At 53.4% G+C, this 57,671-nt stretch carries 48 protein-coding genes (2 of these 48 running past the window's edge); 15 read left to right on the top strand and 33 right to left on the bottom strand.

All coding sequences use genetic code 11. The features are described 5' to 3' along the window. Positions 1–453: the 3' portion of an adenosylmethionine decarboxylase gene (gene speD, locus AC07NP_RS07735; protein WP_494660063.1), read on the top strand. The gene continues 342 nt to the left of window position 1, outside the view; 453 of the gene's 795 nt are visible here — the last part of the coding sequence; the start codon falls outside the window, past its left edge; its stop codon occupies positions 451–453. 25 nt (positions 454–478) lie between these two features. Here the strand turns inward: speD and AC07NP_RS07730 are convergent, their stop codons facing one another. Beyond that, a complete protein-coding gene (locus AC07NP_RS07730) occupies positions 479–1,477 on the bottom strand; it encodes a LacI family DNA-binding transcriptional regulator (protein ID WP_494660062.1) in 999 nt (332 codons plus the stop codon). A gap of 242 nt (positions 1,478–1,719) precedes the next feature. On the opposite strand from AC07NP_RS07730, the gene AC07NP_RS07725 reads away from it, so the two are divergent. Together AC07NP_RS07725 and AC07NP_RS07720 are read left to right on the top strand one after the other, a co-directional pair. Then, positions 1,720–3,123, top strand: coding sequence for a sugar porter family MFS transporter (locus tag AC07NP_RS07725; RefSeq protein WP_494660061.1), 1,404 nt, complete (start codon positions 1,720–1,722; stop codon positions 3,121–3,123). Positions 3,124–3,263: 140 nt separating this feature from the next. Further along, entirely contained in the window at positions 3,264–5,192 is a 1,929-nt protein-coding gene (locus tag AC07NP_RS07720; protein ID WP_494660060.1) for a glycoside hydrolase family 36 protein, read from the top strand. 104 nt (positions 5,193–5,296) lie between these two features. Here AC07NP_RS07720 and yacL read toward each other — a convergent pair whose 3' ends face one another. Then, on the bottom strand, positions 5,297–5,659 hold the full coding sequence (yacL, locus tag AC07NP_RS07715; protein WP_276292816.1) for a protein YacL: 363 nt from the start codon (positions 5,657–5,659) through the stop codon (positions 5,297–5,299). Positions 5,660–5,879: 220 nt separating this feature from the next. Beyond that, positions 5,880–8,477, bottom strand: coding sequence for a bifunctional aconitate hydratase 2/2-methylisocitrate dehydratase (gene acnB, locus AC07NP_RS07710; protein ID WP_276292817.1), 2,598 nt, complete (start codon positions 8,475–8,477; stop codon positions 5,880–5,882). A 400-nt stretch (positions 8,478–8,877) separates the two neighbouring features. On the opposite strand from acnB, the gene AC07NP_RS07705 reads away from it, so the two are divergent. After that, complete coding sequence (locus tag AC07NP_RS07705; protein ID WP_494660059.1) at positions 8,878–10,575, top strand: DUF3300 domain-containing protein; 1,698 nt, start codon at positions 8,878–8,880, stop codon at positions 10,573–10,575. A gap of 12 nt (positions 10,576–10,587) precedes the next feature. Then, on the top strand, positions 10,588–11,379 hold the full coding sequence (locus AC07NP_RS07700) for a DUF2950 family protein (protein WP_494660095.1): 792 nt from the start codon (positions 10,588–10,590) through the stop codon (positions 11,377–11,379). A 129-nt stretch (positions 11,380–11,508) separates the two neighbouring features. On the opposite strand, the gene traT is transcribed toward AC07NP_RS07700, so the two are convergent. The 5 genes from traT to pdhR all read right to left on the bottom strand — a co-directional run bounded on the left by traT (position 11,509) and on the right by pdhR (position 19,547). Continuing rightward, the gene (gene traT, locus AC07NP_RS07695; RefSeq protein WP_203358910.1) at positions 11,509–12,240 is read right to left on the bottom strand and encodes a conjugal transfer complement resistance protein TraT; all 732 of its coding nucleotides are present in this window, start codon (positions 12,238–12,240) and stop codon (positions 11,509–11,511) included. A 195-nt stretch (positions 12,241–12,435) separates the two neighbouring features. Beyond that, positions 12,436–13,860 (bottom strand): dihydrolipoyl dehydrogenase, encoded by a 1,425-nt coding sequence (gene lpdA / locus AC07NP_RS07690; RefSeq protein WP_203361317.1) that lies wholly within the window; start codon positions 13,858–13,860, stop codon positions 12,436–12,438. 199 nt (positions 13,861–14,059) lie between these two features. Further along, positions 14,060–15,943, bottom strand: coding sequence for a pyruvate dehydrogenase complex dihydrolipoyllysine-residue acetyltransferase (aceF, locus tag AC07NP_RS07685; RefSeq protein ID WP_494660058.1), 1,884 nt, complete (start codon positions 15,941–15,943; stop codon positions 14,060–14,062). Between the two features lie 14 nt (positions 15,944–15,957). Further along, positions 15,958–18,621, bottom strand: a complete 2,664-nt coding sequence (gene aceE / locus AC07NP_RS07680) for a pyruvate dehydrogenase (acetyl-transferring), homodimeric type (protein ID WP_301701433.1) — start codon at positions 18,619–18,621, stop codon at positions 15,958–15,960. Positions 18,622–18,782: 161 nt separating this feature from the next. Next, positions 18,783–19,547 (bottom strand): pyruvate dehydrogenase complex transcriptional repressor PdhR, encoded by a 765-nt coding sequence (pdhR, locus tag AC07NP_RS07675; RefSeq protein WP_192611100.1) that lies wholly within the window; start codon positions 19,545–19,547, stop codon positions 18,783–18,785. Between the two features lie 593 nt (positions 19,548–20,140). On the opposite strand from pdhR, the gene aroP reads away from it, so the two are divergent. The 3 genes from aroP to AC07NP_RS07660 all read left to right on the top strand — a co-directional run bounded on the left by aroP (position 20,141) and on the right by AC07NP_RS07660 (position 24,027). Then, positions 20,141–21,514 carry an aromatic amino acid transporter AroP gene (gene aroP, locus AC07NP_RS07670; protein ID WP_494660057.1) on the top strand — a complete coding sequence of 458 codons (1,374 nt, stop codon included), beginning with the start codon at positions 20,141–20,143 and terminating at the stop codon, positions 21,512–21,514. Positions 21,515–21,670: 156 nt separating this feature from the next. After that, the gene (locus AC07NP_RS07665; protein WP_203358914.1) at positions 21,671–23,077 is read left to right on the top strand and encodes a glycoside-pentoside-hexuronide (GPH):cation symporter; all 1,407 of its coding nucleotides are present in this window, start codon (positions 21,671–21,673) and stop codon (positions 23,075–23,077) included. Continuing rightward, on the top strand, positions 23,077–24,027 hold the full coding sequence (locus AC07NP_RS07660; protein ID WP_494660056.1) for a glycoside hydrolase family 43 protein: 951 nt from the start codon (positions 23,077–23,079) through the stop codon (positions 24,025–24,027). The genes AC07NP_RS07665 and AC07NP_RS07660 overlap by 1 nt, the downstream gene beginning before the upstream one ends. 78 nt (positions 24,028–24,105) lie before the next feature. On the opposite strand, the gene ampE is transcribed toward AC07NP_RS07660, so the two are convergent. Together ampE and ampD are read right to left on the bottom strand one after the other, a co-directional pair. Further along, complete coding sequence (gene ampE, locus AC07NP_RS07655; protein WP_494660055.1) at positions 24,106–24,960, bottom strand: beta-lactamase regulator AmpE; 855 nt, start codon at positions 24,958–24,960, stop codon at positions 24,106–24,108. Then, positions 24,957–25,520, bottom strand: coding sequence for a 1,6-anhydro-N-acetylmuramyl-L-alanine amidase AmpD (ampD, locus tag AC07NP_RS07650; protein WP_192611097.1), 564 nt, complete (start codon positions 25,518–25,520; stop codon positions 24,957–24,959). Before ampD ends, ampE begins: the two co-directional genes overlap by 4 nt. An 86-nt stretch (positions 25,521–25,606) precedes the next feature. On the opposite strand from ampD, the gene nadC reads away from it, so the two are divergent. From nadC to hofC, 4 genes are all read left to right on the top strand, one after another. Continuing rightward, positions 25,607–26,500, top strand: coding sequence for a carboxylating nicotinate-nucleotide diphosphorylase (gene nadC / locus AC07NP_RS07645; protein ID WP_494660054.1), 894 nt, complete (start codon positions 25,607–25,609; stop codon positions 26,498–26,500). Positions 26,501–26,744: 244 nt separating this feature from the next. Continuing rightward, positions 26,745–27,182, top strand: a complete 438-nt coding sequence (ppdD, locus tag AC07NP_RS07640; RefSeq protein WP_494660053.1) for a prepilin peptidase-dependent pilin — start codon at positions 26,745–26,747, stop codon at positions 27,180–27,182. Positions 27,183–27,191: 9 nt separating this feature from the next. Then, positions 27,192–28,577 (top strand): type II secretion system protein GspE, encoded by a 1,386-nt coding sequence (gene gspE / locus AC07NP_RS07635; protein ID WP_494660094.1) that lies wholly within the window; start codon positions 27,192–27,194, stop codon positions 28,575–28,577. Further along, a complete protein-coding gene (gene hofC, locus AC07NP_RS07630; RefSeq protein WP_494660052.1) occupies positions 28,567–29,766 on the top strand; it encodes a protein transport protein HofC in 1,200 nt (399 codons plus the stop codon). The genes gspE and hofC overlap by 11 nt, the downstream gene beginning before the upstream one ends. A 38-nt stretch (positions 29,767–29,804) precedes the next feature. Here the strand turns inward: hofC and AC07NP_RS07625 are convergent, their stop codons facing one another. Continuing rightward, positions 29,805–30,848, bottom strand: coding sequence for a GMP reductase (locus tag AC07NP_RS07625; protein WP_494660051.1), 1,044 nt, complete (start codon positions 30,846–30,848; stop codon positions 29,805–29,807). Positions 30,849–31,074: 226 nt separating this feature from the next. Here AC07NP_RS07625 and coaE point away from each other — a divergent pair, with 226 nt between their 5' ends. From coaE to yacG, 3 genes are read left to right on the top strand one after another with little or no spacing between them, the layout of a single operon-like run. After that, positions 31,075–31,695, top strand: a complete 621-nt coding sequence (gene coaE / locus AC07NP_RS07620; RefSeq protein WP_494660050.1) for a dephospho-CoA kinase — start codon at positions 31,075–31,077, stop codon at positions 31,693–31,695. Beyond that, positions 31,695–32,438: a cell division protein ZapD gene (zapD, locus tag AC07NP_RS07615; RefSeq protein ID WP_494660049.1), complete on the top strand. Its 744-nt coding sequence runs from the start codon at positions 31,695–31,697 to the stop codon at positions 32,436–32,438. Before coaE ends, zapD begins: the two co-directional genes overlap by 1 nt. A 22-nt stretch (positions 32,439–32,460) precedes the next feature. Then, positions 32,461–32,655: a DNA gyrase inhibitor YacG gene (gene yacG, locus AC07NP_RS07610; RefSeq protein ID WP_276292834.1), complete on the top strand. Its 195-nt coding sequence runs from the start codon at positions 32,461–32,463 to the stop codon at positions 32,653–32,655. Positions 32,656–32,729: 74 nt separating this feature from the next. On the opposite strand, the gene mutT is transcribed toward yacG, so the two are convergent. The 22 genes from mutT to ilvI form a co-directional block, all read right to left on the bottom strand. Further along, the gene (gene mutT / locus AC07NP_RS07605; RefSeq protein ID WP_276292835.1) at positions 32,730–33,122 is read right to left on the bottom strand and encodes an 8-oxo-dGTP diphosphatase MutT; all 393 of its coding nucleotides are present in this window, start codon (positions 33,120–33,122) and stop codon (positions 32,730–32,732) included. A gap of 59 nt (positions 33,123–33,181) precedes the next feature. Further along, complete coding sequence (gene secA, locus AC07NP_RS07600; protein ID WP_494660048.1) at positions 33,182–35,887, bottom strand: preprotein translocase subunit SecA; 2,706 nt, start codon at positions 35,885–35,887, stop codon at positions 33,182–33,184. Positions 35,888–35,952: 65 nt separating this feature from the next. Further along, entirely contained in the window at positions 35,953–36,459 is a 507-nt protein-coding gene (gene secM / locus AC07NP_RS07595) for a secA translation cis-regulator SecM (protein WP_192611086.1), read from the bottom strand. Positions 36,460–36,740: 281 nt separating this feature from the next. After that, complete coding sequence (gene lpxC, locus AC07NP_RS07590; RefSeq protein ID WP_162381022.1) at positions 36,741–37,658, bottom strand: UDP-3-O-acyl-N-acetylglucosamine deacetylase; 918 nt, start codon at positions 37,656–37,658, stop codon at positions 36,741–36,743. Between the two features lie 100 nt (positions 37,659–37,758). Further along, the gene (gene ftsZ / locus AC07NP_RS07585) at positions 37,759–38,910 is read right to left on the bottom strand and encodes a cell division protein FtsZ (RefSeq protein ID WP_003018753.1); all 1,152 of its coding nucleotides are present in this window, start codon (positions 38,908–38,910) and stop codon (positions 37,759–37,761) included. A 61-nt stretch (positions 38,911–38,971) separates the two neighbouring features. Further along, the gene (gene ftsA / locus AC07NP_RS07580) at positions 38,972–40,234 is read right to left on the bottom strand and encodes a cell division protein FtsA (RefSeq protein ID WP_192611085.1); all 1,263 of its coding nucleotides are present in this window, start codon (positions 40,232–40,234) and stop codon (positions 38,972–38,974) included. Then, positions 40,231–41,061, bottom strand: coding sequence for a cell division protein FtsQ (gene ftsQ, locus AC07NP_RS07575; protein ID WP_162381018.1), 831 nt, complete (start codon positions 41,059–41,061; stop codon positions 40,231–40,233). Before ftsQ ends, ftsA begins: the two co-directional genes overlap by 4 nt. Position 41,062: 1 nt before the next feature. Further along, positions 41,063–41,983: a D-alanine--D-alanine ligase gene (locus tag AC07NP_RS07570; RefSeq protein ID WP_494660047.1), complete on the bottom strand. Its 921-nt coding sequence runs from the start codon at positions 41,981–41,983 to the stop codon at positions 41,063–41,065. Next, positions 41,976–43,451: a UDP-N-acetylmuramate--L-alanine ligase gene (murC, locus tag AC07NP_RS07565; RefSeq protein ID WP_192611082.1), complete on the bottom strand. Its 1,476-nt coding sequence runs from the start codon at positions 43,449–43,451 to the stop codon at positions 41,976–41,978. The genes AC07NP_RS07570 and murC overlap by 8 nt, the downstream gene beginning before the upstream one ends. Positions 43,452–43,504: 53 nt before the next feature. Further along, complete coding sequence (gene murG, locus AC07NP_RS07560; protein WP_490468617.1) at positions 43,505–44,572, bottom strand: undecaprenyldiphospho-muramoylpentapeptide beta-N-acetylglucosaminyltransferase; 1,068 nt, start codon at positions 44,570–44,572, stop codon at positions 43,505–43,507. After that, positions 44,569–45,813 carry a cell division protein FtsW gene (gene ftsW / locus AC07NP_RS07555; protein WP_494660046.1) on the bottom strand — a complete coding sequence of 415 codons (1,245 nt, stop codon included), beginning with the start codon at positions 45,811–45,813 and terminating at the stop codon, positions 44,569–44,571. The genes murG and ftsW overlap by 4 nt, the downstream gene beginning before the upstream one ends. Beyond that, positions 45,813–47,129: a UDP-N-acetylmuramoyl-L-alanine--D-glutamate ligase gene (gene murD, locus AC07NP_RS07550; RefSeq protein ID WP_494660045.1), complete on the bottom strand. Its 1,317-nt coding sequence runs from the start codon at positions 47,127–47,129 to the stop codon at positions 45,813–45,815. The genes ftsW and murD overlap by 1 nt, the downstream gene beginning before the upstream one ends. A gap of 2 nt (positions 47,130–47,131) precedes the next feature. Next, positions 47,132–48,214, bottom strand: a complete 1,083-nt coding sequence (gene mraY / locus AC07NP_RS07545) for a phospho-N-acetylmuramoyl-pentapeptide-transferase (RefSeq protein WP_203358930.1) — start codon at positions 48,212–48,214, stop codon at positions 47,132–47,134. After that, positions 48,208–49,566, bottom strand: a complete 1,359-nt coding sequence (gene murF, locus AC07NP_RS07540; protein ID WP_494660044.1) for a UDP-N-acetylmuramoyl-tripeptide--D-alanyl-D-alanine ligase — start codon at positions 49,564–49,566, stop codon at positions 48,208–48,210. The genes mraY and murF overlap by 7 nt, the downstream gene beginning before the upstream one ends. Beyond that, positions 49,563–51,050, bottom strand: a complete 1,488-nt coding sequence (murE, locus tag AC07NP_RS07535; protein ID WP_494660043.1) for a UDP-N-acetylmuramoyl-L-alanyl-D-glutamate--2,6-diaminopimelate ligase — start codon at positions 51,048–51,050, stop codon at positions 49,563–49,565. The genes murF and murE overlap by 4 nt, the downstream gene beginning before the upstream one ends. Continuing rightward, entirely contained in the window at positions 51,037–52,803 is a 1,767-nt protein-coding gene (locus AC07NP_RS07530; RefSeq protein ID WP_203358933.1) for a peptidoglycan glycosyltransferase FtsI, read from the bottom strand. The genes murE and AC07NP_RS07530 overlap by 14 nt, the downstream gene beginning before the upstream one ends. Positions 52,804–52,818: 15 nt before the next feature. Continuing rightward, complete coding sequence (gene ftsL, locus AC07NP_RS07525; protein WP_203358934.1) at positions 52,819–53,184, bottom strand: cell division protein FtsL; 366 nt, start codon at positions 53,182–53,184, stop codon at positions 52,819–52,821. Continuing rightward, complete coding sequence (rsmH, locus tag AC07NP_RS07520) at positions 53,181–54,122, bottom strand: 16S rRNA (cytosine(1402)-N(4))-methyltransferase RsmH (protein ID WP_192614295.1); 942 nt, start codon at positions 54,120–54,122, stop codon at positions 53,181–53,183. The genes ftsL and rsmH overlap by 4 nt, the downstream gene beginning before the upstream one ends. Positions 54,123–54,124: 2 nt before the next feature. Further along, positions 54,125–54,583 carry a division/cell wall cluster transcriptional repressor MraZ gene (mraZ, locus tag AC07NP_RS07515; protein WP_203361319.1) on the bottom strand — a complete coding sequence of 153 codons (459 nt, stop codon included), beginning with the start codon at positions 54,581–54,583 and terminating at the stop codon, positions 54,125–54,127. A 604-nt stretch (positions 54,584–55,187) separates the two neighbouring features. After that, positions 55,188–56,192 (bottom strand): catabolite repressor/activator, encoded by a 1,005-nt coding sequence (gene cra, locus AC07NP_RS07510; RefSeq protein ID WP_203358935.1) that lies wholly within the window; start codon positions 56,190–56,192, stop codon positions 55,188–55,190. Between the two features lie 181 nt (positions 56,193–56,373). Further along, positions 56,374–56,865, bottom strand: coding sequence for an acetolactate synthase small subunit (gene ilvN / locus AC07NP_RS07505; RefSeq protein WP_162380992.1), 492 nt, complete (start codon positions 56,863–56,865; stop codon positions 56,374–56,376). 2 nt (positions 56,866–56,867) lie between these two features. After that, positions 56,868–57,671 carry the final stretch of an acetolactate synthase 3 large subunit gene (gene ilvI, locus AC07NP_RS07500; protein ID WP_203358936.1) on the bottom strand. Its footprint extends 921 nt past the window's final position, so the window shows 804 of its 1,725 coding nt (coding positions 922–1,725); its start codon lies off the right edge, out of view; the stop codon is at positions 56,868–56,870.

The raw sequence follows: 57,671 nt of genomic DNA, 5'->3' as shown, positions 1-57,671 counted from the left end.
TGCGTACACACCTATCCGGAGAGTCACCCTGAGGGCGGATTGTGTACCTTTCGCGCCGACATTGAAGTTTCCACCTGCGGCGTGATTTCACCGCTGAATGCGCTGAATTACCTGATCCACCAGCTCGAGTCAGATATTGTGACGATTGATTATCGCGTGCGGGGTTTTACTCGTGATATCAACGGCATGAAGCACTTTATCGATCATGAGATTAATTCAATCCAGAACTTTATGTCCGAGGATATGAAGTCGCTGTATGACATGGTGGATGTGAACGTCTATCAGGAAAATATCTTCCATACCAAAATGTTGCTTAAAGAGTTCGACCTTAAGCACTACATGTTCCACACCAAACCGGAAGACCTGACAGAAACCGAGCGCAAAGAGATTACCGCTGCGCTGTGGAAGGAAATGCGCGAGATTTACTACGCGCGCAATATCCCTACAGTGTGACTGAATAGGGCAAGGACGCCCCTTTCTAACATGGGTTCGCCGGGAAGCTCAGCAGTACGGATGCAACTGACTCTTCTTCTGCAATAACCCGCAGCGCCGCGTCCCCCAATCGGCGACCGATAACCTCATGATCAACCGTAAAAAGACAAGGCGATGAGATGACCCTTGAGGAAAAGTCGCTGCTGGCGGCGGCGCACAGCATCGATTGTTCATTTAGCTCGCAGTCCGTTAACGTCGACAGGTAATGACTGGCGCCCATTAACAAAAAATCGTTTATAAAAATAATAAAATCAGGACGCTTCTTCTGCTGCATAAACTGGCGAGCGGCCATTTCGCCCGAAAACTCCGTCACTGAGCCATAGAAAATCAACGCCTCATCGACGTCGAGATTATTTCTGCGCATTTCCTCAAGGCAACCGTCCAGGAACTGCTGGCCGTGCATGCTATCTGCACCTAATGTGGCAACCGCCAGGCGCTGCGCCCCTTTACCCAACGCATAGCGAACGCAGCGCCGTCCCATCTCCTCGTGGTGAAAATCGACCCAGTTAAAATGGCCATTCAATGCAAGGCTCTGGCCCATAGTGACAAAGGGAAACTGCAATTCATTCAGTAACTCAATGCGTTCATCATTAATGCGGGTATCGGTCAGAATGATGGCATCAGCACGATTTTGCTCGATTATCTTGCGCAGTAACTGCCGCTCACCCTCACGGTCCGTCGTAATATGGATAACCGGATCGAGCCCGCTCTCTTTCAGGCTCGCCTGTAATCCTCTGGCAATGCGCATAAAAAAGGAGGCGGTATGGATATTGCCGCCGTCGGATGCGGGTAGCAGCAGGGCAACGACCCCGACCTTACCGCTGCGTAGATGCCGCGCGGAAGCGTTCGGTCGATAGCCAAACTTTTCAGCTGCAGCGAGGACCTTTTTCCGGGTATGACTGCTGATATCGCTTTTATTATTTAACGCCTTCGACACCGTTGCCGTTGAAAGACCGAGGGACGCTGCCAGTTCTTTAATATTCATCGTTCATTATGGACTAAATAGCTTCCAACAAGGATATTCCTGCCAATCTAAACCATTAATATTTTTATGACAATAAAAAAACCTCAACAGGTCAATTAATTGTGCAACGACGATCACAATTATGCTGAAAAGGCCATTGATAACAATATTTTTCAGATCTAGCATGAAACAATACGAAATCGATTAAGTATTTTTTTAAAAAGCGCCACTTATAACTTAACCGCTGACAAAGGTCGTCTCCAATGCAATTAGATAACACCCTTTCAGTCTCAGCACCACGTAATAAAACCCGACCGCAAGTTATCTGGATATGTCTGCTTGCCGCGCTGGCTGGCCTGCTGTTTGGTCTGGATATCGGCGTCATTTCCGGTGCCCTGCCGCTTATCGCCAAAGAGTACCATTTACTCGATCGGCAGCAGGAGTGGATTGTCAGCTCAATGATGGTCGGCGCGGCGGCGGCTACGCTATGTAGCGGATTTTTAGCTTATCGCTTCGGCCGCAAATATGCGCTGCTGATTGCCGCCGCTTCCTTCTGCATCGGCGCTATTATCTGCACCTGCGCAGTCAGTGCCAATATGCTGATTATCGGCCGCCTGGTACTGGGGGTTGGCCTCGGTGTCGCCTCCTACGCTACGCCGCTTTATCTTTCTGAAATAACACCGAAAAACATTCGCGGCGCCATGATTTCCGCCTACCAGTTGATGATCGCCCTCGGTATCCTCATCGTCTTTCTTACGAATACCGCCTTCAGCTACAGCGGGAACTGGCGCGGAATGCTGCTTGTAGTGGCGGTTCCTTCGTTAATCTTTCTGTTTGGCGCACTGTTTCTTCCTCGCAGCCCCCGCTGGCTTATGATCCACAATCGGGAGGAAGATGCCCGCAACGTACTGCTGCGCCTGCGCAATAGTCGTGAAGAGGTGGAAACGGAGTTGCAGGATATTAAAGAGCAGCTCAAGGTCAAACAGCAGGGTTGGCATTTATTCAAAGAGAACCGCAACTTCCGCCGGAGCGTTGGTCTGGGTATCGTCCTGCAAGTTATGCAGCAGTTTTCCGGCGTTAACGTCATGATGTACTACGCGCCGCGTATCTTCCATGAAATCGGCTTTGCTTCAACGGCAGATCAGATGTGGGGAACCGTGATCGTCGGTTTTGTCATGACCATCGCTACCTTTATCGCCGTGGGTTTCGTTGACCGCTGGGGGCGTAAACCCATGCTGTATACCGGCTTCATCACGATGGGGATCGCCATGGCCGTCGTTGGAACGCTGTTAGGAGGCGAGTCGCTCTCGGGCGTGGAAAAAGGGATCACCGTGACCATGTTGCTGCTGTTTATTGTCGGATTCTCAATGTCAGCCGGTCCGCTTATCTGGCTACTGTGTTCAGAAATTCAGCCGCTGAAGGGTCGGGAGTTCGGCATCACCTGTTCCACGTTTACCTGTCACATTGCCGGTATGATCGTAAGCGCCACGTTCTTATCGTTATTAAATTCATTAGGAAGTGCGCATACCTTTTATTTGTATTCCCTGTTAAACATCGTCGCACTGGCTATTATCTTCCGTTTTGTCCCCGAGACGAAAAATATTTCTCTGGAGCAGATTGAACAAAACCTGATGGCGGGTAAGCCGCTTCGTGATATTGGCCGATGAAAGATGGAGTCCCGGACATGAGTTTTCTGGAATTTAACCAAGATGATTTTTATATTTCTTTCGAACTTAACCATAACAGAAATATATATATCAACAGATTTTCAACACATCAGCATGCTGAAACGCACGGCGAATTCCCTTTGCTGCAGGTACACGCCAGCGGTTACAACCAGAATGATCACCATGCGCGTAAACATACTGGTAGCGAACCCGGCTCCTCGCTTCGCTATCAGACTCATCGCGAAACCGAAAACGCGATGGGAAGAAAGCTGGAGATCGACCTACAGGGTGATGAGCTCCATGCCCGCTGGCATCTGCAACATTTTCGCGGGCTGGCGGCCGCCCGCATCTGGTGTGAAATAATCAACCATAGCGATGAGCCTATCGGACTTGAGTACGTCAGTTCCCTGTCGCTCTATGCTATCGGTAGCCTGCCGTGGGAAAAAAGCGGTCGCCTGCATCTGGCGCACAATAACTGGTATGGCGAAGCACAATGGAAAAACAGCTCGCTTCCCGAGCTAGGTCTGGAAAAGGTTAACCACTTCTCACTCGACCGTATCTCCATCGAAAATACCGGCACCTGGTCAAGTATTGGTTATCTGCCCTGCGCCGCCTTTGAAGATACCATCGCGGGGACCACGCTACTCTGGCAAATCGAGCATAACGGCTCCTGGCAGTGGGAGATTGGCGATTATCGTGACCAACTCTATTTGCAGGTTAGCGGTCCGACCGAAAATGAGAGTCACTGGTGGAAGCAGCTGGCGCCAGGAGAAAGCTTTACCTCCGTCCCCGTCGCCATCACGCTGGTCACCGGAGGGCTTGATGCGGCTCTGCGCGAGATAACCCGCTACCGAAGACGGATCCTGCGTCCCTCGGCCGACAATATCGAGCTGCCGGTTATCTTCAACGACTATATGAACTGCCTTTCCGGCGATCCGACCACCGAAAAACTCATCCCGTTAATCGACGCGGCAGCAGAGGCTGGCTGTGAATATTTCTGTATCGACTGCGGCTGGTACTCGGATGGTGAATGGTGGGACGGCGTCGGCGAATGGCAACCTTCAGCAGCCCGTTTTCCCGGCGGGATCCGCGAGCCGCTGGAGTATATCGCCGCCAAAGGGATGAAATCGGGTTTGTGGCTGGAGCTTGAAGTTATGGGCACCGCCTGTCAGTTAGCGAACACCCTACCCGATGCTTGCTTTTTTATCCGCCACGGCAAAAGAGTCATTGACCATCAACGCTATCAGCTTGATTTTCGCCACCCTCTGGTGCAGGCGCACGCCGACCAGGTCATCACGCGACTGGTGGAAGACTATGGCATTAGTTATATCAAAATGGATTACAACATTAACGCAGGGAGCGGTACTGAACTTGCCGCAGATAGTCCCGGCGACGGACTATTGCAACATAACCGCGCGTGGCTGGCGTGGCTAAAAAAAACGCTGGATCGCTATCCGCATCTTGTCATTGAGAACTGCGGTAGCGGAGGGCTGCGGATGGATTATGCCTTGTTGCAGCAGCACAGCATTCAATCGGTATCGGATCAAACTGACTATCGGCTGATGGCCTGCATCGCCGCAGCCTCCGCTTCCGCAGTTACCCCAGAACAGGCGGCAATCTGGTCCTATCCGCTGCGCGAGGGCGATCGGGAAGAGGTCGTCATGAATATGATCAATAGTCTGCTACTGCGGGTTCATCAGAGCGGTCACCTGGCAGAACTCAGCAAGGAACGTTTTGCGTTGGTTCGCGAAGGGATAACCTTATATAAAACCTATCGCCAAAAAATCCCTCATCTGGAACCTTTCTGGCCTCTGGAGATGCCTTCCTTCGCTTCTCCCTGGCTGGCATTTGGGCTGCGTAACGAACAGGAAGCATGGTTGGCGGTGTGGCGTATGGAGAGCGAACAGGAGGCCATCACGCTGCCCATTCCCTTCGTTGAGACGATGACCTGCATTTATCCACAAACCGAGCAACGGCGCTGCCAGCCTGTTCTTCAGCCACAAGACATCAGCGTTTCTCTGCCAGATAAGATGACAGCAAGGTTATTCCACCTTACGTTCGCTGACTAATACTGCCCCCCGGAGTAGCCCGGATGAAGTGCGTTAGCACCGACTCCGGGAAAGTATACCCGGCGTCACTCCGTTCGTCCGGGCGACTTTATCAGCAGTCTGAATTAGCGCTGCTGCATAAACTCCCGGTAGGCGTTCACCACCTGAAGAAAATCCTCCACGCCGCAGAGCGACAGGCTCTCTTCGTCGTAGTAGTTCATCCCTTCTTCCATTTCGTCGCCAGAAAACTCAAGCTGATTAGCGCGAACCATCACCTCTTCGCCATCCATCCAGAGCGTGTATTCATGCCCTACCCGTTGCCAGGAACGTTCGCTGCCTTTCACCGCCTGCGCTGCCTGTTCCACTTCATCAAGCAAGGCCAGGTTTTCTTTCACTTCTTCATTAAACCAGTGCCCCACCACTTCGTGGCCCATGGACATCCGCACCTTTACGACTCCGGTAATATCACGCAGAAATTCGTAATCCATAATGTGTTCCTCTGCTCCCGGCAATGCGTAATTCCCGCACTGCGCCATGCTGTAATTATCGCAGCCTGGTCGCAGAAAAAAAGCGCCACGGGTGGAAGGAATGAAAATAAAAAACCCCGCTTCGAAGGAAGTGGGGTTTTATAGGCCGGTAAGCGGAGCGCTTCCAGCCATATTGCCGGGTGGTAACGAATTCACCCGGCCTTTAACAGCATGTAACGCCTTATACCGCGGTCTGGAAAATCACGCCGTCCGCTTTCTCGGTGTACTGAGAGAGCTTATCGAAGTTCAGATAACGGTATGTGTCGACAGCGGTTTTATCTACCTGCGCCACATAGGTCTGATACTCTTCCGGGGTCGGCAGTTTGCCGAGAAGCGAAGCAACGGCAGCCAGCTCTGCAGAGGCCAGGAAGACGTTCGCGCCGGTACCCAGACGGTTCGGGAAGTTACGGGTGGAGGTAGAAACCACCGTCGCACCGTCCGCCACACGTGCCTGGTTACCCATGCACAGTGAACAGCCAGGGATCTCGATACGTGCACCGCTCTTACCGAAGACGCTGTAGTAGCCTTCTTCGGTCAGCTGCGCGGCGTCCATACGGGTTGGCGGAGCCACCCACAGGCGTGTCGGCAGTTGGCCTTTGTGTGCATCCAACAGTTTGCCTGCGGCACGGAAGTGACCGATGTTGGTCATGCAGGAACCGATAAACACTTCATCGATCTTCTCGCCCTGTACGTCAGAGAGCAGACGCGCATCGTCCGGATCGTTCGGCGCGCACAGAATCGGCTCTTTGATATCAGCCAGATCGATGTCGATCACCGCTGCGTACTCTGCATCTGCGTCGCCTTCCAGCAGCTCAGGGTTCGCCAGCCATTTTTCCATGCCCTGAACGCGACGTTCCAGGGTGCGGCGATCGCCGTAACCTTCTGCGATCATCCACTTCAGCAGAACGATGTTAGAGCTGAGGTATTCAACGATCGGCTCTTTGTTCAGCTTGATGGTACAGCCCGCAGCGGAACGCTCAGCGGAGGCATCGGTCAGCTCGAACGCCTGTTCAACTTTCAGATCCGGCAGGCCTTCAATTTCCAGGATACGACCAGAGAAGATGTTTTTCTTCCCTTTCTTCTCAACGGTCAGCAGACCCTGTTTGATGGCGTACAGCGGGATGGCGTGCACCAAATCGCGCAGGGTGATGCCCGGCTGCATTTTGCCTTTGAAGCGCACCAGCACGGATTCCGGCATATCCAGCGGCATCACGCCGGTCGCAGCAGCAAACGCCACCAGACCAGAGCCAGCCGGGAAGGAGATACCAATCGGGAAACGGGTATGGGAGTCACCACCGGTACCGACGGTATCCGGCAGCAGCATACGGTTCAGCCAGGAGTGGATAACGCCGTCGCCCGGACGCAGGGAAACACCACCACGGTTCATAATGAAGTCTGGCAGCGTATGGTGCGTGGTGACGTCAACCGGCTTCGGATAGGCCGCAGTGTGACAGAAAGACTGCATCACCAGGTCAGCAGAGAAGCCCAGGCATGCCAGGTCTTTCAGCTCATCACGGGTCATTGGGCCAGTGGTGTCCTGAGAACCCACAGACGTCATTTTCGGTTCGCAGTACGCACCCGGACGAATGCCTTTCACGCCACAGGCGCGGCCAACCATTTTCTGCGCCAGCGAGAAGCCACGGTTGCTTTCCGCCACGTCTTTCGCCTGACGGAACACATCGCTGTGCGGCAGACCGAGAGACTCACGCGCTTTGGTGGTCAGGCCGCGACCGATAATCAGCGGGATACGACCACCGGCACGCACTTCGTCAATCAGCACGTCGGTTTTCAGTTCAAAGCTTGCCAGCAGCTCGCCGGTTTCGTGGTTACGCACTTCGCCTTTGAACGGGTAAACGTCAATCACGTCGCCCATGTTCAGGTTGTTCACGTCCACTTCAATCGGCAGTGCGCCCGCATCTTCCATGGTGTTAAAGAAGATCGGTGCAATTTTGCCGCCGAGGCACAGACCGCCGCCGCGTTTGTTCGGCACATGGGGGATGTCATCGCCCATGAACCACAGTACGGAGTTGGTTGCGGATTTACGTGAAGAACCGGTTCCCACAACGTCGCCGACGTAGGCCAGCGGGAACCCTTTCTTGTTCAGTTCTTCGATCTGTTTGATCGGACCAACAACGCCCGGTTGATCCGGCTCGATCCCTTCACGGGCGTTTTTCAGCATCGCCAACGCGTGCAGCGGAATATCAGGACGCGACCACGCATCCGGTGCCGGGGAGAGATCATCGGTGTTGGTTTCACCGGTCACTTTGAAGACGGTAACGGTAATTTTTTCGGCAAGCGCAGGGCGGTTCAGGAACCACTCGGCATCGGCCCAGGACTGGATCACCTGCTTAGCAAAGGCATTGCCCGCTTTCGCTTTCTCTTCGACGTCGTAGAAGTTATCGAACATCAGCAGGGTGTGGGAGAGTGCTTTCGCGGCAATCGGCGCCAGTTTCGCATCGTCGAGCGCGTCGATCAGCGGATGAATGTTGTAACCACCCTGCATGGTGCCCAGCAGTTCAATGGCTTTTTCAGGGGTAACCAGCGGGGAAGTTGCTTCGCCTTTGGCGACAGCAGCAAGGAATCCGGCTTTGACGTAAGCAGCTTCGTCAACGCCCGGCGGTACACGGTTAATTAACAGGTCTAACAGGAATTCTTCTTCGCCAGCAGGCGGGTTCTTCAGCAGCTCGACAAGCGCAGCCATTTGGGTAGCATCCAGGGGCTTGGGTACAATCCCCTCAGCGGCACGCTCAGCTACGTGCTTACGGTATTCTTCTAGCACGACGGTTCTCCTCGCTCTCATTGTCATAGTGCGGCGCTTTTGTATATGGGCGATTCTCTTCACGCTCCTGTGAGACAGCAGTTAGTAGGGTAAATGCCCGATACCGCAATCGGCAGAATAGCAGGATTTTAGTGGGGTGTTAATGCGTTTACAAAAAAGCAACATAAAAAAGTGGCTGAATCGATACGTATGGTCTAATGCCCTTCATCATGAGGACAAGAAATTATTTTCCCCCGTTACGTTTAGTCACATAATTTCGTCTGATGATAGTCATCTTGCGGTATCGATCCCAAGATAAGTTAAAAATTAAACTATTGTCTCTCTATACTCATGCCACACCGCAACGTCATGCGGCAGGTATTATGACCCTGGCGATTCCGCAGGAATCGGGAGAGAGAAGATGAAGTTGCCCTTTAAGCCCCATGTGATTGCTCTGGTGTGTTGCACTGGATTACTCGCCGCTTCGGGTGTTTTGTATGTCAAAAGCCGTAGCCCTGAAGCGCCCGTTCCAGCGCCTGTCCCGGTTCAGACCGCCCCAGCCCCTGTAGCGACGCCGCCTCAAGCCCCCACTGCCGCCGCCGCGCCTGACGCAAAACCGACGTTCACCAATGCCCAAATTGATCAGTGGGTTGCCCCTATCGCGCTTTTCCCTGATCCGCTGCTTTCTCAGGTACTGATGGCCTCTACCTACCCGGCGAACGTGGTTCAGGCTGTACAATGGTCGCGTGATAATCCGAATTTGCAGGGAGATGCCGCAATTCAGGCGGTAGCAGGTCAACCGTGGGATCCGAGCGTCAAATCTCTGGTCGCATTTCCACAGCTGATGGCGATGATGGGCGAGAATCCACCGTGGGTACAAAACCTGGGTGACGCCTTCCTGGGACAGCCGCAGGATGTGATGGATTCCGTTCAGCGACTGCGATTACTGGCGCAACAAACCGGTGCGCTGAAATCTTCACCGCAACAAACGGTGACCAGCGAACCGAAGAAAACGGTTGCCGCGACACAGACCACTACCACAACAACCACCAACAACACCACAAATACGACGACGCAAGCCCCGGCGCCGACCGTCATCAAAATTGAGCCCACCGACCCGCAGGTCGTCTATGTCCCGAGCTATAACCCGTCAACGGTCTACGGCACCTGGCCAAATACGGCCTACCCGCCGGTATATATGCCACCGCCTCCGGGGCAACAGTTTGCCAGCAGTTTTGTTAACGGTTTTGGGTTTAGTCTGGGCGTTGCCACCACTTACGCTTTGTTTAGTGACATTGACTGGGATGATGACGACGACGATTATCACCACGATCATGATGACTACAACGGTGGTGGCGGCCATTATGAACGTAACGGGGACAACAACATCAATATTGATGTGGAAAACCTCAACCGTATCTCCGGTCAAAATCTTAAAGACAGGAACATGAACTGGCAGCATAACCCTGCTTATCGCGGCGGCGTGCCTTATCAGAGCAACGCGGTCTCACAACGGTTTAATCAGACCAATGCCAACGGTGGATTACGTACAACGCAGCAATCAGCTGCCACAACAGCATCCCGCGACAGCCAGCGCCAGGCGGCAATGACGCAGCTCCAGCAGCGCAACAACACGTCAACCAAAACGGCCCAGCAGTCGGTCTCTTCCCGCGATATGCAACGCAAAGCGGCTTCACAGCAACTGAATCAAGTTGCCCAGCGTAACAACTATCGCGGTTACGATACCCCGCAAAACAGCACGCGTCGGGAAGCCGCACAAAAAACGCTACAAAAATCGACAACGCCAAAGCAACAGCAGAATCGCAATGAGCAGAGAGCGAAAGCCCAACAGCAGGTTTCTCAGCAGCAACGCGATAACGCTCGCCAGCGCGTAGAGTCATCCACAACGCAACGGCGAAGCACTGTCTCGCCAGATCAACGTCAGGCACGCGTACAGAGTAACCGTTCTAACGCATTCAGTGGGAACGACAGCCGTTCACCCTCCTGGCAATCTCAGCAATCGCGAGGTCAGGAAAGCCGCCGTGTGAGCCGTGCGAATACCCAACAGCGTGCCGAGGCGCGTGGAAATGTGTCTGAGCGTCACGAACGCCGTCGTTAATCGGAGCAAATGATGAAAAAAATCATGTTAAGTGCCCTGCTGTTGTCATTGCCTCTGATGAGCCACGCGCAGCAGTTGTTCTCTTCCCCCGAAGAGGCGGCAAAGGCCTTTGCTGATGCTGTTGCTCAGCAAAATGAAACGCACCTTAATGCCGTGTTAGGCGACAACTGGCAACAGTATCTCCCGCCGGAAGGGGCCGACCCGGAAGCGGTCGCTCGCTTTAACCGTGACTGGAAGGTCAGCCATCGCATTGTAAAACAAGAGAACATAGCGCATCTGAATGTCGGCCAGGAAGACTGGCAACTGCCCGTCCCTATCGTCAAAACCAGCAAAGGCTGGCATTTCGATATGGCTGCCGCAGAGGATGAGATCCTCACCCGCGCCATCGGTCGTAATGAACTGTCGGCTATACAAGCAATGCGCGCCTATGTTGACGCCCAGTACGACTACTGGCAGCGCAAACAGGTTTTCGCCACCAAATTGATCAGCAGTGAAGGCAAGCAGGATGGCCTGTACTGGCCGATGAAACCCGGAGAAGACCCAAGCCCATTGGGGCCGGCATTCAGCCCGGTGGTGCCAGGCACAGGTTATCATGGCTACCACTTCCGCATCGTCAAAAGCAATGATGAGAAAGGATTCGCGCTGCTGGCCTGGCCGGTGGAGTGGGGAGAAACGGGCGTGATGAGCTTTATTGTGAATCAGGACGATCGGGTTTATCAAGCTGATTTAGGCAACGATACCGTAGAGAAAGTGACGGCTATCACCCAATATACCCAGGATGCCCCCTGGACACCGGTAGAATAACCGACATAAAAAAGCAGCGTATCGCTGCTGCTGACGACTCATAATCCCCGTGTTTTTACACGGGGATTATTGTCTATAGCTCCCCAGTATGGCTCAAGTGATTCGCCTTTTTACGGGTGCAGCGTCAGATTACAGAATGTTGGCAACGGATTTTGCCAGTTGCGCTTCCAGCACCGGTTTCGCCTCTTCAAACTTCAGGTTAACTTTGTTGGCGTTAGAGACGACGCGAGTCTGGTATTTTGCGCGATCGCCCTTCTCACTGCTGGTTTGCAGCTTGATGCCGGACGTACCCTGACGCAGCGCAGCAACGTTATCCGTAGTGACTTTCGCTTTGCTACGCTCGGAAATTTGCAGGTCGGTTACCATGGTGTAGTTCACGTCTTCTACCATCGCATCAGCGGCCATCCCGATCAGACCCGCCGCCAGCCCCACACCCAGCGCAGCACCGGAGGAGTTACTGTTATAGGCGGTGATACCCGCGCCCAGAGCCGCCCCCATCGCAGCGCCTTCATAACCGGTTTTCAGGAATCCCTGAGCCTCGCGCAGATCCATTTTGTCCGCTTTCAGCACATTGGCCTGTACCCAGTAGTACGCGCTGTCCGGTGAACTGGTCACTTTATAGCCCTTCGCTGACAGATCATTTGCCAGCATAGTTTGCAGGTTGCTCATGTCTTTATCAGAAGTGTTTTTTACCTGAATGTAGACGGTCTTCTCGCTGGAAGGCTCCAGCCAGATGGTTTCACTCATCTGCGTTTTCACTTCAAGGTTACGTTTTTTCACTGCGGTGGTCATTGCGCCGCACCCGGTCAGCGTCATTGCCGCGACGACCATACCAACAACCGCGATTTTTTTTAAAGACATGTTTATTCCTTTCTTCGTGTAATGAGAGTCCAGATCCCAGTAAGCGCGCAGCCAGAAGCCACACAAAGGTGAAAGGGTTATCGGCAGAAGAGCGGTTTTTTTTAGGGAATAAATCAATAAGATGACTACCAGAACAGGTAGCTTTCAGGCAAAAAAAAACGCCTCCGAAGAGGCGCTTTCACAAAAGTCAGAAGATTACTTCTTCTTCGCTTTCGGGTTTGGCAGGTCGGTGATGCTACCTTCGAAGATTTCTGCGGCCAGGCCAACAGATTCGTGCAGCGTTGGGTGCGCATGGATGGTCAGCGCGATGTCTTCAGCATCACAACCCATTTCGATCGCCAGACCGATTTCGCCCAGCAGCTCGCCGCCGTTGGTGCCGACAATCGCACCACCGATCACACGGTGAGACTCTTTGTCGAAAATCAGCTTGGTCATACCGTCTGCGCAGTCGGAAGCGATAGCACGGCCAGAAGCAGCCCACGGGAAGGTGGCGGTTTCGTAGCTAATGCCTTTCTCTTTCGCTTCTTTCTCGGTCAGACCTACCCATGCAACTTCTGGTTCAGTGTATGCAATGGAAGGGATAACTTTCGGATCGAAGTAGTGTTTCTTACCGGCGATAACTTCAGCGGCAACGTGACCTTCGTGAACACCTTTATGCGCCAGCATCGGCTGACCGACGATATCGCCGATAGCAAAGATGTGCGGTACGTTAGTACGCAGCTGCTTGTCTACGCGGATGAAGCCACGGTCGTCCACTTCCACGCCCGCTTTGCCCGCGTCGAGGTTTTTACCGTTCGGTACACGACCGATAGCTACCAGCACGGCATCGTAACGCTGTGCTTCGGCAGGCGCTTTTTTGCCTTCCATGGAAACGTAAATACCGTCTTCTTTCGCTTCAACGGCAGTCACTTTGGTTTCCAGCATCAGGTTGAATTTCTTGCTGATGCGCTTGGTGAAGACTTTCACTACGTCTTTGTCTGCAGCCGGGATAACCTGGTCGAACATTTCAACCACGTCAATCTCTGAACCCAGCGCATGGTACACAGTACCCATTTCCAGACCGATGATACCGCCGCCCATAACCAGCAGACGTTTCGGTACGGATTTCAGCTCCAGTGCGTCGGTGGAATCCCATACGCGCGGATCTTCATGCGGAATAAATGGCAGTTCGATCGGACGGGAACCCGCCGCGATGATAGCGTTGTCGAAGTTGATAACGGTTTTGCCGTTCTCGCCTTCCACTTCCAGGGTGTTCGCCCCGGTAAATTTACCCAGACCGTTGACCACTTTCACTTTACGGCCTTTCGCCATACCGGCCAGACCGCCAGTCAGCTGAGTGATCACTTTCTCTTTCCAGGTACGAATCTTGTCGATATCGGTTTTCGGCTCGCCGAAGACGATACCGTGGTCAGCCAGCGCTTTGGCTTCTTCGATAACTTTTGCGACGTGCAGCAGCGCTTTAGAAGGGATACAGCCAACGTTCAGACAAACACCACCGAGGGTGCTGTAACGTTCTACGATTACGGTTTCCAGACCTAAATCAGCGCAACGGAAGGCCGCAGAATAACCTGCCGGGCCTGCCCCAAGTACCACGACCTGAGTTTTGATTTCAGTACTCATCATGACCTCTTAATTTATTTCCGGCGATCCCTGGTCTTGTCGCCCATCATCCACCGGGTCGTTCTATCCGTCCGTAGTGTACAAAAATGTTAACAATTTTGAAACAACAAACGGCAAACGAATTGTCTTTGTCACCCAATAACCTCACAACATACATGAGATTACCAGAAAAAAGCCGGCCGTCAGGCCGGCTTTTCGATTACATCACCAGGCGGCGAATATCAGACAGCGTGTTGTTGATGATGGTAATAAAGCGCGCACCATCAGCACCGTCGATCACACGGTGGTCGAAGGAGAGAGAGATTGGCATCATCAGACGCGGTACAAACTCTTTCCCGTTCCATACCGGCTCCATCGCCGATTTGGAAACACCGAGGATAGCCACTTCCGGCGCGTTCACAATCGGCGCGAAGTGGGTGGTACCCAGGCCGCCGATACTGGAGATAGTGAAGCAACCGCCCTGCATTTCGCCAGCCGTCAGCTTACCATCACGCGCTTTTTTGGAGATGGCGGTCAGTTCGCGAGACAGCTCAGTAATGCTCTTCTTGTTCACGTCTTTGAAGACCGGAACAACCAGACCATTTGGCGTATCAACCGCAACACCGATGTTGATGTATTTCTTCAGCGTCAGACGCTGACCATCTTCGGACAGAGAGCTGTTGAAGCGAGGCATCTGCTCAAGCGCCGCCGCAACGGCTTTCATGATGAAGACAACCGGGGTGAATTTCACGTCCAGTTTGCGCTTCTCAGCTTCGGCGTTCTGCTGTTTACGGAACGCTTCCAGATCGGTGATATCGGTTTTGTCGAAGTGCGTAACGTGCGGGATCATCACCCAGTTACGGCTCAGGTTAGCACCAGAGATTTTCTGGATACGACCCAGTTCCACTTCTTCGATTTCGCCGAACTTGCTGAAGTCAACCTTCGGCCACGGCAGCATGCCCGGAATACCGCCACCCGCTGCAGCAGCCGGAGCCGCTTCAGCGCGCTTGATAGCGTCTTTCACGTAAGTCTGAACGTCTTCGCGCAGGATACGACCTTTACGGCCAGTGCCCTTCACTTTCGCCAGATTCACACCGAACTCGCGCGCCAGACGGCGAATCAGCGGGGTCGCATGAATGTAAGCGTCGTTCTCAGCAAACTCAGATTTGCCTTCGGCTTTCACGGCCGGTGCCGCTGCTTTAGCAGCAGGCGCAGGAGCGGCAGCAGCAGGTGCAGCAGCCGGAGCCGCGGCAGGCGCAGCGCCTTCCACTTCGAAGACCATAATCAGAGAACCAGTTTTCACTTTATCGCCAGTGCTGATTTTGATTTCTTTCACGGTGCCCGCGAACGGTGCCGGAACTTCCATAGAGGCTTTGTCGCCTTCTACGGTGATCAGAGACTGCTCAGCGGCAATTTTGTCGCCCACTTTGACCATCACTTCGGTAACTTCAACTTCGTCACCGCCGATGTCTGGAACGTTCACTTCTTTAGAACCGGAAGCCGCAGGAGCCGCCGCCGCTGCTGGTGCAGCCGCCTGAGCCGGAGCAGCAGCGCCCGCAGCGCCAGCTACTTCGAAGACCATGATCAGGGAGCCGGTAGACACTTTGTCGCCAGTGTTGATTTTGATCTCTTTAACCACGCCCGCAAACGGAGCCGGGACTTCCATAGAGGCTTTGTCGCCTTCAACGGTGATCAGCGATTGTTCAGCGGCAACGGTGTCGCCCACTTTCACCATGATCTCAGTCACTTCAACTTCGTCACCGCCGATGTCCGGTACATGAACATCTTTCGCCGCCGCAGCAGCAGGTGCTGCTGCCGGAGCCGCTTCTTTTTTCGCTTCTGCCGGAGCAGGTGCAGCAGCAGCTGCACCGTCGGCGGAATCGAAAATCATGATCAGTTTACCGGTCTCGGTTTTGTCGCCGACAGAGACTTTGATCTCTTTAACAACGCCAGCCTGCGGAGACGGAACTTCCATAGAGGCTTTGTCGCCTTCTACGGTGATCAGCGACTGTTCAGCTTCAACTTTGTCGCCCACTTTGACCAGGATCTCGGTGATTTCAACTTCATCTGCGCCGATGTCCGGTACTTTGATTTCGATAGCCATTCTTCTTTTACCTCTTACGCCAGACGCGGGTTAACTTTTTCTGCATCGATGTTGAATTTGGCGATTGCGTCCGCAACCACTTTCTTATCGATTTCGCCACGTTTAGCCAGTTCGCCCAGTGCCGCTACAACCACGTATGAAGCATCAACTTCGAAGTGGTGACGCAGGTTTTCACGGCTGTCAGAGCGACCGAAACCATCGGTACCCAGTACGCGGTAATCATCAGCCGGTACATAAGTACGAACTTGTTCGGCAAACAGTTTCATATAGTCAGTAGATGCCACAGCCGGAGCGTCGTTCATCACCTGAGCGATGTACGGAACGCGCGGAGTTTCCAGCGGGTGCAGCATGTTCCAGCGCTCACAATCCTGGCCATCACGTGCCAGTTCAGTGAAGGAAGTGACGCTATACACGTCAGAACCTACGCCGTAGTCGTTCGCCAGGATCTGCGCTGCTTCACGGACGTGACGCAGGATAGAACCGGAGCCCAGCAGCTGAACTTTACCTTTGCTACCTTCGAGGGTTTCGAGTTTGTAGATACCTTTACGGATACCTTCCTCGGCACCTGCTGGCATTGCCGGCATGTGGTAGTTTTCGTTCAGCGTGGTGATGTAGTAGTAAACGTTCTCTTGTTTCTCACCGTACATGCGCTCCAGACCATCGTGCATGATGACCGCAACTTCGTACGCGTAAGACGGATCGTAAGAGATACAGTTCGGGATAGTCAGAGACTGAATATGGCTGTGACCATCTTCGTGCTGCAGACCTTCGCCGTTCAGCGTCGTACGACCGGAAGTACCACCGATCAGGAAGCCGCGAGCCTGCTGGTCACCTGCTGCCCAGCACAGGTCGCCGATACGCTGGAACCCGAACATGGAGTAGTAGATGTAGAACGGGATCATCGGCAGATCGTTGGTGCTGTAAGAAGTTGCAGCGGCCAGCCAAGAAGAACCTGCGCCCAGCTCGTTGATACCTTCCTGCAGGATCTGACCTTTCTCGTCTTCTTTGTAGTAAGCAACCTGCTCACGGTCCTGCGGGGTGTACTGCTGGCCGTTCGGGCTGTAAATACCGATCTGACGGAACAGACCTTCCATACCGAAAGTACGCGCTTCGTCAGCGATGATCGGCACCAGACGATCTTTGATCGACTTGTTCTTCAGCATCACGTTCAGGGCACGAACGAAAGCGATAGTGGTGGAGATCTCTTTGTTCTGCTCTTCCAGCAGCGCACCGAAGTCTTCCAGGGTCGGCAGTTCCAGCTTCTCAGTGAAGTTCGGCTGGCGGCTCGGCAGGTAGCCGTGCAGTTTCTGACGCTGAGCGTGCAGATAGGTGTGCTCTTCAGAACCTTCCGGGAAGGTAATGTAAGACAGTTTTTCAACCTGCTCATCGGTGACTGGAACGTTGAAACGGTCGCGGATATGACGCACGCCGTCCATGTTCATTTTCTTCACCTGGTGCGCGATGTTTTTACCTTCGGCGGTGTCGCCCATGCCGTAACCTTTAATGGTATGGGCGAGGATGACAGTTGCTTTGCCTTTGGTGTCCTGCGCTTTTTTCAGTGCAGCGTAAACTTTCTTCGGATCGTGACCACCACGGTTCAGTGCCCAGATCTGCTCATCAGTCCAGTCAGCGACCAGCGCTGCGGTTTCCGGGTATTTACCGAAGAAGTGCTCGCGAACGTAAGCGCCATCTTTGGATTTGAAGGTCTGGTAGTCACCGTCAAGGGTTTCGTTCATCAGCTGGATCAGTTTACCGCTGGTATCTTTACGCAGCAGCTCATCCCAACGACCGCCCCACATCACTTTAATCACGTTCCAGCCAGCACCCGCGAAGATGCCTTCCAGTTCGTTGACAATCTTGCCGTTACCGGTGACCGGGCCGTCAAGACGCTGCAGGTTACAGTTGATAACAAAGACCAGGTTGTCCAGTTTTTCACGGGTAGCGATGGTGATCGCACCTTTGGATTCCGGCTCATCCATCTCACCGTCACCCAGGAAGGCGTAAACGGTTTGTTTAGAGGTATCTTTCAGGCCACGGTGTTCCAAATATTTCAGGAATTTAGCCTGGTAGATCGCACCGATTGGACCCAGACCCATAGAGACGGTCGGGAACTGCCAGAATTCCGGCATCAGTTTCGGGTGCGGGTAGGAAGACAGGCCTTTGCCATTCACTTCCTGACGGAAGTTGTCCATCTGCTCTTCAGTCAGACGGCCTTCGAGGAATGCACGTGCGTACACGCCCGGGGAGATGTGACCCTGGAAGTACACCAGGTCGCCGCCATCCTGCTCGTTGCGCGCACGGAAGAAATGGTTGAAACACACATCATAAACAGTTGCGGAAGACTGGAAGGATGCCATGTGGCCACCCAGCTCAAGGTCTTTTTTAGATGCACGCAGCACCGTCATGATGGCGTTCCAGCGGATAGCAGAACGAATACGACGTTCCAGCTCCAGATTGCCCGGGTATTCCGGCTCATCTTCAACGGCAATAGTGTTTACATAATTGCTGGCCCCTGCACCTGCCGCTACTTTCACGCCGCCTTTGCGGGCTTCAGAAAGAAGCTGGTCAATCAGATACTGAGCGCGCTCAACACCTTCTTCACGGATGACCGATTCGATCGCCTGTAGCCAGTCGCGAGTTTCGATCGGATCCACGTCATTTGGGAAACGTTCTGACATGGGGGTATTCCTTATCTATCTAATACGTTGAGTTATCTGGAACCTGTCCCATTGCATTTTCGCTGGAAAACGCAATAAGACAGGTTCTGCGTTTAGTTGCCGCGCGTTAAATAGCGCTTGATTTACAACATCTTCTGGTTAACTTTCTACCAGAAAAATCACTAATTCTTTCGTTGCTCCAGGCGGCGTAAGGCGCGTTCACGACGGCTTTCCTCACGGCTTCGGTCCAGGAGAATCTCTTCGATAAACGCCAGGTGACGGTGCGACGCTTCACGCGCCTCTTCCGGATTCCCGGCGATAATCGCTTCAAAAATACGGGTACGGTGACTGCTTACCAGCGGCAGCATCTCCCGACGCGCATACAGCAATTCAAAGTTTTGACGAACGTTTTGCGCCAGCATCGGCTCCATGCATCTCAGTAAATGGAGCAACACCACATTGTGCGCTGCTTCAGTGACCGCAATTTGATACTGGAGAACGGCGTCGGACTCTGCGTCCAGGTCGCCTGACTGTTGCGCCAGTTCAATGGCATGGTGGAGTTCACGAATACGAGTCTTGTCTTCATCCGTGCTGCGCAGTGCCGCGTAGTATGCAGCAATGCCTTCCAGCGCATGGCGCGTCTCGAGCAGGTCAAACTGGGATTCAGGGTGATCGGAGAGCAGTTCTACCAGTGGGTCGCTAAAACTCTGCCACAGGCTGCTCTGAACAAAAGTTCCGCCGCCCTGGCGACGAAGCAGCAGACCCTTCGCTTCGAGACGTTGGATCGCCTCGCGCAAGGAGGGTCGGGAAACATCGAACTGTTTTGCCAGTTCGCGTTCCGGTGGGAGTTTTTCGCCGGGGCGCAAGGTCCCCTCAAGAATTAAAAACTCCAGCTGCTGCTCAATCACATCGGATAATTTAGGTTGGCGAATTTTGCTGTAGGCCATGATTCCCTGTCTTAAGCCATTTGCCCGGAGTCAATTGGTCTTACCAATTTCACGTTCGTGACGCTAAAGTAACAAAGTATTCACCTTCTGTCCATACAGGTTTTGATTGAAATCAGTAAACCAAGCACATTTTAACAAGATTACAGAAATAACGTTTCAAACATGTAACCATGCACAAATGTTAAATTTACCCCCAGGCAAGCAGATTTAACGTAATTGAAACGAAAAAATATCCCATCTGAACCGATTCACCTGCTTAATTATCGATTTTCACTGCCTAATTATTGAATAAACATTCATATTGCAAACAGCGTTTCCGGTGAAATGGCATTTACAAATGGTTTCTTTTTATTCAAGTCGTCACCCGCCCTTCATAAAGCAGGTGCATTCGCGACCGCATACCATTATTCTGAATAAGACAAAAGTCTTTGTGTAACATTTTAGAATTCATTGCCGTAAACAAATTAATACAACAAACGGAATTGCAAACTTACACACGCATCACTGCGTAGTTCAAAAATAATGACTCAAAATAGTGCGGGCAGCGCCAAAGCCGCCTGGAATATGAAGAGTAAAACCACACACGAGGTTTCATGATGGATGGTCAACAGCATGGCGAGCAGCTAAAGCGCGGCCTTAAAAACCGCCATATCCAGCTCATCGCTTTGGGTGGCGCGATAGGCACCGGGCTGTTCCTGGGTAGCGCTTCCGTTATTCAGTCTGCAGGACCCGGCATTATTCTGGGTTATGCGATCGCCGGTTTTATCGCTTTTTTAATCATGCGTCAGTTAGGTGAAATGGTCGTTGAAGAGCCGGTTGCGGGCTCCTTCAGCCATTTCGCCTACAAATATTGGGGCGGATTCGCCGGTTTTGCCTCCGGATGGAACTACTGGGTGCTGTACGTTCTGGTCGCAATGGCGGAACTGACCGCCGTTGGGAAGTATGTCCAGTTCTGGTGGCCGGAAATCCCGACCTGGGTCTCAGCTGCCGTCTTCTTTATTGCCATCAACGCCATTAACCTGACCAACGTAAAAGTGTTCGGTGAAATGGAGTTTTGGTTCGCCATTATTAAGGTTATCGCTGTTGTAGCGATGATCCTGTTCGGCGGCTGGCTGCTGTTTAGCGGTAACGGTGGTCCGCAGGCCAGCGTCAGCAACTTGTGGGATCAAGGTGGCTTCCTGCCACATGGCTTCACCGGTCTGGTCATGATGATGGCCATCATCATGTTCTCGTTTGGCGGCCTTGAATTAGTGGGGATCACCGCCGCAGAAGCGGATAACCCGGAGCAAAGCATCCCGAAAGCCACTAACCAGGTTATCTACCGTATCCTGATTTTCTATGTGGGTTCGCTGGCCGTCCTGCTCTCTCTGATGCCATGGACGCGTGTTACCGCTGACGTCAGCCCGTTCGTCCTGATCTTCCACGAACTGGGCGATACCTTTGTAGCGAACGCGCTGAACGTTGTGGTACTGACAGCCGCTCTTTCTGTCTATAACAGCTGCGTGTACTGTAACAGCCGTATGCTATTCGGTCTGGCTCAGCAGGGTAACGCGCCGAAAGCGTTGATGAGTGTCGATAAACGCGGCGTGCCGGTGAACACCATTCTGGTTTCTGCGCTGGTCACCGCCCTGTGCGTACTGATCAACTACCTGGCGCCAGAATCTGCGTTCGGTCTGCTGATGGCGCTGGTCGTTTCTGCGCTGGTCATCAACTGGGCCATGATCAGCCTCGCGCATATCAAGTTCCGTCGCGCTAAAGAGCAACAGGGTGCAACCACCCGCTTCCCGGCGCTGTTTTATCCGTTAGGTAACTGGATCTGCCTGATTTTCATGGCGGCAGTGCTGGTGATTATGCTGATGACACCGGGTATGGCGATCTCCGTTTGGCTGATCCCGGTCTGGCTTGTGATCCTTGGCGTCGGCTATCTGTGCAAACAGAAAACCGCTAAAGCCGTAAAAGCGCATTAATCTTCTCCACCCTCACCCGCCCGGGTGAGGGTTGTTACCTGCCTCACACTTTCCCACGCATAGCTATTTTGTTCATATCACTGACCTTTTACTGCAACGCAATTACCCATACCGGAGCGAATAATCCTCTTTACACCTGATGGGGGAGAATTCTCAATGGAAACGCGTAAGCTGTCTGTAAGAGAAAAGATCGGTTATGGCATGGGTGACGCCGGATGTAACATCATATTTGGCGCTATTATGCTGTTTGTTAACTATTTTTATACGGATATTTTTGGTCTGGCTCCGGCACTGGTCGGCGTGTTGCTGCTTTCTGTGCGCGTCATTGACGCCGTCACTGACCCGATTATGGGAGCTCTGGCAGACCGCACGCGCAGCAAATACGGGCGTTTCCGCCCCTGGCTGCTGTGGATTGCCTTCCCCTATGCCCTGTTTAGCGTACTGATGTTTACCACACCTGAGTGGAGCTACAACAGCAAGGTTATCTATGCGTTTGTCACCTATTTTCTGTTATCCATCACTTACACAGCCATCAACATTCCTTATTGCTCATTAGGCAGTGTTATCACCAACGACCCGAAAGAGCGCGTCGCCTGTCAGTCTTATCGCTTTGTACTGGTGGGTATCGCCACCCTGCTGCTGTCGCTTACGCTCTTGCCAATGGCGGACTGGTTCGGCGGCGAAAACAAAGCCAAAGGTTATCAGATGGCGATGACCGTACTGGCCTTTATCGGCATGTGCATGTTCTTGTTTTGCTTCGCCACCGTGCGCGAGCGTATACGTCCGGCGGTTCCGACCAACGACGATTTAAAAGCGGACCTCAAAGACGTCTGGAAGAACGACCAGTGGGTTAAAATCCTGCTGTTAACCCTGTGCAATGTATGCCCGGGGTTTATTCGCATGGCGGCAACCATGTATTACGTCACCTGGGTTATGCAACAGAGTACCCATTTCGCGACGCTGTTTATCAGCCTGGGCGTGGTCGGGATGATGGGGGGCAGCATGCTGGCGAAAGTGCTGACGGACCGCTGGTGTAAACTGAAGGTCTTTTTCTGGACCAACATCGTACTGGCGATTTTCTCCTGCGCCTTTTACTTCCTCGACCCGCATGCGACAACACTGATTGTCGTACTGTACGTACTGCTCAATATTCTCCATCAGATCCCTTCCCCGCTGCACTGGTCGCTAATGGCGGATGTGGATGACTACGGCGAATGGAAAACAGGTAAACGTATCACCGGGATCAGTTTTTCCGGCAACCTGTTCTTCCTGAAATTGGGCCTGGCGATTGCCGGGGCGATGGTGGGTTTCCTGCTCTCCTGGTACGGCTACGACGCCGGAGCGAAAGCGCAAAGTGAAAATGCCATCAATGGCATTATGCTGCTGTTCACCATCATTCCAGGCATTGGCTATCTGATCACGGCGGGTGTCGTCCGCCTGCTGAAAGTCGATCGCGAATTTATGCAGCAGATTCAGGCCGATCTGGAGAAACGTCGTATCAACTACCGCGAGCTCAACGAGTATCAGGACATTCACTCTGCAGAAACAGTAAGGAAAGCCTAATGCACACCTGGCCAAATCCGTTTATTGAGCAACGCGCCGATCCGTTTATCCTCCAGGACGGCAGCCATTACTACTTCATTGCTTCCGTCCCGGAATACGATCGCCTGGAGATCCGTCGGGCCAATTCGCTGGAAGGATTGCGCGATGCCGCACCCGTTGTGGTTTGGCGCAAGCCAGAAAGCGGTCCAATGAGCGAACTGATCTGGGCGCCAGAACTGCACCACATTGAAAATAAGTGGTACATCTATTTTGCCGCCGCGCACACCCAGGCGCTCGACAGTTTGGGCATGTTCCAGCACCGCATGTTTGCTCTCGAGTGCACAAATGCCGATCCACTGACTGGCGTTTGGATTGAAAAAGGCCAGATAGAAACACCGTTCGACACCTTCGCGCTGGATGCCACCACGTTTAGCCATCAGGGGAAACAGTGGTATCTGTGGGCGCAAAAATCGCCTGACATCGCCGGAAACTCGAACATCTATATCGCTGAACTGTCCAATCCGTGGACGCTCAAAGGTGAGCCGGTCATGCTTAGCAAACCCGAGTATGACTGGGAATGCCGCGGCTTTCTGGTCAACGAAGGCCCCGCCGTTTTGCGACACGACGATACGCTGTTTATCAGCTATTCGGCCAGCGCCACGGATGAAAACTACTGTATGGGGTTGCTGTGGATTGCGGCAGATGCCGATCCGCTGAACCCGGATAACTGGCAAAAATCACCGCATCCGGTCTTTACCACCAGCAATGAAAACCGCCAGTACGGCCCAGGGCATAACAGTTTTACAAAAACACCGGATGGAGAAGATGTGCTGATTTATCACGCACGTAACTACACCGAAATCGAAGGCGATCCGCTCTACGATCCTAATCGTCACACACGTCTGAAGTTAGTTCACTGGAAGGAAAACGGGATGCCTGATTTTGGCATCCCGCCTGCAGATACGCTCTAACTCACCGCCCGGTAAGCGCAGCGCCACCGGGCCGATTCTTGCAGCCGGATCTGCGCAGCCTCATCCGGCGATACAACGTTAAATCAGCGTCCCATAAATCGTCAGCAGTGCTATCACTACCACCACCACAAACGACGCTTTCTTCGCCATCGAAACAGCGGCTTTCGGCGTTTCTACTTTGCCCGTATGTGACTCCCGCGCCAGTGAGAACTGCGCCAGACGCGTCAGCACCTGATACTGTGAGGTGCGCAAATCCGCCAGCGAAGCAAACCAGGCTGGCAGCGCCTTCTCACCGTGTCCCAACAAGGCATAAACCACACCAGCAAGACGCACGGGGATCCAGTCCACCACATGCAGAATGGCATCAACCCCCGATTGCAGACGCTGATGCGGGTTTTGATAACGCGCCAGCCAGGATTGCCATGCGCGTAAAAAGGCGTAACCAATGAGCGTCACAGGCCCCCACGAACCACCGACAATAAACCAGAACAGCGGCGCCAGATAGAAACGAAAGTTAATCCATAACAGCGCATTTTGCAGTTCACGCAGAAACTCGCGCTCATTGCACTCCGGTGGAACGCCATGGATCAGCGTCAACTCGTTGGCCATCGCCTCACGCGCATGCGCGTCATCGCGAGAAGCCGCATTCAGATAGGCGTGATAATGCAGGCGCACTTTACCTGCGCCGACACAGAGCAGGCCGATCAGGATCCAGACCGCAAGCGTTGGGGCATTGAACAGCAAACCTTCCAGCGCGCGCAGCAGCAAAAAGGTGATGCCCATCGCAATCGCCGTCATTCCCAGCGTTCGCAGCATCGAAAAATGCTTAATGCGGCGGAAAAACGCCTCCAGTCGGTGATCGAGGTGCCAGTGCTCACCCAGCTTAAACAGGCGCTCAACGATCAGCACCAATAATGTTGTAAACAGCGTCATGTCATCTCCTTGTGCGACGAGGGGGTGACCAGAGCGCGAAACTTCGCCCAGTCAAACGACGGGCCAGGATCGGTTTTACGCTCAGGCGCAATATCGCAATGTCCGGTCATGTTGTTGGTTATTGCCGGGTAAAGCGCGATTAGCGTGCGCGTCACTGCGGCCAGTTGCTGATACTGCTCATCGCTATAGGCCAACGTGTCTGTACCTTCCAGCTCAATACCGATGGAAAAATCATTACAGCGCTCACGCCCGTGATAGTTCGATACTCCTGCATGCCATGCTCGCTTATCGAAAGGAACATACTGGACGATTTCGCCATCGCGGCGAATCAGACAATGGGCAGAAACACGCAGGTGAGCAATCCCGGCAAAAAATGGGTGGGCATCGGGATCCAGAGTTCCTGTGAATAATGCATCAATCCAGGGGCCACCAAACTCACCGGGCGGTAAGCTGATATTGTGCACCACCAATAATGAAGGAATTTCGTCGTCCGGGCGGCAATCAAAATGCGGAGAGGGGACACGTCGCGCCTCTGCCAGCCATCCCTTGTCTAACAACATGCAAGATCTCCTTAAATGTGGTGCTGATATCCGGTTCAGAGTAGCATGTTTCTACCTTATGATTCGTTAGCAATTGGAGTTTTATCATGCCGCCTCGCCGCTATAACCCTGACTACCGACGTGACGCGCTGTTGGAACGCATAAATCTGGATATCCCTGCCGCTGTTGCCCAGGCGCTGCGCGAAGATTTAGGCGGAGAAGTTGACGCCAGTAACGATATTACCGCGCAACTTTTGCCGGAGAACACACGTTCTCACGCCATCGTTATTACACGCGAAGACGGCGTATTTTGCGGCAAACGCTGGGTTGAAGAGGTCTTTATTCAACTGGCAGGCGACGATGTAAGCCTCACCTGGCATGTCGCAGATGGCGACAGCATCAAAGCCAACCAGCCGCTATTTGAACTTGATGGCCCGTCTCGTATCTTGCTGACGGGTGAACGCACCGCGCTCAATTTTGTTCAAACGCTCTCTGGCGTTGCCAGCGTGGTACGCGAATATGTCGATCTGCTTGCTGGCACAAACACCCAATTGCTGGATACACGCAAAACGCTGCCAGGTCTGCGTACTGCGCTAAAATACGCGGTACTCTGCGGTGGCGGCGCGAACCATCGGCTAGGTCTTTCTGACGCATTCTTGATCAAAGAGAACCACATTATTGCCTCCGGCTCCGTACGCCAGGCCGTTGAAAAAGCGTTCTGGCTGCACCCGGATGTTCCGGTAGAGGTCGAAGTTGAAAATCTGGATGAGTTGGACGACGCGCTGAAAGCGGGCGCGGATATCATCATGCTGGACAATTTCGAAACAGAACAAATGCGCGAGGCAGTTAAACGCACTAACGGTCAGGCGCGACTGGAAGTTTCGGGTAATGTGACCCATGAAACCCTGCGTGAATTTGCCGAAACGGGTGTCGATTTCATCTCCGTAGGCGCACTCACCAAGCACGTACGCGCACTGGATCTCTCCATGCGTTTTCGCTAATCGCTGATTGCATTGCTCAATGGCGCTTCGCTTATCGGGCCTGGCATCCTCGCTTCTTTTGTATGCCGGATAAGGCGCTCACGCCGCCATCCGGCATTTTCTTCGAGCCTCTTCGCAAAGGCTCTGTCTGACTTTGAAACCAACATAAATACGCCTGAACTCGCCTTCCCGTTTTGCTTTTTGCCACTCGTATGCAGAGCCCTGTGTTTGCCACAGTAGCGCCAGCTAACTCAAGGAGCAGACAATGGACAAGCAACGTGGCTTCACGCTTATCGAATTGATGGTCGTCATTGGCATCATCGCCATTTTAAGTGCAATTGGTATCCCGGCTTATCAGAACTACCTGCGTAAAGCGGCACTGACCGACATGCTGCAAACCTTCGTCCCCTATCGCACCGCGGTGGAACTGTGCGCGCTGGACCATGGTGGGATGGATACGTGCAATGCCGGTACCAATGGTATTCCATCCCCCACGACCACCCGCTATGTCTCAGAAATGAGCGTAGTGAAAGGCGTCGTCATCCTTACCGGGCAAGAAAGCCTCAATGGTCTGAGCGTCACCATGACGCCTGGCTGGGATAACGCTAACGGTATTACGGGCTGGACACGCGTTTGCGCGATTCAGAATGACAGCGCATTGCAGCAAGCCTGCGAAGACGTTTTTCGCTTTGACGCCAACTGAGGTTAAATGATGAAAGACGCACAACTCCAGGCCTTGTGCCAGCGCCATCAGGCTGTACTCATCAATGTGGATAGCGATACTGTCCATATCGCCGTGGTCGACTCGCCCTCTCAGGGATTGTTGGATGCGCTGCGGTTCGCTACGCAAAAACGGATCGATCTCGTGTGCTGGACCCAACAACAGATGGAAAGTCATCTGCACAAACCCCAGAAAGCGCCGTCGACAGCTATTACGGAAAACAGCCCCACTGCCGCTGGATTGCTGCATCAGACCTTACAGACTGCACTGGCAAAACGCGCCTCTGATATTCACATTGAACCGTCTGAAAACCATTACCGAATCAGACTACGCGTGGACGGCGTGTTACACGCCTTGCCGAACATTTCGTCAGACACGGGCACCGCGCTGACAGCAAGACTCAAAGTGCTGGGTCATCTGGACATCGCGGAACACCGTCTCCCACAGGACGGGCAGTTCACCATCGAATTAACCGGTAGCACAGTCTCATTTCGTATCGCCACGCTTCCCTGTCGGGGAGGAGAGAAAGTGGTGCTCCGCCTGCTACACCAGGTCAATCAGGCGTTGGACATAAAAATGCTGGGGATGCATGAATCCCAGTTAACCGAATTCATGCAAGCGCTACAGCAACCGCAGGGACTGGTGTTGGTCACAGGCCCGACCGGGAGCGGAAAAACAGTCACACTCTACAGCGCACTGCAAACACGCAACATGCCAGACCTTAACCTCTGTAGTGTGGAAGATCCGATCGAGATCCCCATTGAAGGTCTCAACCAGACACAAATTCACCCTCGTGCGGGTCTCACTTTTCAGGGCGTATTACGTGCCTTGCTGCGCCAGGATCCCGATATCATCATGGTTGGCGAAATCCGCGACGGAGAAACGGCGGAAATTGCCATTAAAGCAGCGCAAACCGGCCATTTAGTTCTCTCGACACTGCATACCAACTCAACCATTGAAACATTGGTCCGTTTGCAGCAAATGGGTGTGGCGCGCTGGATGCTTTCCTCAGCGTTGACGCTGGTGGTTGCCCAACGTCTGGTGCGAAAACTGTGCCCGCACTGTCGGCATACCACCGGAGATTCCATAACTCTCCCGGCTGCACTATGGCCCACGTGGCTACCGCGCTGGCAGGCGCCCGGTTGCGAACATTGTCACCATGGGTTCTACGGGCGAACGGCACTGTTCGAAGTCCTGCCCGTCACGCCAGCGCTCAGGCAACTCATCGCTACCGGAACTGACATTGAAACGCTTGAATCCCATGCCCAGCAGGCCGGTATGCGTTCGCTTTTTGACAATGGCTGCCAGGCCGTTGAACAAGGATTAACGACATTTGAAGAGTTGATCCGTATACTGGGTATGCCTCATGGCAGCTAAACAACTTTGGCGTTGGCAGGGCCTTAACAACGAAGGCGTCTCTGCCGACGGCACGTTGTGGGCTGAGAACCGGGTATTGTTGCTTGTGGCTCTGGCGCAACAACGAATTACACCGCTTCGAGTCAGGCGCATAAGCGTGAAAACTGCCCAATGGCGTGCAGAAAAAACGGCAGAACTTATCTACCAACTGGCAACGCTCCTCAAAGCAGGATTGACACTTTCAGAAGGGCTGACGTTACTTGCAGGGCAGCATCCCAGTGGGCAATGGCGGGCATTACTACACGTTCTGGCGCACGACCTGGAACAGGGAATACCGTTTTCCAGCGCGCTGTCGCAATGGTCTAATGTCTTTCCCCCGCTCTATCAGGCGATGATTCGTACTGGGGAATTAACGGGTAAGCTTGATGAATGCTGTTTTGAGCTGGCCCGCCAGCAAAAGGCGCAGCAACAGCTTACGGAAAAAGTGAAAAAAGCGCTGCGCTATCCCATCATCATTTTAACCATGGCGGTACTGGTGGTTATCGCTATACTGCACTTTGTTCTGCCGGAATTTGCGGCCATCTATAAAACGTTCAATACACCGCTACCCACCCTGACGCGTGGGGTGATGGCATTCGCTGATTTTACAGCGTCCTCGGGATGGCTACTGGCATTGCTTTGCATCGTGTTAGCGGTGGCAAATATGCTGCTAAGGCGAAAGCCTTCCTGGCAGATCGTGTGCCAGCGTCTTCTACTGCGAACACCGGTGATTGGTCGTCTGGCGCGGGGACAGAAGCTTACTCAAATATTTACCATTCTGGCGCTGACGCAAAGTGCGGGCATCACTTTTTTACACGGGCTGGAGAGCGTGAGAGAAACGATCGTTTGCCCCTGGTGGTCGCAACGACTGATGCAAATTCAGCACGACATTACCGCAGGACACCCCATCTGGCTGGCGTTCAAAAATGCCGGAGAATTTAGTCCATTATGCCTGCAACTGGTGAGAACAGGAGAAGCCTCTGGCTCGCTGGATACGATGCTGCATAACCTTGCCCGACATCACAGTGAAAATACGCTCTCCCTGGCAGATAACCTGGCGGCACTGCTGGAACCCACGCTGTTGGTGATAACCGGGTTAATTATAGGAACGCTGGTGGTGGCAATGTATTTGCCCATTTTCCATCTCGGGGATGCAATGAGCGGAGGATAGTGAGAGGCTGGCGCTGAATACAGCGCCAGCACAGGCGATTACAGGCTATTGAAAACGCGGTTTTCTTGTTCCTGAACGCGAATAAAGGTGGTGCGCTTGGTCAGTTCTTTCAGACGAGATGCCCCAACATAAGTACAGGCAGAACGCAAACCGCCCAGGATATCACGCGCGGTGTTTTCAACCGGGCCACGCAGTGGCAGCTTAACGGTTTTACCCTCTGCAGCACGGTACTGCGCAACGCCACCTACGTGGCGAGTCATTGCAGACTCTGAACTCATACCGTAGAACAGCATGAACTTCTCGCCGTTCTCTTCGACAATTCTCCCGCCGCTTTCTTCGTGACCCGCCAGCATTCCGCCCAGCATCACGAAGTCTGCGCCACCGCCAAAGGCTTTGGCAACATCGCCTGGCATCGTACAACCGCCATCGCTGACAATCATGCCGCCCAGACCATGTGCTGCATCGGCACATTCAATCACAGCAGAAAGCTGCGGATAGCCCACGCCAGTTTTCACTCGGGTTGTGCATACAGAACCAGGGCCAATCCCAACCTTCACGATATCCGCGCCGGAAAGAACCAGTTCTTCACACATTTCACCGGTGACTACATTACCTGCACAGATGGTTTTTGTTGGCCATGCTTCACGCGCTTTTGCCACAAACTGTACGAAATGCTCAGAGTAACCGTTTGCCACATCAATACAGATAAAGTTCAGTGCCGGATTCAGCGCCAGAATCTGATTCGTTTTTTCAAAATCAGCATCAGAAGTCCCGGTAGAGACCATCACGTGCTTAATGACATCTGCAGATGCTTCACTGACAAACGCGCTCCAGTCTGCAACGGAGTAGTGCTTGTGAACGGCGGTCAGAATACCGAAAGAAGCCAAAGCGGCAGCCATCGAAAATGTACCAACGGTGTCCATATTCGCAGCAATAACCGGGACGCCAGACCAGGTCTGACCTGAGTGTTTAAAGGTAAATTCACGTTCCAGTTCAACATCGGAACGACTTTTGAGAGTAGAACGCTTAGGGCGGATAAGAACGTCTTTGAAACCTAACTTCAGATCTTCTTCGATACGCATGTGCGGATTCCTGGGGTTAATGACTATTAGAATGAGAGCACAACTCCAGTGACGCTATCATACGCACTAATCATGGCTTCGCAAGACTGCGAAATTCTCTTTTTTTACGCTACAATCCCATAAATTTACCTGGCGAACAGTGGGCAACCCCCACGACAGCCTCGCCTTCGCATGTTTAACTTTTAACCATTTGATTATCAAAATCAATTTCCCGGGATCAAATTATATGAGGTATACGGTAGCCTTAACGGGCGGCATCGGCAGTGGTAAAAGCACCGTTGCAAATGCATTTGCTGACCTCGGAATAAACGTGATTGATGCAGATATTATTGCCCGCCAGGTGGTTGAACCCGGCCAACCCGCCCTTAACGCGATTGCGGAACATTTTGGTTCAGACGTTATCGCTGCGGACGGTTCGTTGCAGCGGCGAGTTTTGCGCGAACGCATATTTGCCGCCCCAGAAGAGAAGTCCTGGCTAAATGGCTTGCTGCACCCACTCATCCAGCAGGAAACTCAGCGGCAATTTCAGCAAACCACATCGCCTTACGTGCTTTGGGTGGTGCCGCTGCTGGTTGAAAACGCGCTCTACAAAAAGGCCAATCGCGTACTGGTGGTTGATGTCACCCCGGAAACACAGCGCCTTAGAACCATGCAACGCGATGATGTGACGCGTGAGCATGTTGAACAAATTCTGGCTGCCCAGGCGACGCGTGAAGCGCGTCTTGCCGTGGCGGACGATGTTATTGATAATAACGGCGCACCGGATGCCATTGCATCGGATGTCGCACGCCTGCACGCGCGCTATTTGCAACTTGCGTCGCAGTTTGTCTCACAGGAAAAACCGTAATGCACACCCAGGTCCTTTTTGAACACCCTCTCAATGAGAAGATGCGTACATGGCTGCGCATTGAATTTCTGATTCAACAACTTTCCGTCAAACTCCCTATTGCAGATCATGCCGGGGCACTGCATTTCTTCCGCAATATCGGCGACTTGCTGGACGTGTTTGAGCGTGGTGAAGTGCGCACAGAACTTCTCAAAGAACTTGAGCGCCAGCAGCGTAAGCTTAAGGCCTGGATGGAAGTGCCTGGTGTAGATCAAAGTCGAATCGATGCCCTTCGCCAACAATTAAAAACGGCTGGCAGCATTTTGATTTCAGCGCCGCGAATTGGCCAGGAACTGCGTGAAGATCGCCTTGTCGCTCTGGTGCGCCAACGCCTGAGTATTCCAGGCGGCTGCTGTAGTTTTGACCTGCCAACGCTGCACATCTGGCTGCATCTTCCGCAATCGCAACGCGATGCCCAGGTTGAAACATGGCTTACAAGCCTGAATCCACTCAATCAGGCGTTGACGTTGATCCTGGATCTGATCCGTAACTCCGCGCCTTTCCGTAAGCAAACCAGCCTGAATGGTTTCTATCAGGATAACGGTGATGATGCGGATCTGTTGCGTCTGCAACTGACGCTGGACTCACAGCTTTATCCGCAAATTTCAGGGCACAAGAGCCGTTTTGCGATCCGTTTTATGCCGCTGGACAGTGAAAATGGCCTGGTTCCTGAACGCCTGGACTTTGAGCTGGCATGTTGTTAAGAAGTGAGTTTAAGGAGCGAAAATGTCTGAACAAACCATCGTAAACTGCCCAACCTGCGGTAAAAATGTTGTCTGGAGCGAAGCCAGTCCATTTCGTCCGTTCTGTTCCAAACGCTGTCAGTTGATCGATTTAGGTGAATGGGCCGCCGAAGAAAAACGCATTCCCAGTTCTGGCGATCTGTCAGAGAGTGATGACTGGAGCGAAGAACAGCAGTAAATCTGCTGCTGTTCTGTCGGGCGGGTACCGCCATTGTTTGCCGGATGGAGGCTACGCCTTATCCGGCCTGTGGCCTACATGTTCTGCTTTAACTTCGTAATAACGGGTTCATTTGCCGGCGGAAAATCTTTCGCATCCAGCTCGCTCTGTGCAATCCACTGACCGGGTTGTCCTTCCCTTCCCCACGGCTCCCCTTCCCAGCTTTCGACCAGCCAGAACCAGAGGGTGATATGCCGATCCGGGAACTGATATTCCAGCGTATCAAATAACGTCGCACCTTGCGGTGTAATGCCTACCTCTTCCTGTAGCTCACGAATCAGCGCCTGTTCCGGCGTTTCACCCAATTCAATTTTCCCACCAGGAAATTCCAGCTTATTCGCCATATGGGCATCTGCGGCGCGTTGAGTTATGAAGATCTCCCCCGCGTCGTTGCGAATAATGCCCACCGCGATTTGCAGTATTTTCATATTATCTCGTCCATAAAAAAGGCGCAGATATCTGCGCCTTTATCGTTTTTATTCAGACCTTAGCTCAGACGACCATGGCACTGTTTGTATTTTTTACCGGAACCGCAAGGGCATGGATCATTACGACCCACTTTGCGATCGCCCGTTTGCGCAGCCAGCTCTTCTGCCACAGCGGAATCATCACCTTTATGGCTCAGTTGTTGCATTTGCGCCAAACGTTCAGCTTCTTCACGACGCTGCTGTTCCATGGCTTCAACCTCTTCCGGCATGCGAACCTGAACTTTGCTCAGCGTACTGATCACTTCGTATTTCAGTGACTCCAGCATAGAGGCAAACATGGCGAAAGATTCACGTTTATATTCCTGCTTCGGATCTTTCTGCGCATAGCCACGCAGGTGGATACCCTGACGCAAGTAATCCATCGCCGCCAGGTGCTCTTTCCACAGTGAATCGAGTGTTTGCAGCATAACGCCCTTCTCGAAGTGGCGCATCATTTCTGCACCGACCACTTCTTCTTTGCGCTGGTACACATCGATAGCATGCGCCAGAATACGTTCACGCAGCGTTTCTTCATGCAGTTCAGGCTCTTTATCCAGCCACTCTGAAATCGGCATCTCGAGATCAAAATCGTTTTTCAGGCGTTCCTGCAGCCCTGGAACATCCCACATCTCTTCCAGCGACTGCGGCGGAATATAGGCATCGATGGTGACTTTGAACACATCTTCGCGGATGCTGTTGATGGTTTCGCTTACGTCACTCACATCCAGCAGTTCATTACGCTGGCTGTAGATAGCGCGACGCTGATCGTTCGCCACATCATCATATTCCAGCAGTTGCTTACGAATATCGAAGTTACGGCTTTCCACTTTACGCTGTGCGTTGGCAATCGCTTTAGTTACCCACGGGTGCTCAATGGCTTCGCCCGGTTTCATGCCCAGTTTGCGCATCATGCCTGAAACACGGTCAGAGGCGAAGATACGCATCAGCGCATCTTCCATCGACAGGTAGAAACGGGAAGAACCGGCGTCACCCTGACGACCAGAACGGCCACGAAGCTGGTTATCGATACGACGAGATTCGTGACGCTCGGTACCAATGATGTGCAAACCGCCCGATGCCAGCACCGCATCATGACGCACCTGCCAGTCTGCTTTGATCTGCGCAATCTGTTCCGGAGTTGGATTTTCAAGCTCGGCCACTTCCGCCTGCCAGCTACCGCCCAGCACGATATCGGTACCACGACCTGCCATGTTAGTCGCGATGGTCACTGCAGCCGGGTAACCCGCCTGTGCAACGATCGCCGCTTCGTTGGCGTGGAATTTGGCGTTCAGAACGTTATGTTTGATACCGGCTTTCACCAGCTCGTTAGAAACCACTTCGGATTTCTCGATGGAGATCGTACCGACCAGCACCGGCTGACCATTCGCAGTACGCTCTTTGATATCTTCAATAATCGCCTGAATTTTTTCCGCTTCCGTCATGTAGACCAGGTCCGGCATGTCTTTACGGATCATCGGACGGTTGGTCGGAACCACAACGGTATCCAGCTTGTAGATAGAGCTAAATTCAAATGCTTCGGTATCTGCTGTACCGGTCATACCGGCCAGTTTCTCGTACAGACGGAAGTAGTTCTGGAACGTAATGGAGGCCAGCGTCTGGTTTTCGTTCTGGATATCCACGCCTTCTTTCGCTTCAACGGCCTGGTGCAAACCGTCAGACCAGCGACGCCCCTGCATGGTACGACCGGTGTGTTCGTCAACGATGATAACTTCACCGTCTTTCACGATGTAGTCGACGTCGCGGGTGAACAGCACGTGCGCGCGCAGCGCTGCGGTGACGTGGTGCATCAGCATAATGTTGCCCGGAGAGTACAGCGACTCACCTTCGTCCATGATGCCTTCATTCACCAGCAGTTCTTCAATCAGTACCAGACCACGTTCAGTTAGGTTCACCTGACGGGCTTTTTCATCAACGGAGAAATGGCCTTCACCCTGGAAGGTGTCGGAGTCTTCTTTCTCCTGGCGCACCAGGCGCGGGATGATTTTGTTCACTTTCATATACATTTCTGAGCTGTCTTCAGCCGGACCAGAAATGATAAGCGGCGTACGTGCTTCATCGATCAGGATGGAGTCCACCTCATCCACCAGCGCGTAGTGCAGTTTACGCTGAACGCGTTCTTCAGGGCTGAACGCCATGTTGTCGCGCAGGTAATCAAAGCCGTATTCGTTGTTGGTGCCGTAAGTGATGTCCGCCGCGTATGCTTCACGTTTTGCAGGAGCTGGCAGGCCAGACATGTTGATGCCGACGCTCATGCCGAGGAATTCAAACAGTGGGCGGTTATTTTCGGCGTCACGCTGTGCCAGGTAGTCGTTCACGGTCACCACATGCACACCTTTCCCGCTTAATGCGTTCAGGTAAGCAGGCAGCGTTGCAGTCAGCGTTTTACCTTCACCGGTACGCATTTCCGCGATGCAGCGATCGTTAAGGACCATACCGCCTAACAACTGAACGTCAAAGTGGCGCATCCCGAAGACACGTTTACTGGCTTCGCGGACAACCGCAAAGGCTTCCGGAATCAGGCTTTCCAGGCTTTCACCTTTTTCCAGACGAGCACGGAACTCTGCTGTTTTCGCTTTCAGTTCGTCATCGGAGAGTTTTTCCATCTCCGGTTCCATGGCATTAATCACGCCGACCACTTTGCGCATGCGACGCAACGTACGATCGTTACGACTACCGAATACTTTCGTTAATAATTTGATTAGCATAATAATAAAATCTCAAACGCCCCGCGAAGCGAAGTCATAAAAATGAATTAAAGGTTTTTTTGTTGTTAGCTGAGGCGTTGAGGACCGGCACGTATTCCCTGCGCCTGGCTAATCCAGACGGAAACGTTAAATACGGCCTGAGGTGTAAAATGGGCGTACGCCAGATGGCGCACGATCGCAGGCGGCTGGCCTTCCTGAGTCAGCATGGCGCTGAGCGTATTCAGTAAAGCAAGATGATGCGCCTGGAGCGGTAACGGTTCTTCAGCAACGGGCAGCGCTTGCGGCGCCATTGCGAAGGAAAGATGGCGAATAACCGTTCGAATTGCATGTTGGTGCCAGTAATCGACGGTAAAATTCGGGCGACGATTGGTGGCTTCCAACAACGCAAGCTGGCTAAAGTTTACCTTCGCAGATTGATCGTGGTTGCTGGCTGTCGCTTTTGCTGGCGTATTCGGCTCGGCAGCGTTACTGAGAGCGGGCAGACCAAAGCTCGCCGCGACCATCCCCAATAAGAGATGCGGCCAGAAGTACCGTCTGCCTAACTGTCGCCAGCGCGTCAGTATTCCACTCACGTCATTGCCACCTTAAAAGCCCGATCGTCGGGTTTATGCTTTCTAAACGTTATTTTTGCGCACAAATCTTATCACTAATACCGCTGTACTACAGCAGGAATGACAAAAAGCTAAGGGTAAAAATGCTTAAGAAAGCAGCGAACGCGCTGCATTTCGATTCAGCAACACATAAAAATCGCTTCGGAAAAAATGACGGGCGCGCTACAAAAAAAAACGACTGGCTTACCTGGCCGGAGAGAGTGCCAGATTAACCAGTCGAATTTATGCGACAGGGTGTGTCGTTATGCCAGTACAGTCGAAGGCGCTTTGAAAGCCAACGGCAGTTCTGCGTCGTCCTGGAAGGTCACAAATTCCCAGGCTTCCTGTTTAGCCAGGACTGCCTGCAGCAGTTTGTTATTCAGTGCATGACCGGATTTATACGCGGTAAATGCACCGATAATGTTGTGACCACACATGAACAAGTCACCGATAGCATCAAGCATTTTGTGACGAACAAATTCATCTTCAAAACGCAGGCCGTCTTCGTTCAATACGCGATAATCGTCAACAACGATGGCACAATCGAAGCTGCCGCCCAGGCACAAACCACGAGACTGCAGATATTCGATATCACGCATGAAGCCGAAAGTACGCGCACGGCTGATCTGGCGCATGAACGCGTCAGCAGAGAAGTTCATCGCATAGCGCTGTGTGCTGGAGTCGATCGCCGGATGGTTAAAGTCGATGGTGAAATCCAACGTAAAACCATTGTACGGCTTGAACTCAGCCCACTTGTCGCCATCTTCGACACGAACAGTCTCTTTGATGCGTACAAATTTCTTGGCGCTTTTCAGTTCTTCAATACCCGCATCAAGCAGCAGGTAGACGAACGGAGCAGCACTGCCATCCATGATCGGGATTTCCGGAGCATTGACTTCGATAACAATGTTATCGATGCCCAGGCCCGCCAGAGCAGCGTTAAGGTGCTCAACGGTTGAAATCCGTACATCATGCTCATTAACCAGACACGTACAGAGCATGGTATCACGCACAGATTTGGCATCGGCCGGGAAATCTACCGGTGGATTCAAGTCGGTGCGACGATAGATGACCCCGGTGTTGGCCGGCGCAGGTCGTAATGTCAGGGTGACTTTTTTGCCGGTATGTAAACCGACGCCAGTCGCCTGAACGATACGTTTAAGTGTCCTTTGTTTGATCATCGTATAATCTCGCCAAATTACCTATCCAACCGAAGTGTACTATACATTCGGCGGGTCAGTTTAGCACAAAGAGCCACGATACCCAAATTCCAGCTAATTCTTAGTCAGCTTGCTTGCGCAGGAACGCAGGGATATCGAGATAATCCGGCTCTTTAGTGGTTTGCGGCGTGTTGTCGTTAACCACTTTAGCAACCGGTTTTTGCTCTTGCGTCAACGGCGCCATGCCGTGCTGCTGGTAGCGATCCATCACTGGCTGCTGCACCTGCTTATTGGTGACCAGGGTGATTTCCGGACGTTTGTCCATACCAATTCCAGTGGCAACAACGGTAACGCGCAGTTCGTCATTCATATCCGGGTCAAGAGACGTACCGATAACCACGGTTGCATTATCCGAAGCAAATGCACGGATGGTGTTACCCACGGTTTCAAACTCATCCAGACGCAGATCGAAGCCCGCAGTAATGTTGACCAGTACGCCGCGAGCGCCAGACAGATCGATATCTTCCAGCAGCGGAGAAGAGATAGCCATTTCAGCCGCTTCTTCCGCACGGTCTTCACCGCTCGCCACGCCGGAGCCCATCATCGCATAGCCCATTTCGGACATCACGGTGCGTACGTCTGCAAAGTCGACGTTCATCAGGCCAGGACGGGTTATCAGCTCTGCGATACCCTGTACCGCGCCTTTCAGCACGTCGTTTGCTGCGCCAAATGCGTCCAGCAGGGAAATACCGCGTCCCAGCACTTTCAGCAGTTTGTCGTTCGGAATAGTGATCAGAGAGTCCACATGTTTGGACAGCTCGGTGATACCCTGCTCCGCGAATGCCATACGCTTCTTGCCTTCAAAGTTGAAAGGCTTAGTCACGACAGCAACGGTCAGAATACCTAAATCTTTTGCGACTTCAGCAACCACTGGCGCTGCACCGGTACCGGTACCGCCACCCATGCCTGCTGCGATAAACACCATGTCTGCCCCGTCAAGCGCTGCACGCAGAGCTTCACGATCTTCGTCAGCCGCATTGCGACCCACTTCCGGGTTTGCGCCCGCCCCCAGACCTTTGGTAATACCGCTACCGATCTGAATGGTCTGGCCAACAGCAGTTTTACGCAACGCCTGGGCGTCAGTATTGACTGCAAAGAATTCAACACCTTCAATGCGCTCGCGCACCATGTGTTCAACGGCATTACCGCCGCCGCCACCGACGCCGATGACTTTAATCACCGCGTCGTTGGTCAGTTCCATAGGTTCAAACATAGTTTCTCTCCGTTTTGTGCCTGTCGCCTGAGACCGTTAATCTTCTCCGGTCTCATAAAAATTAAAACTCTTTTCGCAGCCAGCTATTAAGTCGCTTGATCCACGAGCCAACTGAAGCCGTAACACGTTTTTCTACTTCTGCTTCACCACTCAAATGGGACTCTTTCCCGTAGTGAAGCAACCCCACCGCCGTTGAGTAATACGGCTCCTGAGCATAATCCGTCAGTCCGGTGATATTCAGCGGCGCACCAATACGCACCTGCGTATGGAACACACGCTGGGCGCAGGCTGCAAGGCCTTCAATTTGCGCCGCGCCACCGGTTAACACAATCCCCGCCGCCAGATGATGTTTCACACCCTGCTGGCGAAGTTGTTCTTGTAATTGCAGTATCTCTTCGTTGACCAGATTGAGCAGTTCGGTATAACGCGGCTCAATGACCTCTGCGAGCGTCTGACGCTGCAGACTGCGCGGCGGTCGCCCACCTACGCTGGGCACTTCCACGCTCTCGTCTTTCCCAACGATGGAGCCTAACGCACACCCGTGGCGCACTTTAATGGCTTCGGCGTCGCTCGGCGGCGTACCAAAGGCATAGGCGATATCACTGGTCACTACGTTTCCTGCGTAAGGTATTACTTTGGTATGGCGCAATGCCCCGCCAGTATAAACGGCGATATCCATTGTACCACCACCAATATCCACCACGCAGACGCCCAGTTCACGTTCATCTTCCGTCAACACGGAATAACTGGCCGCCAGTCCGGCAAATATCAATTGGTCAACTTTCAGGCCACAACGTTCCACGGCTTTGACAATGTTTTTCGCCATATCGTTGTGGCACGTAATCAAATGCACTTTTGCCTGCATACGTACGCCGGAAAGACCGACAGGATTTTTGATGCCTTCCTGGTAGTCGATCGCGTACTCTTGCGGAATAACGTGCAGAACACGATGTTCATCACGAACACGGACCGACTTTGCGGTGTGCACCACGTTTTCCACATCTTCCTGCGTCACTTCCTCTTCGGAGATCGGCACCATGCCGATTTCATTCTGACAGCTAATATGCTTCCCAGAAAGCGCCAGATACACCGAGGAGATCTGGCAATCCGCCATCAGTTCAGCCTGGTCAATGGCGCGCTGTACGCACTTTACCACTGACTCAAGGTCGTTCACTCCGCCTTTATCCATACCGCGCGACGGGCAACTGCCCACCCCAATGATATTGACTATACCATCGGGCAGAACTTCCCCTACTAAAGCGGCAACCTTCGCGGTGCCAATCTCCAGTCCAACTACCAGTTTTCTGTCCGTCGCCTTGATCATTGTTGTTCTGCCTGTGCCTGATTCTGTTGCTGATTAGATTCCTCAGGAGGTAAGGGAACCCACCCTACTGCCGCCCCCGAGTCATAACGCAAATCAACGTAGCTAATCCGTTTGCCATCGGTTTGCGCCTGCTGCTGTAAAACCGGATAAAGTTCTACAAAGCGAGCCAAACGTTTCATGGTGTCGCCCCGACCCAGATTGAGCTTAATATCGTTATTCAGCGTCAACTGCCAGGAACGACGAGCGGTCATTGCCGCTTCCTTCAGGGTGAATCTATCCTTAGCCAGCACCTGCCCCATTTCACGGTACCCTTGCAACACTTCACTCGCGCTGCCTTCCGGGCCGTATAACATGGGTAAAACCTGCTTGCTGGTCCGATCGGTGGGCACACTGAAGGCATTACCTTCCGCGTCCACCATATGCTGATCATTCCAACGCGCAATCGGCACATATTCAACCAGATGAATCTTCAATTCATCTGGCCACTGTTTTCTGACACTCGCCTGTTTAATCCATGGCAAACGTTCAATCTGACTCTGAATGATGTTCACGTCCTGGGTCATAAAGGTTCCAGGCGCCCCGAGAGCCAGAATTGACTGCCGGATATCATCATTGCGCGTGTAATGCCGATCGCCGGTCAGCACCAGTTTCGACAAGGGTAAACGCTGCGCGTCTTCCATCCAGCCCAACACCACCCAGCCGCTGACAAACACGGTGCACAACACTGTCAGCAGGAAAAGAATACCTGCAAGACGCGTTCCATTACTGCGGCGTGAAGATGAGAGTTCTTCTTCACTGTTTCGCGTGTTCAGCGCAGCCTGCGACATATCAGTCCGCCAACTCCAGAATTCGTACCACCAACTGCGAGAAGCTCATGCCCGCCTGACGTGCCGCCATAGGCACCAGACTGTGGCTGGTCATACCCGGAGAGGTATTAGCTTCCAGCAGATAAAACTGGCCATCGCTGTCCTTCATGACATCGATACGACCCCAACCTTTGCAGCCCAGCGCGGTCCACGCTTTCAGGACTAATGCCTGTAACGCGGCCTCTTGATCCACTTCCAGACCAGCAGGACAGAAATATTGTGTCTCATCAGACAGATACTTCGCCTCATAATCATAGAAGGTTCCAGCGGGTTGGATACGAATTGACGGTAAAATTTCTTCACCGAGCATCGCTACCGTAAATTCTGGACCGCTGAGCCATTTTTCAATCAATACTTCTTCATCATGATGAAAAGCCAATGCTAATGCGTTTTGCAAAGCATTTTGTTCTTCAACTTTCGACATTCCCACGCTGGAGCCTTCACGGCTCGGCTTCACAATCAGCGGTAAACCCAACGCGGAAATTTGCGCCATGACGTCATCGCTAAGCCCTTTTTCGAACTCAGCGCACGTTAACGCCACCCACGGCGCGACCGGTAATCCAGCCCCTTGCCACAGCAATTTGCTGCGCAGTTTATCCATAGAAATGGCAGATGCCATCACGCCACTGCCGGTGTACGGCAGGCCAATCAGATCCAGCATCCCCTGCAAAGTGCCATCTTCACCACCGCGCCCGTGCAGGGCGATGAACACCTTCTGAAAACCCATCGATTTCAGAAGGGTGATGTCAACCTCTTGCGGATCCACCGGATGCGCATCCACGCCGCCTTCGCGTAAGCCAGCCAACACGGCGGCACCGGAATTCAGCGAAACTTCACGCTCAGCGGAGGTTCCCCCCAACAGGACCGCAATCTTATCAGCCATGTTGTTCTTCCTCCTGAGTTTGCGGCTTCAGTTTGATTTCAGCTAAGGAACGTGCGATTTTGCCGATATTTCCCGCACCCTGCACCAGAATCAAATCGTTGCCGGTTAATACCGGTGCCAGCATTTCCGCCACTTGGGCAGGGTCGGACACCAGAATCGGGTCAATCTTGCCGCGTCCACGAATGGTACGGCACAGTGAGCGGCTATCCGCGCCAGGGATCGGTGTCTCTCCCGCAGCATAAACGTCCAGCATCAGTAGCGTATCAACCTGGGTCAATACGTTAGCGAAATCATCGTACAGATCGCGCGTACGCGTGAAACGGTGCGGCTGGAACAGCATAACCAGATTTTTGTCCGGCCAGCCCGCGCGCGCGGCTTTGATGGTCGCGTCAACTTCCGTTGGATGATGGCCGTAATCATCGACCAGCATCGCCGTACCGGCTTTACCGTTTACCGGCTCAAGCGGGAACTCACCAAGAACATCGAAACGACGTCCTGTCCCCTGGAAGCTCTCCAGCGCACGCAGGATTGCCTCGTCTTCAATCTCTTCTTCCGTTGCTACCGCCACGGCAGCCGCCGCATTCAGTGCATTATGGCGACCTGGCGCATTCAAGGTCACGCGCAGCGCAGGCTTGTCCTGGCGCAGAAGCGTGAAGTGCCCTTGCGGACCAATCTGCTGATAGTCTTCAATACGCACATCCGCGTCATCGCTAAAACCGTAGGTCGTGGTCTGACGCCCCACTCGCGGCAGCAGCTCACGGATTACCGGGTCATCAACGCACATCACTGCACGACCATAAAACGGCAAATTGTGCAGAAAATTAATGAACGTCTGCTTTAAATTTTCGAAGTCGCCCTGGTAGGTATCCATATGGTCCGCTTCGATGTTGGTGACAATCGCCACCATCGGCTGCAGATGCAGGAACGACGCATCGCTCTCATCTGCTTCAGCAATCAGATAACGACTGTGGCCAAGACGCGCATGCACGCCCGCCGCTTTGACCAGACCACCGTTCACAAAGGTCGGATCCAGACCCGCTTCGGCATAAATACTGGAAACCATTGCCGTGGTTGTGGTTTTGCCATGCGTCCCGGCAATGGCGATGCCGTGACGAAAACGCATTAATTCCGCCAGCATCTCTGCACGGCGAATCACCGGAATGCGCGCTTCATGCGCAGCGACAATCTCCGGGTTATCCGCCGAAATAGCGCTGGATACCACCACCACGCTCGCATCACGGACGTTCTCCGGGCGATGGTTGAAAAAGATAGTGGCACCCAGACTCGTCAACTGTTGCGTAACCGGATTCGGCGCCAAATCGGAACCACTGATCTGATACCCTTCATTGGCCAAAACTTCGGCAATACCGCCCATACCAGCACCACCGATGCCGACAAAGTGAATATGCCGAACGCGACGCATTTCAGGCACGATGGAACGCAGTTTCGCCAATTGTTGTGTATTCATTCTTTACGCCATTAACTTCAAAATTTCATGCGATGCAAAAGGCACCGCCACAATTACACCCGGGCAGCCCGGCTCACTTCATTTGCGACTCGTTCTGTGGCATCAGGAATCGATGCCGCGCGAGCACGCTCTGCCATGGTGAGTAACGTTTCTCGCGACCACCCGGAAAGGGTGCTGGCGACGGCATCCACGGTAAACTGTGGCTGCTCGAGAATTTTGGCTGCGCCCGCTTTTTCCAGCGGCAGCGCATTCCAGTACTGCTGCCTGTCTTTATGCTGAAAGGGCACAAACAGCGCAGGTAACCCTGCGGCAGCAATCTCGCTCACGGTCAATGCACCCGAACGACAAACAACCACATCTGCCCACGCGTAAGCGCCTGCCATGTCGTCAATAAACTCCGTCACCTTATGCTGCGGTTGCCCCGCCTGTGCATAAGCGTCTTCAACCGTCTGCTGCGCGCCTTTACCGCTCTGATGCCAGATAGTGACCGCATCACCCAGTTTTGCGGCAACCTGCGGTAGCGTCTGGTTCAGAACGCGAGCGCCCTGGGAGCCACCAACCACCAGCAGACGAACCGGGCCTTCACGCCCCGCCAGACGCTCCTGCGGCAGAGGCAGCGCCAGCACGTCCGTACGCACCGGATTCCCCACCACTTCCGCTTTCGGGAAGGCGCCAGGAAAAGCCTGCATAACCGTGGTTGCTATCTTCGCCAACCATTTATTGGTCAAACCGGCAATACCGTTCTGCTCATGCAGCACCACCGGGATCCCTAAAGACCAGGCAGCAAGGCCGCCGGGACCGGAAACATAGCCCCCCATGCCCAGCACCACGTCGGGTTTGAACTGTTGCATGATGGCGCGCGCCTGACGCCAGGCGTTAAAAATACGCAGCGGGGCGGCAAGCAATGCCTTGATCCCTTTGCCACGCAAACCGGAGATACGAATGAAGTCAATCTCAATGCCGTGTTTTGGCACTAAATCCGCTTCCATACGATCGGCGGTGCCCAGCCAGCGAACCTGCCAGCCCTGGGCCATTAAATGGTGAGCAACGGCCAATCCTGGGAACACATGTCCGCCGGTACCGCCTGCCATCACCATTAACCGCTTCGGTTGACCACTCATCGTGAACCTCGTGTAAACGCCTGCGCTTTTTCCAGACGCGTTTCATAATCAATACGTAACAAAAACATGATGGCTGTCGACATAATCAACAAACTCGAACCACCATAGCTGATCAGCGGCAGCGTCAGACCTTTGGTCGGTAGCATACCGGCAGCCGCACCAACGTTGACAAGTGCCTGGAAACTAAACCAGATACCGATCGAACAGGCGAGAAAACCGGAGAAACGGTGGTCAATTTCCAGCGCTTTACGCCCAATCGACATCGCGCGAAAAGCGACGAAGAATACCATTAAAAGTGCCAATACCACACCGATATAACCCAGTTCTTCCCCAATAATGGCGAAGATAAAGTCGGTATGCGCCTCCGGCAGGTACTCCAGTTTTTGTACCGAATTCCCCAGTCCTTGCCCCCAGACTTCACCGCGACCAAATGCCATCAGCGATTGCGTTAACTGGTAACCACTGCCAAAGGGATCTTCCCAGGGGTTCCAGAAAGAGGTCACGCGGCGAATACGATAAGGCTCGGCGAGGATCAGCAGAACAACCGCCGATATCCCCATCCCGATGATGGCGATGAACTGCCACAGTTTCGCCCCGGCAAGAAACAGCATCGCCAGCGTGGTCACAAATAACACCACCACCGTACCGAGGTCAGGCTGCGCCAGCAAAAGCACTGCCAGCACCAGGATCACGCCCATCGGTTTTAAGAAGCCGCGCAGGTTATTACGTACCTCGTCGACCTTACGCACCAGGTAGTTCGCGAGGTAGCAGAACAACGACAGCTTGGTAAATTCCGCAGGCTGAATACGCAGCGGCCCCAGCGCAATCCAACGCGATGCCCCGTTAACGGAACTCCCCACCACCAGTACTATTAACAGCATGATGATCGACGCAATCAGCATCGTGGTGCTGTACTTTTGCCAGAACTCCATCGGCAAACGCAGCGTGATCATCCCCAGGCAAAATGCCAGGAAGATATACAGCGCATCACGCTTGGCAAACAGGAACGGGTCGTTCGCCAGCCTTTGCCCCACGGGCATCGACGCTGAGGTCACCATCACGAAACCAATCGCCGCAAGTCCCAGGGTTAACCACAACAACATGCGGTCGTACATAATCAGGCTGTCCGCGTCTTTCTCACGCGAAGCCATCACCCAGCCCTTAAGCGCAGCAAAGCCCCATGCCAGGAGTCCAAATCCCGGCAGGCGCGGCATTCTCAGGCGAGGCAGAGAGAAGCGCATCAACCCAACTCCTTCGCCAGGCGGGTAAATTCATCCCCCCGCTGCTCAAAATTCTTGAACTGATCGAGGCTGGCGCAGGCGGGCGACAACAGCACCATATCTCCCGGCTTCACGCGCGGCGCGATCAAGCGCATCGCCTCTTCCATCGTTTCCGTCTGTTCAGCGACGTCCGGACGCAGTTCCGCCAGTTGTGCGCCGTCACGGCCAAAGCAGTACAGACGAACACGATCGCCGTTCAAATAACGCCCCAGCGAAGAGAAATCCGCTGATTTACCATCTCCGCCGAGCAGCAGATGCAGCGTGCCATCGACATGCAGCCCCTTCAACGCCGCTTCGGTACTGCCTACATTGGTCGCTTTAGAATCGTTGATCCAGCGAACACCGTTATGCTCCAGCGCCAACTGGAAGCGATGCGCAAGACCGGTAAACGTCGTTAACGCTTTCAGGCTGCTGGCGCGCGGTAATCCTGCTGCGTCCGCCAGTGCCAGCGCCGCCAGCGCGTTGGTGTAGTTATGCTGACCGGAAAGCTTCATCTCTTTCACGTTCAGTATTTTTTCGCCTTTGACCCGCAGCCAGGTTTCGCCCTGCTGACGGTTAAGGTGATAGTCACCCATATTGACGCCAAAACTCACGCAGCGCTCATCCGCACCGCGTACCGGCATGGTTAGCGCATCATCGGCATTCACCACGCACACTTTCGCATTCTCGTACACACGCAGTTTCGCCGCGCGATACTGTTGAAGACCAAATGGATATCGGTCCATATGATCTTCCGTAACGTTCAGAATTGTTGCGGCAGCGGCCTGTAGACTGGAGGTGGTTTCCAGTTGGAAACTGGACAGTTCAAGCACATAGAGTTCGCGATCGTCATCCAGCAACATCAGGGCTGGCAGACCGATATTGCCGCCCACACCGACGTTAACGCCCGCCGCTTTCGCCATTTCGCCAACCAGCGTCGTTACCGTACTTTTACCGTTCGACCCGGTGATAGCGACAATGGGTGCCTGCGCTTCGCGACAGAACAGCTCAATGTCGCCCACAATTTCAATACCCGCATCAGCAGCAGCGCGTAGTGAAGGATGCGCAAGGGCAATACCAGGGCTGGCAACCACCAAATCGGCGGCTAATAGCCACTCGTCGTTCAGGCTGCCAACGTGGCGTTCAACCGCTTCAGGTAATTTATCCAGTCCCGGCGGCGTCGCGCGGGTATCCATCACACGGGGCGTCACGCCACGCGCGAGGAAAAAGTCCACGCAAGAAAGTCCGGTGAGACCCAGACCAATGATAACGACGTTTTTACCCTGGTAATCAGCCATGATTAGCGTACCTTCAGCGTTGCCAGGCCAATCAGCACCAGCATCAGCGAAATAATCCAGAAGCGCACAATGACGCGCGGCTCCGGCCAGCCTTTCAGTTCATAGTGATGGTGAATCGGCGCCATGCGGAAAATACGCTGCCCGCGCAGCTTAAAGGAACCGACCTGCAGGATGACCGACAACGTTTCCACCACGAACACCCCGCCCATAATTACCAGCAGGAATTCCTGACGCAGCAGCACGGCGATAATCCCGAGTGCACCGCCCAGCGCCAGTGAACCGACGTCACCCATAAAGACCTGCGCCGGATAAGTGTTAAACCACAGAAAGCCTAACCCCGCGCCGACAATCGCCGTACAGACAATCACCAGTTCACCGGCATGGCGTAAATAGGGAATGTGCAGGTAGCTGGCGAAGTTCATGTTACCGCTCGCCCACGCCACCAGCGCAAAACCAGCCGCGACAAACACGGTTGGCATAATCGCCAGGCCATCAAGGCCATCGGTCAGATTGACCGCGTTCCCCGTCCCCACAATCACGAAGTACGCCAGCAGAACGTAGAACAGCCCCAACTGAGGCATCACGTCTTTAAAGAACGGCACCACCAGTTGAGTGGCTGGCGTATCTTTGCCCGCCAGATAGAGGGCAAACGCCACGCCTAATGCAATGACGGACATCCAGAAATACTTCCAGCGCGCAATCAGGCCTTTCGTGTCTTTGCGGACCACTTTGCGATAGTCATCGACGAACCCAATAATGCCGTAGCCAACCAGCACGACCAATACACACCAGACATACGGGTTAGACGGGTAAGCCCACAGCAGCACAGAAACGACAATCGCGGTCAGGATCATAATGCCGCCCATCGTCGGCGTCCCGCGCTTGCTGAAATGCGACTCCGGACCGTCGTTACGCACAACCTGGCCAAACGACAATTTTTGTAAACGGGCAATCATGCGCGGGCCCATCCACAAAGAGATGAACAGCGCGGTCAGCAGGCTGACGATGGCGCGAAACGTCAGATACGAAAAGACGTTAAAGCCGGAATAATATTTGACCAAATGTTCGGCCAGCCAAACTAACATGTCCCATTCTCCTGTAATGCGTGTACTACCTCTTCCATGGCGGCACTACGTGAACCTTTCACTAAAACAGTCATTGTCTGATGCTCTGCAACCAGCGCCTTAAGACGCGTCACCAACGCAGATTTGTCAGCAAAATGCTCGCCGACGCCGCTGGCGTCACTGATGGCCTGGCTCAGTTTCCCGGTACTCAATACACAATCGATATCTGCCGCTTTCGCCGCCTCGCCAACCTGCACATGGCACGCTTCGCTTTCTGCCCCCAGTTCCGCCATATCGCCAACCACCAACACACGAAAGCCCGGCATTTCAGAAAGAACCTGTACGGCTGCGGTCATCGACCCTACATTGGCGTTGTAGGAGTCATCAAGCAACAGCTGGTTTTCTGCCAGTGAGATCGGGAACAAACGGCCAGGTACGGCCGTTAAGTTAGCCAGACCCGCTTTGATAGCCTCGAGCGGCGCACCAACCGCCATCGACAACGCGCTCGCAGCGAGTGCATTGGCGATATTGTGGCGGCCAGGTAACGGCAGCAGCACATCAATGCTGCCCTTCGGGGTTTGCAGAGAAAACGTTGTGCCATGCAGCGTCACGTGGATTTGGGTTGCCGTGAAATCACTGTGGGCGGCATTGGGTGAAAAGCGCCAGACCGTGCGATCGCCAATAATGCTCTGCCAGTTCAACCAGTCGTTGTTATCGGCATTCAAGATGGCAATGCCGTTTTCCTGCAGACCGGTAAAGATTTCGCCTTTGGCTTTCGCCACGCCCGCCAGCGAGCCGAACCCTTCCAGGTGCGCCGCAGCGAGATTGTTCACCAGCGCCGCTTCCGGACGCGTCAGGCCGACGGTCCAGGCAATTTCACCCTGGTGGTTAGCGCCTAATTCAATCACCGCATAGTCATAATCATGATTCAGACGTAGCAGCGTCATCGGCACGCCGATGTCGTTATTGAGATTGCCGGCGGTATATAAAGTGTTTCCGCACTGGCTCAGAATGGCCGCCGTCATCTCTTTAACCGATGTTTTACCGGATGAACCGGTTAACGCCACCACGCGAGCCGGAACCTGTGCGCGTACCCACGCCGCCAGTTCGCCAAACGCCAGACGCGTGTCTTTGACGATCAGCTGCGGGAGGTCGATATCCAGAGGACGATTGACCAGCAGCGCCCCCGCCCCACCTGCTTTCGCTTTATCGGCAAAATCGTGGGCGTCGAAGCGTTCGCCTTTCAGCGCCACAAACAGGCAGCCCGGCGTCAGTTTACGCGTATCGGTCGTTACCGCGTCCAGCGTCAAATCGGCACCTTGCAACTCGCCGTGCAGAATCTCAGCCAGTTGGCTGAGCGTTACGTTAATCATGCGATAACCCCCAGCAGGCGCGCGGCGGTCACACGGTCGGAATAGTCGAGACGCTGGGAGCCGACGATCTGATAATCTTCATGCCCCTTACCCGCAATCAGTACGACGTCGTCCTCTTTCGCTTGCATAATGGCGTTGGTGACGGCTTCGGCACGGCCTTCCATCACCTTCGCATGCCCGGCGTCCAGCATTCCGGCAAGGATATCGTTGATAATGGCACGCGGCTCTTCAGTACGCGGATTATCGTCGGTCACCACTGCCACATCAGCAAATTGTTCAGCAATCGCGCCCATTAGCGGACGTTTGCCTTTATCGCGATCGCCGCCGCAGCCGAAGACGCACCACAGTTTGCCTGCGCAATGCAGGCGTGCCGCTTCAAGCGCTTTTTCCAGCGCGTCCGGCGTATGGGCGTAGTCAACAACGACAGTCGGTTTACCCGGCGCACTAAAGACTTCCATGCGCCCGCAAACGGGTTGCAGGCGGGAGGCTGTTTTCAGCAGTTCAGCCAACGGATAACCCAACGCCAGCAGCGTAGCCAGCGCCAGCAGAAGGTTGCTGACGTTAAACGCGCCCATCAAGCGGCTTTCAATCTCGCCTTCGCCCCAACTGGAAGCAAAGCGAATGGTTGCTCCGCTGTCGTGATAATTCACCTCAACGGCTTTCAACCAACGGCCATGGCAGTTGGGATTAATACAGTCTTCCATCGAAACGGCAACCGCATCCGGCAATTTCGCCAGCCAGCGACGACCCACGTCATCATCAGCATTAACAATCGCCTGACCGCAGTGATGCGTGGAGTACAGCAGCCATTTCGCCGCTTCGTAATGCTCCATGTCACCGTGATAGTCGAGGTGATCACGACTTAAATTCGTAAAGACTGACGCCGCAAATTTCAGCGCAGCGACGCGGTGTTGCACCAGGCCGTGAGAAGAAACTTCCATCGCGCCGAGTGTCGCGCCCTGCTCAACCAGTCCCGCCAGCACATGCTGGACATCAACCGCTGAACCGGTGGTATTTTCCGTCGGGATCACTTTGCCCAGCAAACCATTGCCTACTGTTCCCATCACCGCGCTGGTTTCGCCGAGCAATTGGCTCCATTGCGCCAGCAGTTGGGTGGTTGTGGTTTTACCGTTTGTGCCGGTCACGCCCACCAGACGCATTCTTTCTGAGGGTTCATGATAGAAGCGACCAGCCAGTGCAGATAAACGCTCGTTGAGCTGGCTGAGATAGATGACCGGAACGCCGTGCATTTCACGGATCTCACCGTCGGTCGCCTCATCTTTTGCCTCTGCAATAATGGCAGCCACACCTTGCGCTATCGCCTGCGGGATATATCGACGCCCGTCCGCCTGATGACCTTTTACTGCCACAAAGAGATCGCCCGATGCAGCCACACGGCTGTCGAGTGTCATCTCCCGCAGTGCTCGCTCCGGTGCGCCCGGCACCCATGGAGCAAGAAGGTCGCGCAAATTACGATCTGCCACCTGTTCCCTCGCCTTGATTAATTACGAATTCACTTTTCTCGCCCGTTGCCAGTGCGTCCGGTTCGATGTTCATGGTGCGCAGTACGCCGCCCATGATGGCACCAAAGACCGGCGCGGAAACGGCGCCGCCGTAGTATTTACCCGCCTGCGGATCGTTGATAACAACAACCAGCGCAAAGCGCGGCTGACTCGCAGGCGCAACGCCTGCGGTATACGCAATGTATTTATTGATGTAGCGCCCGTCCGGGCCCACTTTTTTCGCCGTACCGGTTTTAATGGCGATGCGATACCCTTTGATCGCGGCTTTTACGCCACCGCCGCCCGGTAATGCCACGCTCTCCATCATGTGCACGACGGTACGAACGGTAGATTCCGGGAAGATACGCTCGCCCGGAACGGGCGGGTCAACTTTGGTAATTGAGAGCGGGCGATAGACGCCGTAGCTGCCAATCGTTGCATAGACTCGCGCTAACTGTAACGGCGTTACCATTAGCCCATAGCCGAAAGAGAAGGTGGCCCTCTCTATGTCAGACCACCGTTGTTTTTGAGGATATAAGCCACTGCGTTCTCCGACCAACCCCAAATTGGTCGCTTTTCCCAGCCCAAAACGTGAGTAAGTATCTACTAACGCTGAGGACGGCATCGCTAACGCCAGCTTAGAAACACCGACGTTACTCGACTTCTGTAAAACCCCGGTAAGGGTCAGTTCGCTGTAACGCGCCACGTCTTTGATTTCGTGACCGTTAATTCGGTAGGGAATGGTGTTGAGTACGGTATTTTCACGCACCACGCCGCGTTGTAGCGCGGTCATCACCACCATCGGTTTGACGGTTGACCCCGGTTCGAAGACGTCGGTAATGGTACGGTTACGCATGACATCTTTCTGCGTGCCGGTCAGGTTGTTCGGGTTATAAGACGGGCTGTTAGCCATTGCCAGCACTTCGCCAGTGCTCACATCCACCAGCACGGCGCTACCCGACTCCGCCTTGTTAAAGGCTACAGCGTTATTCAGCTCGCGATACACCAGCGCCTGTAAGCGTTCATCAATGCTCAACGCCAGGTTATGCGCCGCCTGACTGTCGGTAGAAGAGATATCCTCAATGACGCGACCATAGCGATCTTTACGCACAACACGTTCGCCCGGCTGACCCGTAAGCCACTTATCAAAGCTCTTCTCAACGCCTTCAATACCCTGACTGTCGACGTTGGTAAAACCAATGAGGTGAGCGGTCACTTCTCCGGAAGGATAGTAACGGCGGGATTCTTCACGCAGATGAATACCAGGAAGCTTCAGCTTTTTGATGTAATCGCCAAGATCCGGGTTTACCTGACGCGCCAGATAAATAAAGCGGCCTCTTGGATTCGCGTTAACACGCGCCGCCAGCTGATCGAGCGGCATTTTCAGCGCGTCAGCCAGCGCTTTCCAGCGATTATCCAGTGTAATGCCACCGGCATCATGCAGCTCTTTCGGATCGGCCCAAATCGCTTTTACCGGGACACTCACAGCCAGCGGACGACCAGACCGATCGGTTATCATGCCGCGTGATGTTGCGACTTCCTGCACACGTAGAGAACGCATGTCCCCCTGGCGCACCAGCATATCCGGCGCGATGATCTGCAGCCAGGCCGCGCGACCCAACAGAAAAACCAGCGCCAGTAAAATGCAGCCGCACAGCAACGCAAAACGCCAACTGATAAAGTTGGGCTGTTCTTCCTGGCGTTTTGGTTTGAGCGTTTTTGCCGCTGCTTTCATGCGTCGCGTTTATCCTTATTTTTGCACTACGATATTTTCTTGTGAGGGATCAACATGCTGCAACTGCAGTTTTTCCGTTGCAATCCGTTCCACCCGGCTATGATCGCCGAGCGCATTTTCTTCAAGGATCAGGTTGCGCCATTCGATATCCAACGCATCCCGCTCCAGAACCAATTGCTCACGCTGCGCGGTCAATAGTCGCGTGTGATGCGCCGTGGTGACGACAGTCACCGCCGTCAAAATGATGCAAATGAACAGGCAGAGTGGCAGCTTCCCGTACCGCAAAAGATCGTCACCGATCACGCCAGGCAAAGCATGGCGCTCGTTGCTTCCTATTGATCCCTTAACTTTGCTGAGGGCATCTGTCACTCTGCTGATCATGCGTTCGTCCTCTCTGCAATTCGCAGAACTGAACTACGGGCACGTGGATTCTCTGCCACCTCTTCTTCGCCCGGCATCAACTTGCCTAACGCTCGCAACTCGCGGCCACCCAGTTTTTTGAGCTGATCTTCCGTCATCGGCAATCCTGCTGGTACTTGCGGACCGCGACTTTGCTCACGCATAAAGCGCTTCACAATACGGTCTTCCAGCGAGTGGAAACTGATGATGGAAAGTCGCCCTCCCGGGGCCAGCACGCTGAGCGAGCTTTTTAGCGCCTGCTCTATCTCCTCCAGTTCACTGTTCACCCAAATGCGCACCGCCTGGAAGGTACGGGTCGCGGGATGTTTGTGTTTGTCCTTCACCGGCGTCGCAGCCGCAATCACTTCTGCGAGCTCTTTGGTACGAGTCATCGGCTCAATGCGGTTACGTTCAACAATGGCGCGGGCAATACGTTTACCAAAACGCTCCTCGCCAAAGGTTTTGATCACCCAGGCGATGTCCGCTTCTTCAGCCGTTTGCAGCCATTCGGCAGCAGACTGGCCACGCGTTGGGTCCATTCGCATATCCAACGGACCATCACGCATGAAGGAAAAGCCGCGCTCGGCATCATCGAGTTGCGGAGAAGAGACGCCAAGATCGAGAAGGATTCCGTCAATCTTACCCGTCAGTTCACGCTCGGCGACGTACTCAGCCAGCGCAGAGAAAGGTCCATGAATGATGGAGAAGCGAGGATCATTGATGGTTTGGGCAACGGCAATAGCCTGCGGATCGCGATCGATTGCCAGTAAACGTCCGTTGTCGCCAAGTTGCGACAGGATCAGACGTGAGTGACCACCGCGACCAAATGTCCCATCAATGTAAATGCCGTCAGGGCGAATGTTCAGACCGTTTACGGCCTCGTCCAGCAGCACCGTTGTATGTTTAAAATTTTCCATCATCATTATAGAGACAAGTCCTGCAGTCGCTCCGACAAGGTTTCGGTAACAGACTGCTCAGCGTCGATATCTTCCTTGACCCGTTGATACCAGGTCGTTTCATCCCACAGTTCAAATTTGTTGAACTGTCCAACCAGCATCACTTCTTTCGTCAGTGCGGCATGTTGCCGCAGAATCGGCGCGATCAATAGACGACCGGCACTGTCCATCTGACATTCGCTGGCATGTCCCAATAGTAAGCGCTGCACGCGGCGCTCAACCGGATTCATGCTCGACAGACGCGATAATTTTTGCTCGATAACTTCCCATTCAGGCAGGGGGTACAGCAGCAGGCACGGGTGATGAATGTCAATGGTACACACCATTTGACCGGTAGCGCTCTCGAGCAGTTGATCCCGATAACGGGTGGGCACAGATAAGCGCCCTTTACTGTCGAGATTGACTAACGTTGCTCCCCGGAACATGCCAGCCTCACCCCCAATTACCACTTTATCCCACAAAATCCCACTTAAAGGAGTTTACGGAGCGGAGGAAAAGCTTGTCAAGCCAGTAGCAACGCTTACCGGAGCAAAAAACCCAATGTTTACGGCTAATATCAGCGTTGATTAAATTACGTCCAACGAACGAAGCAAATTAACGTCATGAATATTTGTAAGAAAAAAAAACAAAAACTCATCACCGTTTAAAACGACTCAATACCATCTGAAGAAAATATAAAGTGTCAGTTTGCGACGCGAGCGGCATTTTAGGACATATTGCAGCGGGATAACAGTACCTGTTTATCGGTCGTTATGCCCCCTGCAGCCAGGGAGTACGATGCGTTACCGCATCAGGGAAGGAAAGTGTTTGTTAATTCGGCAATTCCCCACAAGCATGTAACAAAATAATACAAGAGCAACCTGCCGTTACCGCCCAATAACCTGAAAAAGGGTTGTGAGAGTGCAATCAGGATTATTTATAAGATATCTCAGCGAGATTTTAAGGAATAATCTTAATTCTGATACGGTTATTGATTTTCTTTTTTTATTTCCCCCGCACCTAAGCATTTTCTGGCGCGGGGGTATTAACTCAGCTACGGCTAAGGACGCCACGGCGATACAAATTACGTTTGATCCGTGTTAAACCCGGTTTTGGCTTACGGGGTTCATCCAGACTCGCCAGAACAATCTCAAGAACACGCTCAGCGACATCACGATGGCGTTGCGCCACGGCAAGTACCGGACATTGCAGAAAATCGAGCAGTTCATTATCACCAAAAGTGGCGATAGCCAGTTCGGAAGGTAATTTCCCATCACGACGCAATGTCACATCCATCACGCCCTGCAACAGTGCAAAAGAGGTGGTAAACAGCGCCTGCGGCATCGGGTGCGTTTCCAGCCATTTTTCAAACAGCTGCGCTGCGGCGGCCCGCTCGTAACTGTTGGCATACAAGAAATGCACTTCACGCGGATCATCCTTCCACGCGGTACGGAATCCCTGCTCACGCAGGAAACTCACCGACAGTTCTGGCAGCGCCCCCAAATAGAGCACCGTTTCCCCAGGGAATTTGCGAAGCTCTCCAGCCAGCATTTCCGCATCATCCTGGTCAGCGCCAACAACGCTGGTAAAATGTTCGCGATCGAGTGCACGATCCAGCGCAACAATCGGGAAAGCATCATTAGCCCAGCGCTGATAGAAAGGATGCTCCGGCGGCAAAGAGGTCGACACAATAATTGCATCCACCTGGCGCTGCAAAAGGTGTTCGATGCAGCGCATTTCGTTATCCGGCTGATCTTCAGAACAGGCGATCAACAGTTGATAACCCCGCTGGCGCGCCTGGCGTTCCAGATAGTTTGCAATGCGGGTATAACTTGTGTTCTCGAGGTCAGGAATGACCAGACCAATGGAGCGAGTGCGTCCCGCACGCAGCCCGGCAGCCACAGCATTGGGGTGATAATTATGCTCGCGCACCACCGCCATGACTTTTTCAACGGTCTTGTCGCTCACGCGATATTGCTTTGCTTTTCCGTTAATAACGTAGCTTGCAGTCGTTCGCGATACACCGGCTAGCCGAGCGATTTCATCCAGTTTCACAATTGCCCCTTGCGTAAAAAGTACAAACCATAACCACTGAGACGGCATGGGTAAAATTAATTAACATCTAATCGCAGAATACGCACTGCGTGCAACCGCTTTTGTCTCTGGTTATTGCGGATTTCGCAAAAAAAGGCCCAACCGGTAACGTTGAGCCTGCGAAATCGGAGTAAGGTATTCCTTAGCGCATGATTTTATCACCGCGCGAAAGACCGACCACGCCTGAACGCGCAACTTCAACAATCTTCGCCACCTCGCGCAACGTTGCCAGGAAAGCATCCAGTTTTTCACTGGTTCCCGCCAGTTGGACGGTATAAATAGACGGGGTGACGTCAATAATCTGCCCACGGAAGATCTCGGTGTTGCGCTTGACCTCTTCACGCCCGTAGCCGCTGGCCTGGATCTTCACCAGCATGATTTCACGTTCAACGTGCGCCCCTTGCCCAAGCTCGCTCACCCGCAACACATCGACCAGCTTGTGCAACTGTTTTTCGATTTGTTCGAGGACTTTTTCATCACCCACGGTCTGGATGGTCATACGCGATAATGTCGGATCGTCAGTCGGCGCAACGGTCAGGCTTTCAATATTGTAGCCACGCTGCGAAAAGAGGCCAATCACGCGCGACAATGCCCCTGACTCGTTCTCCAGCAATACAGATAATATCCGGCGCATAATCAGGTCCTCTCCGTTTTGCTTAACCACATTTCATCCATCCCGCCCCCGCGAATCTGCATAGGGTAGACATGCTCACTGCCATCCACCGTCACATCGACGAAGACCAGGCGATTATTATGTACGTGCTCAAGGGCCTCGCTCAGTTTGCTTTCCAGCTCGCCCGGATGGTTAATCTGGATACCAACATGACCATAGGCTTGCGCCAGACGTACAAAATCAGGCAATGACTGCATGTAAGATTGCGAATGCCGCCCCGAATAGATCATGTCCTGCCACTGCTTAACCATCCCCAGATATCGGTTATTCAGGTTGAGCACCAGAACAGGCAATTCATACTGCAGCGCAGTCGACAGCTCCTGGATGTTCATCTGGATACTGCCATCGCCGGTCACACAAACGACCGTTTCTTCGGGCAGCGCCATCTTCACCCCCAGCGCCGCAGGCAGACCAAACCCCATGGTGCCCAGCCCACCGGAGTTAATCCAGCGACGCGGTTTATCAAACGGGTAGTAAAGCGCGGCAAACATTTGGTGTTGGCCGACGTCGGAGGTGACGTACGCCTCGCCTTTGGTGAGACGCCAGATAGCCTCGATCACCGCTTGCGGTTTGATGCTCTCACTTTGCGTGTCATATTTCAGACACTGGCGTGCACGCCAGCGCTCAATCTGTTGCCACCAGTCGCGAATATCATCCAACGGTTGCGCGGCGGACTCTTGCGGTAGCAATTCCAGCATCTGCTCCAGCACCAGACGCGCGTCGCCCACAATCGGCACATCTGCCGTCACCGTTTTTGAGATAGACGT

It is taken from the genome of Citrobacter sp. GW821-FHT07H02 (genome assembly GCF_059418505.1).
This window is presented reverse-complemented; position numbering and strand designations above follow the sequence as displayed.

What these genes read in the sequence shown, in the direction of transcription:
- lpxC (WP_162381022.1), bottom strand. Translation starts at nt 37,658, where the DNA reads ATGATCAAACAAAGGACACTTAAACGTATCGTTCAGGCGACTGGCGTC.
- ilvN (WP_162380992.1), bottom strand. Translation starts at nt 56,865, where the DNA reads ATGCGCCGGATATTATCTGTATTGCTGGAGAACGAGTCAGGGGCATTG.
- aceF (WP_494660058.1), bottom strand. Translation starts at nt 15,943, where the DNA reads ATGGCTATCGAAATCAAAGTACCGGACATCGGCGCAGATGAAGTTGAA.
- murC (WP_192611082.1), bottom strand. Translation starts at nt 43,451, where the DNA reads ATGAATACACAACAATTGGCGAAACTGCGTTCCATCGTGCCTGAAATG.
- AC07NP_RS07660 (WP_494660056.1), top strand. Translation starts at nt 23,077, where the DNA reads ATGCACACCTGGCCAAATCCGTTTATTGAGCAACGCGCCGATCCGTTT.
- secA (WP_494660048.1), bottom strand. Translation starts at nt 35,887, where the DNA reads ATGCTAATCAAATTATTAACGAAAGTATTCGGTAGTCGTAACGATCGT.
- AC07NP_RS07725 (WP_494660061.1), top strand. Translation starts at nt 1,720, where the DNA reads ATGCAATTAGATAACACCCTTTCAGTCTCAGCACCACGTAATAAAACC.
- nadC (WP_494660054.1), top strand. Translation starts at nt 25,607, where the DNA reads ATGCCGCCTCGCCGCTATAACCCTGACTACCGACGTGACGCGCTGTTG.
- AC07NP_RS07570 (WP_494660047.1), bottom strand. Translation starts at nt 41,983, where the DNA reads ATGGCTGATAAGATTGCGGTCCTGTTGGGGGGAACCTCCGCTGAGCGT.
- mraZ (WP_203361319.1), bottom strand. Translation starts at nt 54,583, where the DNA reads ATGTTCCGGGGAGCAACGTTAGTCAATCTCGACAGTAAAGGGCGCTTA.
- coaE (WP_494660050.1), top strand. Translation starts at nt 31,075, where the DNA reads ATGAGGTATACGGTAGCCTTAACGGGCGGCATCGGCAGTGGTAAAAGC.
- mutT (WP_276292835.1), bottom strand. Translation starts at nt 33,122, where the DNA reads ATGAAAATACTGCAAATCGCGGTGGGCATTATTCGCAACGACGCGGGG.
- murD (WP_494660045.1), bottom strand. Translation starts at nt 47,129, where the DNA reads ATGGCTGATTACCAGGGTAAAAACGTCGTTATCATTGGTCTGGGTCTC.
- AC07NP_RS07530 (WP_203358933.1), bottom strand. Translation starts at nt 52,803, where the DNA reads ATGAAAGCAGCGGCAAAAACGCTCAAACCAAAACGCCAGGAAGAACAG.
- mraY (WP_203358930.1), bottom strand. Translation starts at nt 48,214, where the DNA reads ATGTTAGTTTGGCTGGCCGAACATTTGGTCAAATATTATTCCGGCTTT.
- AC07NP_RS07705 (WP_494660059.1), top strand. Translation starts at nt 8,878, where the DNA reads ATGAAGTTGCCCTTTAAGCCCCATGTGATTGCTCTGGTGTGTTGCACT.
- yacL (WP_276292816.1), bottom strand. Translation starts at nt 5,659, where the DNA reads ATGGATTACGAATTTCTGCGTGATATTACCGGAGTCGTAAAGGTGCGG.
- ppdD (WP_494660053.1), top strand. Translation starts at nt 26,745, where the DNA reads ATGGACAAGCAACGTGGCTTCACGCTTATCGAATTGATGGTCGTCATT.
- ftsW (WP_494660046.1), bottom strand. Translation starts at nt 45,813, where the DNA reads ATGCGCTTCTCTCTGCCTCGCCTGAGAATGCCGCGCCTGCCGGGATTT.
- aroP (WP_494660057.1), top strand. Translation starts at nt 20,141, where the DNA reads ATGATGGATGGTCAACAGCATGGCGAGCAGCTAAAGCGCGGCCTTAAA.
- hofC (WP_494660052.1), top strand. Translation starts at nt 28,567, where the DNA reads ATGGCAGCTAAACAACTTTGGCGTTGGCAGGGCCTTAACAACGAAGGC.
- ftsQ (WP_162381018.1), bottom strand. Translation starts at nt 41,061, where the DNA reads ATGTCGCAGGCTGCGCTGAACACGCGAAACAGTGAAGAAGAACTCTCA.
- murG (WP_490468617.1), bottom strand. Translation starts at nt 44,572, where the DNA reads ATGAGTGGTCAACCGAAGCGGTTAATGGTGATGGCAGGCGGTACCGGC.
- murF (WP_494660044.1), bottom strand. Translation starts at nt 49,566, where the DNA reads ATGATTAACGTAACGCTCAGCCAACTGGCTGAGATTCTGCACGGCGAG.
- AC07NP_RS07730 (WP_494660062.1), bottom strand. Translation starts at nt 1,477, where the DNA reads ATGAATATTAAAGAACTGGCAGCGTCCCTCGGTCTTTCAACGGCAACG.
- ftsL (WP_203358934.1), bottom strand. Translation starts at nt 53,184, where the DNA reads ATGATCAGCAGAGTGACAGATGCCCTCAGCAAAGTTAAGGGATCAATA.
- AC07NP_RS07665 (WP_203358914.1), top strand. Translation starts at nt 21,671, where the DNA reads ATGGAAACGCGTAAGCTGTCTGTAAGAGAAAAGATCGGTTATGGCATG.
- ampE (WP_494660055.1), bottom strand. Translation starts at nt 24,960, where the DNA reads ATGACGCTGTTTACAACATTATTGGTGCTGATCGTTGAGCGCCTGTTT.
- yacG (WP_276292834.1), top strand. Translation starts at nt 32,461, where the DNA reads ATGTCTGAACAAACCATCGTAAACTGCCCAACCTGCGGTAAAAATGTT.
- rsmH (WP_192614295.1), bottom strand. Translation starts at nt 54,122, where the DNA reads ATGATGGAAAATTTTAAACATACAACGGTGCTGCTGGACGAGGCCGTA.
- gspE (WP_494660094.1), top strand. Translation starts at nt 27,192, where the DNA reads ATGAAAGACGCACAACTCCAGGCCTTGTGCCAGCGCCATCAGGCTGTA.
- AC07NP_RS07625 (WP_494660051.1), bottom strand. Translation starts at nt 30,848, where the DNA reads ATGCGTATCGAAGAAGATCTGAAGTTAGGTTTCAAAGACGTTCTTATC.
- pdhR (WP_192611100.1), bottom strand. Translation starts at nt 19,547, where the DNA reads ATGGCCTACAGCAAAATTCGCCAACCTAAATTATCCGATGTGATTGAG.
- AC07NP_RS07700 (WP_494660095.1), top strand. Translation starts at nt 10,588, where the DNA reads ATGAAAAAAATCATGTTAAGTGCCCTGCTGTTGTCATTGCCTCTGATG.
- lpdA (WP_203361317.1), bottom strand. Translation starts at nt 13,860, where the DNA reads ATGAGTACTGAAATCAAAACTCAGGTCGTGGTACTTGGGGCAGGCCCG.
- ampD (WP_192611097.1), bottom strand. Translation starts at nt 25,520, where the DNA reads ATGTTGTTAGACAAGGGATGGCTGGCAGAGGCGCGACGTGTCCCCTCT.
- aceE (WP_301701433.1), bottom strand. Translation starts at nt 18,621, where the DNA reads ATGTCAGAACGTTTCCCAAATGACGTGGATCCGATCGAAACTCGCGAC.
- ftsZ (WP_003018753.1), bottom strand. Translation starts at nt 38,910, where the DNA reads ATGTTTGAACCTATGGAACTGACCAACGACGCGGTGATTAAAGTCATC.
- ftsA (WP_192611085.1), bottom strand. Translation starts at nt 40,234, where the DNA reads ATGATCAAGGCGACGGACAGAAAACTGGTAGTTGGACTGGAGATTGGC.
- traT (WP_203358910.1), bottom strand. Translation starts at nt 12,240, where the DNA reads ATGTCTTTAAAAAAAATCGCGGTTGTTGGTATGGTCGTCGCGGCAATG.
- zapD (WP_494660049.1), top strand. Translation starts at nt 31,695, where the DNA reads ATGCACACCCAGGTCCTTTTTGAACACCCTCTCAATGAGAAGATGCGT.